General features: G+C 57.4%; 55 protein-coding genes and 3 pseudogenes (2 of these 58 cut by a window edge). 38 read left to right on the top strand and 20 right to left on the bottom strand.

What is annotated here, in order from left to right:
• On the bottom strand, positions 1-869 hold the 5' portion of the coding sequence (pgtP, locus tag ABLV04_RS20235; protein ID WP_044523233.1) for a phosphoglycerate transporter PgtP. It extends 523 nt beyond the left edge of the window; the window shows 869 of its 1,392 coding nt (coding positions 1-869); it begins with the start codon at positions 867-869; the stop codon falls past the left edge of the window.
• Positions 870-1,122: 253 nt separating this feature from the next.
• Here pgtP and pgtC point away from each other — a divergent pair, with 253 nt between their 5' ends.
• From pgtC to ABLV04_RS20215, 4 genes and pseudogenes are all read left to right on the top strand, one after another.
• A complete protein-coding gene (pgtC, locus tag ABLV04_RS20230; RefSeq protein WP_117128848.1) occupies positions 1,123-2,343 on the top strand; it encodes a phosphoglycerate transport regulator PgtC in 1,221 nt (406 codons plus the stop codon).
• A pseudogene (gene pgtB / locus ABLV04_RS20225) lies at positions 2,340-3,146 on the top strand (two-component system sensor histidine kinase PgtB); the annotation flags it as partial. The gene pgtC and the pseudogene pgtB, both read left to right, overlap by 4 nt.
• Positions 3,142-3,336 (top strand): annotated as a pseudogene (locus tag ABLV04_RS20220) (helix-turn-helix domain-containing protein); the annotation flags it as partial. The pseudogenes pgtB and ABLV04_RS20220, both read left to right, overlap by 5 nt.
• A 218-nt stretch (positions 3,337-3,554) precedes the next feature.
• Positions 3,555-3,893, top strand: a complete 339-nt coding sequence (locus ABLV04_RS20215; RefSeq protein ID WP_105490600.1) for a hypothetical protein — start codon at positions 3,555-3,557, stop codon at positions 3,891-3,893.
• Positions 3,894-3,954: 61 nt separating this feature from the next.
• Here the strand turns inward: ABLV04_RS20215 and ABLV04_RS20210 are convergent.
• The 3 genes and pseudogenes from ABLV04_RS20210 to ABLV04_RS20200 all read right to left on the bottom strand — a co-directional run.
• A pseudogene (locus tag ABLV04_RS20210) lies at positions 3,955-4,520 on the bottom strand (ISNCY family transposase); the annotation flags it as partial.
• A gap of 391 nt (positions 4,521-4,911) precedes the next feature.
• On the bottom strand, positions 4,912-5,283 hold the full coding sequence (locus tag ABLV04_RS20205) for a DUF2255 family protein (RefSeq protein ID WP_025999258.1): 372 nt from the start codon (positions 5,281-5,283) through the stop codon (positions 4,912-4,914).
• An 80-nt stretch (positions 5,284-5,363) separates the two neighbouring features.
• On the bottom strand, positions 5,364-6,461 hold the full coding sequence (locus ABLV04_RS20200; RefSeq protein WP_048324209.1) for an alpha/beta hydrolase: 1,098 nt from the start codon (positions 6,459-6,461) through the stop codon (positions 5,364-5,366).
• Between the two features lie 374 nt (positions 6,462-6,835).
• On the opposite strand from ABLV04_RS20200, the gene ABLV04_RS20195 reads away from it, so the two are divergent.
• The gene (locus ABLV04_RS20195; RefSeq protein ID WP_117137081.1) at positions 6,836-7,753 is read left to right on the top strand and encodes an AraC family transcriptional regulator; all 918 of its coding nucleotides are present in this window, start codon (positions 6,836-6,838) and stop codon (positions 7,751-7,753) included.
• Between the two features lie 467 nt (positions 7,754-8,220).
• Here the strand turns inward: ABLV04_RS20195 and ABLV04_RS20190 are convergent, their stop codons facing one another.
• On the bottom strand, positions 8,221-8,997 hold the full coding sequence (locus ABLV04_RS20190) for a MipA/OmpV family protein (protein WP_180265934.1): 777 nt from the start codon (positions 8,995-8,997) through the stop codon (positions 8,221-8,223).
• 124 nt (positions 8,998-9,121) lie between these two features.
• Here ABLV04_RS20190 and ABLV04_RS20185 point away from each other — a divergent pair, with 124 nt between their 5' ends.
• The 4 genes from ABLV04_RS20185 to ABLV04_RS20170 all read left to right on the top strand — a co-directional run bounded on the left by ABLV04_RS20185 (position 9,122) and on the right by ABLV04_RS20170 (position 15,308).
• On the top strand, positions 9,122-9,817 hold the full coding sequence (locus tag ABLV04_RS20185) for a response regulator (protein ID WP_180265987.1): 696 nt from the start codon (positions 9,122-9,124) through the stop codon (positions 9,815-9,817).
• Positions 9,814-11,010 carry a HAMP domain-containing sensor histidine kinase gene (locus tag ABLV04_RS20180; RefSeq protein ID WP_064154610.1) on the top strand — a complete coding sequence of 399 codons (1,197 nt, stop codon included), beginning with the start codon at positions 9,814-9,816 and terminating at the stop codon, positions 11,008-11,010. The genes ABLV04_RS20185 and ABLV04_RS20180 overlap by 4 nt, the downstream gene beginning before the upstream one ends.
• A 78-nt stretch (positions 11,011-11,088) precedes the next feature.
• Entirely contained in the window at positions 11,089-12,237 is a 1,149-nt protein-coding gene (locus tag ABLV04_RS20175; protein WP_180265935.1) for an efflux RND transporter periplasmic adaptor subunit, read from the top strand.
• On the top strand, positions 12,234-15,308 hold the full coding sequence (locus ABLV04_RS20170; RefSeq protein ID WP_180265936.1) for an efflux RND transporter permease subunit: 3,075 nt from the start codon (positions 12,234-12,236) through the stop codon (positions 15,306-15,308). Before ABLV04_RS20175 ends, ABLV04_RS20170 begins: the two co-directional genes overlap by 4 nt.
• Before the next feature lie 190 nt (positions 15,309-15,498).
• Here the strand turns inward: ABLV04_RS20170 and ABLV04_RS20165 are convergent, their stop codons facing one another.
• Positions 15,499-16,452, bottom strand: a complete 954-nt coding sequence (locus ABLV04_RS20165; protein WP_117137040.1) for a helix-turn-helix domain-containing protein — start codon at positions 16,450-16,452, stop codon at positions 15,499-15,501.
• 503 nt (positions 16,453-16,955) lie between these two features.
• Here ABLV04_RS20165 and ABLV04_RS20160 point away from each other — a divergent pair.
• The 10 genes from ABLV04_RS20160 to ABLV04_RS20115 all read left to right on the top strand — a co-directional run bounded on the left by ABLV04_RS20160 (position 16,956) and on the right by ABLV04_RS20115 (position 24,927).
• Positions 16,956-17,750, top strand: a complete 795-nt coding sequence (locus tag ABLV04_RS20160) for a transporter (protein WP_257394956.1) — start codon at positions 16,956-16,958, stop codon at positions 17,748-17,750.
• A gap of 60 nt (positions 17,751-17,810) precedes the next feature.
• A complete protein-coding gene (locus tag ABLV04_RS20155) occupies positions 17,811-18,293 on the top strand; it encodes a group 1 truncated hemoglobin (RefSeq protein ID WP_064154614.1) in 483 nt (160 codons plus the stop codon).
• A gap of 136 nt (positions 18,294-18,429) precedes the next feature.
• Entirely contained in the window at positions 18,430-19,944 is a 1,515-nt protein-coding gene (locus ABLV04_RS20150) for an amidase (protein ID WP_065812540.1), read from the top strand.
• 24 nt (positions 19,945-19,968) lie between these two features.
• Complete coding sequence (gene nthA, locus ABLV04_RS20145; protein ID WP_065812539.1) at positions 19,969-20,577, top strand: nitrile hydratase subunit alpha; 609 nt, start codon at positions 19,969-19,971, stop codon at positions 20,575-20,577.
• A gap of 15 nt (positions 20,578-20,592) precedes the next feature.
• Positions 20,593-21,246: a nitrile hydratase subunit beta gene (gene nthB, locus ABLV04_RS20140; protein WP_064154617.1), complete on the top strand. Its 654-nt coding sequence runs from the start codon at positions 20,593-20,595 to the stop codon at positions 21,244-21,246.
• Positions 21,243-21,710 (top strand): nitrile hydratase accessory protein, encoded by a 468-nt coding sequence (locus ABLV04_RS20135; RefSeq protein ID WP_064154618.1) that lies wholly within the window; start codon positions 21,243-21,245, stop codon positions 21,708-21,710. The genes nthB and ABLV04_RS20135 overlap by 4 nt, the downstream gene beginning before the upstream one ends.
• Positions 21,707-21,916, top strand: a complete 210-nt coding sequence (locus ABLV04_RS20130) for a CbtB-domain containing protein (RefSeq protein ID WP_117137038.1) — start codon at positions 21,707-21,709, stop codon at positions 21,914-21,916. The genes ABLV04_RS20135 and ABLV04_RS20130 overlap by 4 nt, the downstream gene beginning before the upstream one ends.
• A 10-nt stretch (positions 21,917-21,926) precedes the next feature.
• Positions 21,927-22,682, top strand: coding sequence for a CbtA family protein (locus ABLV04_RS20125; RefSeq protein ID WP_180265937.1), 756 nt, complete (start codon positions 21,927-21,929; stop codon positions 22,680-22,682).
• A 4-nt stretch (positions 22,683-22,686) separates the two neighbouring features.
• Positions 22,687-23,253, top strand: coding sequence for a histidine phosphatase family protein (locus tag ABLV04_RS20120; protein WP_064154773.1), 567 nt, complete (start codon positions 22,687-22,689; stop codon positions 23,251-23,253).
• A 204-nt stretch (positions 23,254-23,457) separates the two neighbouring features.
• On the top strand, positions 23,458-24,927 hold the full coding sequence (locus ABLV04_RS20115) for an alpha/beta hydrolase (RefSeq protein WP_180265938.1): 1,470 nt from the start codon (positions 23,458-23,460) through the stop codon (positions 24,925-24,927).
• 52 nt (positions 24,928-24,979) lie between these two features.
• Here ABLV04_RS20115 and ABLV04_RS20110 read toward each other — a convergent pair whose 3' ends face one another.
• Together ABLV04_RS20110 and ABLV04_RS20105 are read right to left on the bottom strand one after the other, a co-directional pair.
• Positions 24,980-25,855, bottom strand: a complete 876-nt coding sequence (locus ABLV04_RS20110; RefSeq protein ID WP_044523052.1) for an NAD(P)-dependent oxidoreductase — start codon at positions 25,853-25,855, stop codon at positions 24,980-24,982.
• A 130-nt stretch (positions 25,856-25,985) separates the two neighbouring features.
• Positions 25,986-26,870 (bottom strand): LysR substrate-binding domain-containing protein, encoded by an 885-nt coding sequence (locus ABLV04_RS20105; RefSeq protein WP_087824289.1) that lies wholly within the window; start codon positions 26,868-26,870, stop codon positions 25,986-25,988.
• Positions 26,871-26,979: 109 nt separating this feature from the next.
• Between ABLV04_RS20105 and ABLV04_RS20100 the strand changes: the two genes are divergently transcribed.
• Entirely contained in the window at positions 26,980-27,732 is a 753-nt protein-coding gene (locus ABLV04_RS20100; protein ID WP_180265988.1) for a sulfite exporter TauE/SafE family protein, read from the top strand.
• Here the strand turns inward: ABLV04_RS20100 and ABLV04_RS20095 are convergent.
• Positions 27,729-28,427, bottom strand: coding sequence for a UTRA domain-containing protein (locus tag ABLV04_RS20095; protein WP_004205898.1), 699 nt, complete (start codon positions 28,425-28,427; stop codon positions 27,729-27,731). The genes ABLV04_RS20100 and ABLV04_RS20095 overlap by 4 nt on opposite strands.
• Before the next feature lie 267 nt (positions 28,428-28,694).
• Between ABLV04_RS20095 and ABLV04_RS20090 the strand changes: the two genes are divergently transcribed.
• From ABLV04_RS20090 to ABLV04_RS20060, 7 genes are all read left to right on the top strand, one after another.
• Positions 28,695-30,233: a PTS transporter subunit EIIC gene (locus ABLV04_RS20090; RefSeq protein WP_180265989.1), complete on the top strand. Its 1,539-nt coding sequence runs from the start codon at positions 28,695-28,697 to the stop codon at positions 30,231-30,233.
• Between the two features lie 11 nt (positions 30,234-30,244).
• Positions 30,245-31,573, top strand: coding sequence for a 6-phospho-alpha-glucosidase (locus ABLV04_RS20085; RefSeq protein WP_023289677.1), 1,329 nt, complete (start codon positions 30,245-30,247; stop codon positions 31,571-31,573).
• A 723-nt stretch (positions 31,574-32,296) separates the two neighbouring features.
• Entirely contained in the window at positions 32,297-33,742 is a 1,446-nt protein-coding gene (locus ABLV04_RS20080) for a sugar porter family MFS transporter (RefSeq protein WP_032452833.1), read from the top strand.
• Positions 33,732-34,175: a PTS sugar transporter subunit IIA gene (locus ABLV04_RS20075; RefSeq protein WP_032452832.1), complete on the top strand. Its 444-nt coding sequence runs from the start codon at positions 33,732-33,734 to the stop codon at positions 34,173-34,175. The genes ABLV04_RS20080 and ABLV04_RS20075 overlap by 11 nt, the downstream gene beginning before the upstream one ends.
• 428 nt (positions 34,176-34,603) lie before the next feature.
• Positions 34,604-34,855, top strand: coding sequence for a hypothetical protein (locus ABLV04_RS20070; protein WP_023289674.1), 252 nt, complete (start codon positions 34,604-34,606; stop codon positions 34,853-34,855).
• A 12-nt stretch (positions 34,856-34,867) separates the two neighbouring features.
• On the top strand, positions 34,868-35,008 hold the full coding sequence (locus ABLV04_RS20065; protein ID WP_023289673.1) for a hypothetical protein: 141 nt from the start codon (positions 34,868-34,870) through the stop codon (positions 35,006-35,008).
• A 188-nt stretch (positions 35,009-35,196) separates the two neighbouring features.
• Positions 35,197-36,132 carry an alpha/beta hydrolase-fold protein gene (locus ABLV04_RS20060; protein WP_032428839.1) on the top strand — a complete coding sequence of 312 codons (936 nt, stop codon included), beginning with the start codon at positions 35,197-35,199 and terminating at the stop codon, positions 36,130-36,132.
• A 33-nt stretch (positions 36,133-36,165) separates the two neighbouring features.
• On the opposite strand, the gene ABLV04_RS20055 is transcribed toward ABLV04_RS20060, so the two are convergent.
• Positions 36,166-37,821, bottom strand: a complete 1,656-nt coding sequence (locus ABLV04_RS20055) for an EAL domain-containing protein (RefSeq protein ID WP_101861587.1) — start codon at positions 37,819-37,821, stop codon at positions 36,166-36,168.
• A 286-nt stretch (positions 37,822-38,107) separates the two neighbouring features.
• Here ABLV04_RS20055 and ABLV04_RS20050 point away from each other — a divergent pair, with 286 nt between their 5' ends.
• From ABLV04_RS20050 to ABLV04_RS20035, 4 genes are all read left to right on the top strand, one after another.
• Positions 38,108-38,356 carry a hypothetical protein gene (locus ABLV04_RS20050; protein ID WP_004205912.1) on the top strand — a complete coding sequence of 83 codons (249 nt, stop codon included), beginning with the start codon at positions 38,108-38,110 and terminating at the stop codon, positions 38,354-38,356.
• A 291-nt stretch (positions 38,357-38,647) separates the two neighbouring features.
• The gene (locus ABLV04_RS20045) at positions 38,648-38,866 is read left to right on the top strand and encodes a ParD-like family protein (protein WP_180265939.1); all 219 of its coding nucleotides are present in this window, start codon (positions 38,648-38,650) and stop codon (positions 38,864-38,866) included.
• Positions 38,847-39,629: a type I methionyl aminopeptidase gene (map, locus tag ABLV04_RS20040; RefSeq protein ID WP_180265940.1), complete on the top strand. Its 783-nt coding sequence runs from the start codon at positions 38,847-38,849 to the stop codon at positions 39,627-39,629. The genes ABLV04_RS20045 and map overlap by 20 nt, the downstream gene beginning before the upstream one ends.
• Before the next feature lie 234 nt (positions 39,630-39,863).
• Complete coding sequence (locus tag ABLV04_RS20035) at positions 39,864-41,156, top strand: glycoside hydrolase family 10 protein (protein WP_023289669.1); 1,293 nt, start codon at positions 39,864-39,866, stop codon at positions 41,154-41,156.
• Positions 41,157-41,172: 16 nt separating this feature from the next.
• Here the strand turns inward: ABLV04_RS20035 and ABLV04_RS20030 are convergent, their stop codons facing one another.
• From ABLV04_RS20030 to ABLV04_RS20010, 5 genes are all read right to left on the bottom strand, one after another.
• Positions 41,173-42,495: a type II toxin-antitoxin system HipA family toxin gene (locus tag ABLV04_RS20030; protein ID WP_044523012.1), complete on the bottom strand. Its 1,323-nt coding sequence runs from the start codon at positions 42,493-42,495 to the stop codon at positions 41,173-41,175.
• Positions 42,495-42,761 carry a type II toxin-antitoxin system antitoxin HipB gene (gene hipB / locus ABLV04_RS20025; protein ID WP_023289667.1) on the bottom strand — a complete coding sequence of 89 codons (267 nt, stop codon included), beginning with the start codon at positions 42,759-42,761 and terminating at the stop codon, positions 42,495-42,497. Before hipB ends, ABLV04_RS20030 begins: the two co-directional genes overlap by 1 nt.
• Before the next feature lie 264 nt (positions 42,762-43,025).
• Positions 43,026-43,352 carry a hydroxyisourate hydrolase gene (gene uraH / locus ABLV04_RS20020; protein ID WP_180265941.1) on the bottom strand — a complete coding sequence of 109 codons (327 nt, stop codon included), beginning with the start codon at positions 43,350-43,352 and terminating at the stop codon, positions 43,026-43,028.
• A complete protein-coding gene (gene uraD / locus ABLV04_RS20015) occupies positions 43,349-43,849 on the bottom strand; it encodes a 2-oxo-4-hydroxy-4-carboxy-5-ureidoimidazoline decarboxylase (protein ID WP_032452825.1) in 501 nt (166 codons plus the stop codon). The genes uraH and uraD overlap by 4 nt, the downstream gene beginning before the upstream one ends.
• Positions 43,827-45,206 (bottom strand): nucleobase:cation symporter-2 family protein, encoded by a 1,380-nt coding sequence (locus tag ABLV04_RS20010; RefSeq protein WP_348816114.1) that lies wholly within the window; start codon positions 45,204-45,206, stop codon positions 43,827-43,829. The genes uraD and ABLV04_RS20010 overlap by 23 nt, the downstream gene beginning before the upstream one ends.
• A 345-nt stretch (positions 45,207-45,551) precedes the next feature.
• Here ABLV04_RS20010 and hpxO point away from each other — a divergent pair, with 345 nt between their 5' ends.
• Entirely contained in the window at positions 45,552-46,706 is a 1,155-nt protein-coding gene (hpxO, locus tag ABLV04_RS20005) for an FAD-dependent urate hydroxylase HpxO (protein WP_023289663.1), read from the top strand.
• Here hpxO and hpxR read toward each other — a convergent pair.
• Positions 46,687-47,610: a LysR family hpxDE operon transcriptional regulator HpxR gene (hpxR, locus tag ABLV04_RS20000; protein ID WP_180265942.1), complete on the bottom strand. Its 924-nt coding sequence runs from the start codon at positions 47,608-47,610 to the stop codon at positions 46,687-46,689. The genes hpxO and hpxR overlap by 20 nt on opposite strands.
• Before the next feature lie 125 nt (positions 47,611-47,735).
• Here hpxR and hpxD point away from each other — a divergent pair, with 125 nt between their 5' ends.
• Positions 47,736-48,773: a molybdenum cofactor-independent xanthine hydroxylase subunit HpxD gene (gene hpxD / locus ABLV04_RS19995; protein WP_180265943.1), complete on the top strand. Its 1,038-nt coding sequence runs from the start codon at positions 47,736-47,738 to the stop codon at positions 48,771-48,773.
• An 11-nt stretch (positions 48,774-48,784) separates the two neighbouring features.
• Positions 48,785-49,759 (top strand): molybdenum cofactor-independent xanthine hydroxylase subunit HpxE, encoded by a 975-nt coding sequence (hpxE, locus tag ABLV04_RS19990; protein WP_180263397.1) that lies wholly within the window; start codon positions 48,785-48,787, stop codon positions 49,757-49,759.
• On the opposite strand, the gene ABLV04_RS19985 is transcribed toward hpxE, so the two are convergent.
• On the bottom strand, positions 49,736-50,974 hold the full coding sequence (locus ABLV04_RS19985; protein WP_180263396.1) for an MFS transporter: 1,239 nt from the start codon (positions 50,972-50,974) through the stop codon (positions 49,736-49,738). The two genes, hpxE and ABLV04_RS19985, sit on opposite strands and share 24 nt — an antisense overlap.
• Before the next feature lie 105 nt (positions 50,975-51,079).
• On the opposite strand from ABLV04_RS19985, the gene ABLV04_RS19980 reads away from it, so the two are divergent.
• Positions 51,080-52,024 (top strand): AraC family transcriptional regulator, encoded by a 945-nt coding sequence (locus ABLV04_RS19980; RefSeq protein ID WP_117128835.1) that lies wholly within the window; start codon positions 51,080-51,082, stop codon positions 52,022-52,024.
• A gap of 9 nt (positions 52,025-52,033) precedes the next feature.
• Here ABLV04_RS19980 and ABLV04_RS19975 read toward each other — a convergent pair whose 3' ends face one another.
• From ABLV04_RS19975 to ABLV04_RS19965, 3 genes are all read right to left on the bottom strand, one after another.
• Complete coding sequence (locus ABLV04_RS19975; RefSeq protein ID WP_180265944.1) at positions 52,034-52,789, bottom strand: VOC family protein; 756 nt, start codon at positions 52,787-52,789, stop codon at positions 52,034-52,036.
• A 178-nt stretch (positions 52,790-52,967) separates the two neighbouring features.
• Entirely contained in the window at positions 52,968-53,279 is a 312-nt protein-coding gene (locus ABLV04_RS19970) for a cupin domain-containing protein (protein WP_023289656.1), read from the bottom strand.
• Positions 53,280-53,300: 21 nt separating this feature from the next.
• Positions 53,301-53,564, bottom strand: a complete 264-nt coding sequence (locus ABLV04_RS19965; protein WP_180265945.1) for a VF530 family protein — start codon at positions 53,562-53,564, stop codon at positions 53,301-53,303.
• Between the two features lie 281 nt (positions 53,565-53,845).
• Here ABLV04_RS19965 and ABLV04_RS19960 point away from each other — a divergent pair, with 281 nt between their 5' ends.
• The 3 genes in view from ABLV04_RS19960 to ABLV04_RS19950 are tightly spaced (at most 23 nt apart) and all read left to right on the top strand, a layout consistent with a single transcriptional unit that may run on beyond the window.
• Entirely contained in the window at positions 53,846-54,874 is a 1,029-nt protein-coding gene (locus tag ABLV04_RS19960; RefSeq protein WP_117128834.1) for an isopenicillin N synthase family oxygenase, read from the top strand.
• 23 nt (positions 54,875-54,897) lie between these two features.
• Positions 54,898-55,704, top strand: a complete 807-nt coding sequence (locus ABLV04_RS19955) for a MetQ/NlpA family ABC transporter substrate-binding protein (protein WP_032452814.1) — start codon at positions 54,898-54,900, stop codon at positions 55,702-55,704.
• A protein-coding gene (locus ABLV04_RS19950; protein ID WP_180265946.1) for a methionine ABC transporter ATP-binding protein crosses the window boundary here: on the top strand, positions 55,701-56,034 show its beginning. It continues 458 nt past the right edge of the window; only the first 334 of its 792 coding nucleotides appear in the window; its start codon is at positions 55,701-55,703; its stop codon lies beyond the right edge, outside the window. Before ABLV04_RS19955 ends, ABLV04_RS19950 begins: the two co-directional genes overlap by 4 nt.

Genomic DNA, 56,034 nt, shown 5'->3' with positions numbered 1-56,034 from the left:
AAATGTTTCACCGTCAGCAGGTAGATTGGCAGCCAGCTGATCATGCCGAAACGCACCATATAGACAAACACATCCACAAGGGAGACATACCAGGCGTTTTTGTTACGCAGGACGTAGGTGCAGAAGATCTGGAATGCGCTCATGTTCTCCGGCGCTTTCTGGGCGTGTTTGGTCTTCAGCACCACTTTTTCTTCCGGCATCATCTCTTCCAGCGAAGGCAGGCCTTCCTCGCGCGGCGAACCTTTACCCAGCACCAGTACGCTGATGGCGAATACCACCGCCACGCAGGCCGGCACAATGTAGCTGGCGCTCTGCCAGTGCTCGGTACCGAGAATCGCAAACGCGGCGCCGACGATCGGGGCGACAATCCCGCCGCCGACGTTATGGGAAATATTCCAGAAAGCCCCTACGCGGCCACGCTCCCGACGCGGGAACCAGTTAGCGATGGTAATAAAAGAGGGGCCGACCCCCATCCCCTGAAACAGGCCGTTCAGGACAACCAGCGCAGCAAAAACCCAGAATGCGGTGCTGAATCCTAACCCGACGTTGACGATGGCGCACAGTACGAGACCGCAGGCCATAAACACTTTCGGGCTGGCTTTATCCGCGAGGCTGCTCATCACGCCTTTACTGATCCCGTACGCGATGAGCATACAGCTGCTGAGCAAACCGATCTGCGTGGCGCTAAGATCTAACTGTTCTTTCAGATAGGGCGTGGATAAGGTGAAGTTATTGCGCACGATATAGTACGCCAGATATCCCAGAAATACGCTTAGCAGCGCCTGCATACGGTATCGACCATACGTTGCCTGAATTTTCTCAGCAGGAACTGTATTCGCCGACGGCCCTTTTTTTAATAATGATAACATGTCGTCACCTGTATTTTAGTTGCGCTGATTTTATGTCCGGCTTGTGCGGACTCTAACAAATTACCCAATCATTATCTGGTAATCTTTAGCGATATTCCCGGGCGCCCGTTTGGCTATTTTTCCGCTCGCGGTGATTAATTCGCCAGCTGTCATAAACGGGTAAGTTTTGTCTCAACGTAATTTTTTCGGTATTTCAATATTTATGAACGGGATCACAAACATGTCTCTTCGTCGGGGCGGGATAGTGAGCAAAATGCTCGCGATGCTGCTGCTGACCGCCTGGCTGAGACCCTGTGCGGCGCAAAGCAATGAGCTGGTGATGGCGACGACATTTTCTCCCAGCGCCACCGTGTGGATTATCGATCGCTGGCAGAAAGAGCCGGGGTCAGTGACGATCAGGACGCTCAACCGCACCAGCGCCTCGCTGGAACAGCTGCTTGACACGGCAAATGCCGAAAATGTCGATCTGATCCTGACCTCGTCGCCGATGCTGCTGCAGCATCTTCAGGAGCATAAAAAGCTGGCACCGTTCAGCGGTGCGCCGGCAGTCAGCCAACAACTGGTGCCGGAATCCATTCGCTCCACCTCCGTGGCCGTAGCGATTTCCGGGTTCGGTTTGCTGATTAATCGCCCGGCGCTGATGACACGGCACCTGCCTGCGCCAGCGGACTGGGATGATCTGACCGATCCTCGCTATCAGGGGGCGCTGCTGATGAGCAGTCCGTCGCGTTCGGATACCAACCATCTGATGGTGGAGTCGCTGCTGCAACAAAAAGGCTGGATTAAGGGATGGGCAACGCTGTTGATGAGTGCGGGAAATCTCGTGACCATTTCATCCCGCAGTTTTGGGGTGGCGGATAAGATTAAAAGCGGCCTGGGCGTGGCCGGTCCGGTGATTGATAACTACGCCAATCTGCTGATGAACGATCCGCACCTGGCTTTTACCTATTTCCCGCAGTCGGCGGTTTCGCCGACCTATGTCGCGGTGCTTAAAAACAGCCAGCACGCCAGCGAGGCGCGGCGGTTTATTCGCTATCTGTTAAGCCCGGAGGGCCAGACGATCCTCGCCGATGCCAATACCGGGAAATACCCGGTAACGCCCCTGGCGGCGGGCAATCCGCGGGCGGCGCAGCAGGCGGTGCTGATGAATCAACCGCCATTGAACTATCGGCTGATCCTCAAACGCCAGCGCCTGGTGCAACGGATGTTCGATACGGCGATCAGCTTTCGTCTTGCTCAGCTAAAAGATGCCTGGCGAGCGCTGCATAGCGCGGAGGCCCGTCTCAAGCGTCCGCTGCCCGAGATTCGCGCGTTGCTGACCCGTGTGCCGGTCGATCCGGCGAGCAGCGAGGATGAAGCCTGGCTGGCTCAGTTCGACAATAAGAGCTTCGCGGAACAGCAGATGATGGAGTGGCAGCTCTGGTTTCTCACCAATCAGCGGCAGGCGATTAATAAACTGGAAGAACTGAAATGATGGGCAGGTCCATACTGCAACGTCTGCGGCAAATCAGTATCAGTAGCAGCCTGCGCGGGGCTTTTCTGATGGGGGCGCTGCTGACGCTGATTGTCAGCAGCGTCAGCCTCTATTCATGGCATGAGCAAAGTTCGCAGATCCGCTATTCGCTGGATGAGTATTTTCCGCGCATCCATTCGGCTTTTCTGATTGAAGGGAATCTCAACCTGGTGGTCGATCAGCTCAATGAATTTCTGCTGGCGCCGAATACCACGGTACGGCTGCAGCTGCGCAACCAGATTATCCAGCATCTGGATAAAATAGAGCGGCTGAGCCAGGGGCTGTCGCCGGCAGAACGCCAGCAGCTGGCGGTGATATTGCAGGACAGCCGCGCGCTGCTGGCGGAACTGGATCGCGTGCTCTACAACATGTTTCTGGTTCGCGAAAAGGTGGGAGAGCTTTCGGCGCGGATCGACTGGCTGCACGATGATTTCACCACCGAGCTGAATTCGCTGGTGCAGGATTTTACCTGGCAACAGGGAACGCTGCTCGATCAGATTGAAGCCCGACAGGGGGATGCGGCGCAGTACCTGAAACGCTCCCGGGAAGTGCAGAATGAACAACAGCAGGTCTATACGCTGGCGCGTATTGAAAATCAGATCGTTGACGACCTGCGCGACAGGCTTAATGAACTGAAATCCGGGAATGATGACGGCATGCTGGTGGAGACGCATATCCGCTATCTGGAAAACCTGAAGAAAACGTCGGATGAAAATATTCGTGCGCTGGATGACTGGCCGAGCACCATTACCCTGCGACAAACTGCTCGTCGGCGAACCGACGCCGCTGGATCGGCGGGTTGAGGAGGTCGAGCGGCAGATCATCACCGAAGCGCTGAATATCCACCAGGGACGTATTAATGAGGTGGCGGAGTATCTGCTGATACCGCGTAAAAAACTCTATCTCAGAATGAAGAAGTATGGCCTGAGTAAAGAGCACTACAAAGGGGTTTAGGCATGGCGCCAGACGATGGTTAATAATATCCTGAATGGTTCCTGCGCCGGAAAATAACGATGTTTTTACGCTAAAGGGACAGGGAAGGGTGAACCCTTATGAATACCTGAAAAAAGAGGACACCATTTTTTAAATGGATTTTTTATATAGATTTGCAAAGGTGAAGAGGTAAAAACTTAAGCGCCTGTTATTTTTTTATTTTATAGAAGGAGTTCTGAGTGAAGCGCATTAACGAACGTGCCTGGGAAGTGTTTGGTATCTATGGAAGGGTTTGTGAAAGCTGCTCCGGGGCGATCGCATTAAGCCTGTTGCAGGCGCTGGCGATGTTTGGTTGCCTTGAGAAAAGAGAGGCTGGCGGGTTAACGCTGTATTGCATTCTGACTTTCATCGCCGTTGCGGCGACGATCGGTTTTTTTGCCTCTCTGATAAGTATAGGAAGAACTATTCATATACAAAGTGAAGGTCATAAGGTAGCTGAATTCCTGATTTCCTGCGTTTTTTATCCGGTCGTTATCGGTATCCTGCTTTCGGCGCTTGCGACGCTTCAATCAATATAAGGTGACATCAGGCGTAAGGACCACAGAGCGATCTCCACGCCATCATTTGAAAGTGGCATGAATAGGTGAAGGTCGATTCCGATTTAACGAAACGAAGCTGCATCAGGCGGCTCGTCGCATCGTCGACATAGACCAGTGAGGTACAGGCGGGCGCACGGTTCTCGAACCAGTGGTGGTCACAGCCATCTATCTGTATGAGTTCGCCGCAGCAGGCCCGAAGATAGCGTGGCTGCTGAATTTTTGGCGCACGTTGTTTACGGGGGATCCAGAGACCGGCTTTGACCATGAGGGAACGGACAGTCTCTTTGGACAGATGAACATCATGCAGTTCTGCGAGTTTCTCACACGCCAGCGTAGACCCAAAGTCGGTATAGCGCTCGCGGATAATATTGAGCGCGTACTGTGTAAGGTCATCTGGCAGCTGGTTATTGCTGAGATTTCAGGTTAGCGATATCTGGCGAGCCTGATTCACGGCAGTGCAACAGAAGGCGTCGGTACTGGCGATCAGATATACTCAGGCGCTGTGTGGCCATCAAGTGTGGTCAGACTCCGGTCGACAACGTCCTGAATGATTTTGAGTCGGTTAACTTCGTCCAAAGTGAAAACGTCCGCTGCATGAGCCGTCATCAGAATCCCTCGATGGTGAATCTACGGGTCACTTATCCAGGAGCAGGCCTTACAACTCAGCCACCATAATCTAAGTGCGCATAATGTATATTATGTTAAATGGCATGTGCTACCCAATAACTTCATATTTGACAGCGGCCTCTTAACAAATCAACACGGTACTTATTTATGACTGACATCCCTTTTCTTGCGTTATGTTTATAGTACATGCGCCCTGTCATCTGATATTCAAACTCCTCCCTTAATGGACAATGCTTCCTGAAGATGAACTTTCACCGGACCAGAAACTGGCGGTTATGTATGTTTCATACTTGCCTCCAGTTTCAGGGAAATTAAAACTACACAGGCAGATTTTGTCTCACAGAACACCCAGTATCACTTTGACAGGAAATCACGAAGGTAAAATCTCAATCGTGGCCGCTCTGGCGCGTGTCCCTGTCATTGCTGAAACATAGCTGCTGCTGGAGTACTTTTTCTGATAAGCCTGATCAATTTTACTTTCAAGCTCAGGGTCTGATGGTTTTGCGAACAGTACGTCGAACTCTTGTCCAATAGCCAGTATCTTACCCGCCTGCTGGGACAATGCAGCCTGATACCATTTTGAACGGGTACCACTATAGGCTCGGACGAAAAGTCTGTTCTCCACCTTCACTTCCCAAATCCATGTCGGCGTACCGGTCGTATTCATATCGGGATGATACGGAGCGATTTTCAGGTCGTCGGCCGCATCTATTCTTGTTAATAATTCAGGGTTCCAGAACATAAACTTCTCCTCTTTCAAGAGCAGTGTCTGTCGTTTGTCGCACAGACACTGCATCTGAAAGCACCGGACGGTGCTATGGCTTACTTATTAAGATTTTTGTTAAAAAATGCAGTGATGTTATCGAACGGGATCTTATCCATACGATCATATAAATCGACATGTGTGGCATCTTTAACAATCAGAAGCTCTTTTGGTTGATTTGCCGCTTCATAAGCCGTTTTGGAGAAGTAAAGCGAATGCGCTTTTTCGCCATGGATGAACAGGATCGGACGCGGAGAAATTTCCTTGATATAGGTCATGAGCGGGAAATTCATGAAGGCCATCGGCGTTGTCACCGACCATGAATTGCCAGAGTTGACGGCTCGTGGATGATAACCGCGTTTGGTCATGTAGTAATCCGCATAGTCCACGAGGAACTGCGCTTCCCCGCCCTTCAGTTTATTATAGGCTGGCTGGTATGCAGGTTTGCCGTTTGCCGCATCTTCCCAGCGCTGAAGACTCATCTTCTCCAGCGCCTGCTCGCGTTGCTCCGGCGTTACGCTGTCATTGTAGCCTTTCGACATCACGCGGCTCATATCATACATGGTGCTGGCAACGACCGCTTTTACGCGTTTATCCACGGCAACAGCGTTCAGGGCAATCCCTCCCATGCCGCAGATACCAATGACACCGATACGTTCACGATCCACATAAGGTTGCAGTCCAATGAAATCGACTGCGGCCATAAAGTCTTCGGTATTGATATCAGGGGAAGCAATATTGCGGGGTTCACCACTGCTTTCACCGGTATAAGACGGATCAAATGCCAGCGTCACGAATCCGCGCTCTGCCAGGGTCTGAGCATAAAGACCTGAAGCCTGCTCTTTTACCGCGCCAAATGGCCCGGAAATCACAAGCGCAGCAAGCTTCTTGTTCCCGCGATCTTTAGGAAGATACACATCTGCGGCCAGCGTAATACCGTAACGATTTTTAAAAGTAACTTTTTGATGATCCACTTTTTCGCTCCTTGGGAAAGTTTTATCCCACGTCTGAACCAGATGGACTGAAGAATCTGCTGTGCCTGGTGCCGGCTGGGCGACCGCAGCTTCTGTTGAAATCAGAGCCATCGCTCCGGCGATGAGTGCGCGATTAAAAAAGCGCGTTGAAGATTTTAGCGTCATGATATTAAAACCTTTCATTGGATGTTGAGGGATAGTTTCAGACAGCATGCATGAGTATTTCAGTTACAACTCTCTTTTCCGGAACCGAATTCGATTCGGGTTGGGTTGTAGAAAGTAAACTCTTTCACGTATGTCTCCTCCGGATAACCTGTCTGGCAGTTAAAAATGGCTTTAACCTGAACGGTTTAAATTGGCTCGCTGTGAAAGCTGACTGACAGGTCACAGCTTCATTTCAGTGTTGTTATTTTGAGTGCCTTACATGAAAGTTGTTATTAAAATACTCTGCATTATTTGCCTGATCCTCTGAAACTGAATTTAAAGCGTATATTTCAATTTTCATCGCTGCTAAGTTGTTAACGTCAAAAGCCGCAATAAACGTGAGGTATTACAGAATGATTTCTGACAAGACGGTTGAAAAACGACTCGGCGTGCTTTCCCGTGATATTGCTCAGCGCACTCCGGGCACCGGTGATTTCCCAACAGCGGTAGAAGGACTCCAACTGTTCCGCCGAAACGAAACCGCTCCTCCGGTGAGCTGCCTGGTCCCTCCCAGTATCGTTCTGGTGGCCGATGGCGCGAAGATCATGTGGGTTGGTGGTGAACCTTACGAATACAATGCGGAAAAATTCCTGATCACCTCCCTTGACCTGCCAGCCAGCTCGGAGGTTTTACAGGCTTCGACATCCCGGCCCTGCGTCGGCGTAGCCTATAAACTTGACCAGCGCGTGCTGATGGAATTAATTGCCCAGGGAAGCCTGCCGCCGATCAAAAAACGAGACGCGGGAACGGGTGTCGGTATAGGAACGGTTACTGATGTTTTGCTGGAACCTTTCTGCCGTCTGCTTTCTTTGCTTGACGAGCCTGAAGCCATTCCTGTTCTCGGGCCGCTGATTCAAAGGGAGATACATTACCGGCTTTTGATGAGCGATCAGTCCGATCATCTCAGACAGATTGCAGCAGTAGACGGCCATGGCTACCGTATCGGTAAAGCTATCGACTGGTTAAAAACCAATATTGCGTCACCCTTACGCGTAGAGGAACTGGCAAGTCGGGTGCAAATGAGCACGCCCTCTTTTCACCAACACTTCAGGCAGCTTGCGGGAATGAGCCCTCTCCGGTATCAGAAATGGCTGCGCCTCAATGAAGCCAGGCGACTGATGCTGAATGAACATTACGATGTCACCACAGCAGCCTATGCTGTCGGTTACGAAAGCTTATCCCATTTCAGCCGGGAATATACGCGGATGTTCGGGGAGTCACCCAAGAGGGATATTACTGTGCTGAGAAAGTCAGCTGGTAAGCTTCAATAAATTCTCCACAGCCACAAGTGAAATCGGTAGTGAATTATATTACTTCCGCCCGGGGTGGCCGCTTCGAAATAAAGCTAAGAGGCATTACGGTAGCGTAATATCGAGATAACTTCAGCAAGGGCGGGTGACAATTGATGACGGCTGGAGTAATAAAGATGATAACCTTACAAAGCGGATTGGTGTTGTTATTGGTGGATTCGGTGTTCTCATGCCGACGAACGACGTGACCGAAAACTTCCCGACAAACCAGCTATGGCGTTGTTCATAAAACTCCTCCGGCACGTTTGTGGCGCTCTCGATCGTCGTTGGGTTCATCAGGCGAACGCACGTCGGCGACACAAGGACCGCACCAGGTCTGCCGGCGCGGTTAACAACATGTTTCGCTTCTGGTTGCGTATCTGCCAGATAATGCTGACTCACTCAATTTTAACCGTTCCCGGCAAAACGCACGCCGCACTTTCTCCGCCCTAAAATGTCCAGGTAACTGCTGCTGCCAGCGCCGCCTCGTTACGTCGTAACACGATCGGGCTTTGATTGGCATGCTCCCCAAGCCAGGTATAGTCAGCGCTCAGAACCGTGCCCCAGTGGGCATCAAATCGGTGACTCCAGATCAGACTGTTGTCTATGCCATAAAATCCCCCCGGTGCTGAATAGCGGCTATAACCTGAACGCTGGCTCTGCTCCGGATTCACGCCATACCAGGTATTCAGGTAACGGTTGTCGCCAAACAGGGCCGCCGTTTGAAAGGCGATCGTGTCCTGATCGGTTTGTACGGGAATCAACGTGAAGGATGCCTGGTAGCTTACCCCCTGACCGTCCGTTAAAGGCAGCGTCGCTTTACCTTCAACACTGAGCCACGAAAGCGCCTGCCAGCCAACGGCAAGGGCCGTGTTCAGTGAGACGTCAATGTCTCCCATCCCTTTCAGATTATTTGCCCCTGCCCGCCAGCTGGCGTTTTTATCCGTCCTTCCCAGATCGTATCCCAGCGTATGTTCGAAGTACCAGCCGCTGGCGTTCTGCAGGTCATACCCTACCCCTTTCTGCGTATCAATAAAGAAAGCGCCGTTACGACCCTGAAGCACCGGAACCACCTGCCATACCTGCTTGTCTGAACCTGAGTATCGCGGAGCGTAGCGCCCCCCCAGCCCGATAGTGAAAGAGCCGTCATCATTTGCCTGTACACAGGATGTGATGGCCGTCAAAAGCGGTACGGTCATATACAGGGCTTTTTTTATCGCTATCATACTGTTCTCCTCACGGATGCTGGTTTCTCCTGAGGCAGGAGCTGCCACAAAATGTTGGCGCAGTATGATTTGGCAAAATCAATGAATCGTCGGGATAGTGTTAAGAATCGGTCAAGGTGAACGGATGTTGTCCAGAAGAGTGCTGATTATTGAAGATGACGCCGATGCGGCTGGCGTGCTCGAGGCCTATTTACGCCGTGAAAATTACGATGTCGTCATTACCGGAGATGGAATTTCCGGGCTGGATATGGCGCACCGGTGGAAACCCGATCTGATCCTGCTGGATGTGATGCTTCCGGGGCTTAACGGCACCGAAGTCCTGGCTGGCCTGCGTCGTAAAAATGATGTTCCGGTGATCATGGTCACCGCCATGGGAGATACTCCCGATCGTATTGGCGCTCTGCGCTATGGCGCTGATGATTATGTTGTTAAGCCTTACCATCCGGGAGAAGTTGTGGCCCGGGTGCAGGCGGTATTGCGTCGCAGCAATAAAACGGAAACAAAGGAAGAGATCCTTCGCTGGCAATCACTTGAAGTGGATGTTACGGCCATCGTGGCGAGCATTATCGACGGGGACACCACACCGCGGACGTTGGATCTGACCCCAACCGAATTTTCACTACTGACCACGCTTATGCGCTCTCCTTCACGACCTTTTTCCCGCCAGCATTTACTGGAGCACTGTTTGCCGGAAAGTGAAGCCCTGGAGCGTGTGGTGGATACCCATATTTATAACCTGCGTAAAAAACTCGAAGCGGCGGGTATTTCCGGCGTGCTGGTTAACGTTCGCGGCGTAGGCTACAGGTTCAGACAACCATGACAAAAACCCGCTATTCCTCCCTGTGGCGCTGGATTTGCGCACGTATATTAGCGCTGGCCATCGGAAGCGTAATTGTCATAGCGACCTGTATGTGGCTACGTTATGCGGTGCAGAATTACTGGATCATGAGCAGAATGCCGGCATCGGTCCGACAAGAGTTTCTTGCGCTCAGCCAGAACCCGCAGGCGGACCCGGCGCGCTTCCATCAAATCGTCGATACCTGGTGGGGGTTGAGTTATTCAACACCCTCCATCGCCTCGGCAGACTGGGTCACCGTGGCGTTACTGGTCCTGGTCATGATCCCTTTTATTGTGGTGATGGGGTTGAGATATGCCAGGCCACTGGCGCTGCAGTTCAGCCGGTTGCGTGATGCGGCAAAGGACGTCGCCGAAGGGCAATTTGGCCGCCAGGCAGAGCTCATCAGGAATGCGCCGGCTGAAATGGTCAGCTTTGCCAGTGACTTTAATACCATGACGGGGAAACTGGCCCGCTATGAAAAAGAGTTACGTACCTCTCATGTGGCCATGGCGCATGAGCTTCGCTCCCCACTGACTGCCGCTATCGGACGTTTGCAGGGCATGCTGGATGGCGTGTTTGATGCCAGCCCGGAACAACTGGCAATGGTAATGAAACAGCTTCAGCACCTGAATCGCCTGACCGATGAACTTCATCTGCTCTCACTGTCTGATGCCGGGAATCTGGTTCTGGAAAACGAACCCTTTCGTCTGGATGAGCTGCTTAAGGAACGGGTGACATGGATCATGCCCCAGGCTGATGCACATCGTTTTACCATCAGGCTTCATCATTCTCAGGCGTGTCCTTTCAAAGGCGATACGTTCCGTATGGGCCAGGTGTTTACTATCCTTATGGAAAATGCCCTCCGTTACGGGCGTGATGGCGGCTTTCTTGATGTCACGCTGCACTACGCCAGCGGGCAATATTGCCTCGAATTTCGCGATGACGGCCCGGGGGTATCCTCCCGGTTCCTGCCGGAAATGTTTAACCGTTTTAGCCGGGAGGAGCAGTCGCGTGCCCGCCACTCCGGCGGCAGCGGTCTCGGTTTGTCGATTGCTCGCGCGATTTGTCAGGCCCATGGTGGCAGTATCAGCGCGTCGTTACCTGAAACCGGCGGACTCGCAGTCAGCATTTTGTTACCCTGGACGTCGTCTGAAATGGAAAATAGCCGCTCTTGATAATACCTTGACGAAACGTCGAAACTTTCTCGACTAAGCGCGCATTTAATAACGCCATAACCTATATGGAGCGGCGTTATGTCAGATGAATTTTTACTCTCCCTCCGCCACAGTCTGCACCATTTGTACGACGTGGCGCGCACCCTTTCCTGGCTGCACTTTCTCCCCCTGACCCTTCTTTCGGTAGTGATTTTTCTGCTGCCCGGATGCGGGGACAACCATGGTAATACGACTGTTCCTGTGCGAACGGTGCGCTACGTTGTTGTTGGCTCAGCGCAAACCCTTCCCGCGCTGGAAAGAACCGGAGAGATCCATGCGCACGATGAAACGATTCTCAGCTTTCGTACCGGCGGCCGGATAGTGACGCGTAGCGTCGATATTGGCGATCGGGTCAATGCAGGGCAACTGCTGGCCACGCTTGAAAATACAACCAGTCAGAATCAGCTCGATGGCGCACAGGCTGATTATGAAGGAGCCAAAGCCGCTGCTCAGGTTGCTGCACTTAACCTCAACCGAATGCAAAAGCTCATGCCAACAGGCGCGATTGCCCGCACGCAGCTCGATACCGCCCGCGCAGACTGGCTTGTCGCCCGCGCGCGTTTAAAAAACAGCGAGTCCGCATTGCGTAATGCCCGGGAAAGCCTTGGCTGGACGCGTCTGATGGCGCCGCAAAGCGGCGTGATCACCGAAGTAAGCGCCTCTGCGGGTCAGGTGGTCAGTGGTGGTCAGTCGGTGTTGACGCTGGCGACCGGTGAAGCCCGCGATGTGGTGTTTGATATCGCTAAACCCGAGGCGATCCCGCCACAGGAACAGGCTGGCTTGCGAGTTTCCCTCCTCAGCGACCCGTCGGTGCAAGCGTCCGCCGCGGTAAGAGATATTAGCCCGCAGGCCGATCCTCAGACCCGCACATGGCGCGTCAGGGCTACCCTGCAAAACCCACCGCTGGCAATGGCGCTGGGCGCCAGCGTTACCGTCACGTTACCCGCAACGGGTCCGCATGGATACGCCCTTCCCGCTTCAGCGCTGAGCCGCGTCGAGGACAAACCGGCGGTTTATGTGATTAACCCACGGTCGCAGGCCCAGCTTCGCGTGGTGGTGCCAGCATACTATACCGCCACCGCGGTTATTATCTCCGGCGGCCTTGAACCAGGCGACCGGGTGATTACCGCCGGCGTGAGTAAATTACGCTCCGGCGAGCCGGTGATTGCCGGGGAGTGCGAATCATGAAACCCGTATTGAATGAGAAATTTAACCTGTCCGCCTGGGCGCTAAATAATCAACAGATGGTCAGTTTCTTCATGCTGCTGATCATGGCTATGGGCGCGTTCTGTTATGAGAACCTGCCACGTAACGAAGATCCGGCGTTTACGATTAAAACGGCCGTTGTTTCTGCGCAATGGCCCGGGGCATCCGTAACGGATACCACCCGACTGCTGACCGATACGCTGGAAAAAAAGCTGCAGGAAACCCCCTGGCTTGATTATCTCGAAAGTGAAACCCGTGCCGGGAGCTCCGTTATTCATGTCAATCTCCGTGACGATACCCCGCCGCAAAAGGTGCCGGATATCTGGTATCAGGTACGTAAGAAAATGCAGGATATTGCCCCGTCGTTGCCAGAAGGCGTTCAGGGCCCCGCCGTCGACGACGAATTTGATGATACGTTCGGTACGATTTATGGATTTATACCTGAGGGCTATACCCTGCGGGAGGTCCGGGACCGTGTTGAGACAATCCGCCGGGAACTCATGTCGTTACCGGATATCGGAAAAACCAGCCTGCTGGGTGAGCAGCAGGAACAGATAGTTCTCTCTTTTTCTCCAGCGCGTCTGGCAAGTATGGGGTTGAACATCCAGCAGGTAGCGGATGCCCTCAGAGCACAAAATGCGGTTGTCCCGGCAGGTATGATCCGCACCGGACAGGAAAATATGGCGATAAAGGTCAGCGGGGAACTGACTTCTGAAGCTAGCTTACGTGCTGTCACGCTGCGTATTAACGATCGTTACCTTCCTCTGACGGATATTGCCACCGTTAGCCGGGAAAACACCGAACCTCCCCAGCCGGTTTACCGGATTAACGGCAAACCCGCCATCGGGCTGGCTATCTCGATGGCGCCGACGGGTAATATGCTGCGTTTCGGCGCCGCGCTGAATGCAAAAATGCATGCCATCAGCGTCACGCTGCCGCACGGTATTGAGATGGTCAAGGTTGCCGATCAATCAGCGGTGGTCAGCGATGCCGTAAGCGGGTTTATCCGGGTGCTTATCGAAGCCGTGGCGATCGTCCTGGCCGTTTCGTTTGTCTCGCTGGGTTTACGAGCCGGACTGGTCGTGGCTGCGGCCATCCCACTGGTTCTGGCCATGACCTTTACGGGAATGATGCTGGCAGGAATAGGTCTGCAGCGTATTTCTCTCGGCGCATTGATTATCGCGCTGGGTCTGCTGGTCGATGACGCCATGATCACTGTGGAAACCATGGTCTCTGGTCTGGAAGCCGGGGATTCCCGCCGGCAGGCGGCTACCCGGGCTTTTAAAACGACCGCATTTCCGATGCTGACGGGCACCCTTGTGATGATTGCCGGGTTTATTCCCGTGGGATTTGCTGCGTCCAGCGCCGGTGAATATTGCTTTTCCCTGTTTGCCGTGGCGCTCATCGCCCTGCTGTGCTCATGGGTTGTCGCGATCCTGTTTTCACCGTTAACCGGGACGTGGCTGTTATCTGACAACATCAGACAGAAGGCGAAAGGTCCTGGACGGATGGCCCGCGGATACCAGTGGCTACTGCGCAAGGCGTTGCGTCACCGCTTCGCCACCGTGTGTATTGCTCTCATTGCGCTTGGTCTGTCCGTTTACGGAACAACCTTTATGCAGGGGGAGTTTTTCCCCGCCTCCGACAGGCCTGAATTGCTGGTCAGCCTGACGCTACCGGCCAATGCCTCGCAGTCGGAAACGCAAAATAGGGCTGAACAGCTGGAGAAGGCCCTGGCAGGCAACCGCAACGTTGAGCGCTTTTCGACATACGTTGGGTCGGGAGCGATTCGTTTTTACCTGCCTATGGATGTGCTTCTGGCAAATGAAAATATCGCCCAGATGGTGGTGGTGGCTAAAGATCTTAAAGCGCGAGATCGTCTTCATCGACAGTTAAACAGGATACTGGCTACGCGCTTTAGCGACATCATCACTCGCGTATCGCCCCTGGAACTTGGGCCCCCCGTCGGCTGGCCAGTCAAATACCGGGTGAGTGGGCCAGATTATCTGAAGATCAGGTCGATCGCGAACCGCCTGAGCGATGTCATTGGCCGGTCACCCTCCTCCCGCGAGGTTAATCAGACGGCAGGCGAACCGGAGAGAGTCATTACCCTCAAGGTCAATCAGACCGCCGCCCGGGCTGCGGGCGTGTCGTCAGAAAGTCTGGCCCGGATGCTCAATACCGTCTGGTCCGGCAGTATAGTCACGTCGGTTCGCGATAATGACCGTCTTGTCGATGTGGTGCTCCGGGCCAGGGACAATGAGCGTCTTAACCTCGCCACCTTCTCTTCGCTGACTATTCAGGGGAATGACGGTAAACAAATCCCCCTCAGCGCCTTTGCCACGCCAGTCTGGGGCGTGGATGATCCGGTTATCTGGCGTCGACAGCGTTTGCCTTTCATCACCGTGCAAACTGACCTCGCCCCGGGACTTCGCGCCGAAGCAGTATCCGCAGCGTTGAGACCAGCGGTAGACAGGTTGCGCGCGGAACTGCCTGAAGGCTACAGCATTGAAGAAGGGGGCGCGGTTGCTGAATCTGAAAAAGGTAATAGTTCGGTCTATGCGGTTCTGCCGGTGACACTGGTCATCATGCTCTTGCTGTTGATGCTCCAGTTGCGCAACTATTCCCGTATTGAGTTGGCTATACTGATGGCCCCGTTTGGTTTACCGGGTATCGTGCTGGCTATGTTACCTGGCGGAACACCAATGGGATTTGTCGCTCTGCTTGGCGTGATTGCGCTCGCTGGCATGATCATTCGTAACGCCGTCATACTGATTAGCGAGGTGGACAGCAATCTTGCTCAGGGGATGGCAAGCGATGCCGCCATTATTGCGGCCGCAGAGCATCGTGCGCGCCCCATCTGCCTGACTGCCTGTGCAGCCATTCTGGGAATGATCCCCATTTCTCATCAGGTATTCTGGGGACCGATGGCCTATGCGATTATCGGGGGACTACTGGTTGCCACGCTGGTTACACTGACCGTTTTACCTGCATCGTTTAGCCTGTTGCTACAGCTGATAATGACTTCCTCCGGCGAGATTCATGAAAAATGAGTGGCGTGCCGTCGTATCCTCGTCTCAGGGTTCTGCCAGGTCATTCGCCAGAAGCGAAAGCACTTGCGCCATCCTGTCATCCACCTGCTGCGACGCCCGGATAACAGATGACAATGCGATGCGGTCTAGCCCGTCCTTCAGGCGCAGGGCTCGCGAGCTACAGCGCAGCACGTGATAATAGAACAAAATTTTACTGCTTCTTCGGCAACAGAGAGCGAGGAGAAATGCCAAAGGCTTTGCGGAAGGCGTGGCTGAAATGAGAAAAATCAGAGAAGCCGAAATCCAGCGCCGCCTGGGACACGCTATTGACACGTCCTCGTTCGATAGCCTCTCGGCTCGCCAGCAGCCTCTCCTGCCAAATCACAGCCATCGGCGTTTTTTTGTGGCGGGCGAAAGCACGCGTGACGGTGCGAACGGAAACGTGGTGCGCCCGTGCCAGGCTTTCGATGTTCAAATCTGGATCGACAAATTGCCGCCGGATGTAGTTCATCATCCGCGAATACAGATCGCGCTCAACACCAACGTTGTTCAGGTCCTGTAACTCCAGGCTCAGCACCAGTAGATCCAGCAACGTCCGGGAGAAGCGGCCAGAGATATCCGGAGTGCCCAGGCAGGCGGGCATCGTTGCCGCCTGACGCAGCATTTCGCGCAAGGGGATCACCCCCGGGCGGCGGTCGTCGAGCACCGTCGCGGTGAGGTGTTCGACCCCAGGTAAATGACAGCTCAGCAAATGGCGGGGTATCCGCACCAGATGATTATCGCGCCCGCCAAGACTGAAGCGGAATGTCTGGGCGGCATCGTAGAGCACCAGACTGTCCGCTGCCAGCGTCGCCTTGCGTCCCCCCTGTTCAAGCTGACCGTATCCATCCTGCATATACCCCAACCACAGATCGTCGTCGGGGCCCTGGCGCAAAAAACGGGCCGTGCGATCCCAACTGTGTAGCGGCGCGGACAGTGAACACATATCCACCAGACCCACTCCACGTACCGTTAGCCGTGCATCAAAGTCGACCCCAGCCAGAGGGGCGCTGGCGGCTGGAATACAGTGACGTAACACTACGTCGTTCCAGTACTCGAAGCGGCGCGACTCGGTTACGCCAACGGTTGAATAGTGGAGACTGCCCGCAGACTGCATGCTATTCATCATCATTCACCTCGCGCCGGGTATTCCGCCAAAACGACAGAAACGATTTCGCAGACAGCAACTCTCATGCCAACGAGCTAATACACCCTCTTTCAGTTTCGCCGATCGGCGCTAAGTTACCGGGAAATAACACTGAAAATCCGCGCCCCTCTTTTCTGCTGGCATATAGGGCGTTGAATAGCAGTACGACAAAATCTGGAATCGCACCCTAAACGTGCGAAGCCTGCACTATGGCGGACCATCACACGACGGGGCTGCCCGCAACCGAATGTCCCTTCCAGCCAAACGACTGTCCTGCTGAAGCAAGTACGCCGCAAATTTCTCCCTAGTATCAGTAAGCGTAAGGTCTTCAGGCCACACCGTGCTCCGGACATAACACGACATCAGACAAGAGGGGGAACGTCATGACTTTCAGCAACGCTACGTTTCGCATCAGCCTGGCCGCCTGCACACTGTGGCTGGCAACCGGCCCGGCCCATGCGGTCGATCTCAATTCGCAGGATTTGATTCCAGCCCCTGCCGGCACCGATGCCATTCTGGGATATTTCACCTACGCGACGAGAGATAGCTTCACCCCGACCGGGGGCGGTGAAATTAAGCAAGAGACCGGGCTCGACTCCTTCGTCAGCATCTTTCGTTACGTTCACTACATGGACGTCGGTGGCTTTACGGTTGCGCCGCAAGTGCTGCTGCCTTACGGACGCCTCTACAATGGCTCACTAAACGGCGTTCGACTTGATTCAGCCAGCGGCCTGGGCGACCCCATCCTTGCCGCGCCGGTCTGGCTGGTCAACAACCCCAGTACAACCTTCGCCATTGTGCCTTACCTGTACCTCCCCGCGGGCTCCTACGACGCCGGACGCACGCTAAACGTTGGTGAAAATCGCTGGAAGTTCGATCTGCAGCTCGGCGGCGTGCAGCAGCTGGGTAACGGTTTCGCCACCCAACTGTCCGCAGATGTGATGTGGTATGGCGTCAACGACGACGCCTCGGGCATCGGCACCGGTCGACTTAAGCAGGACAACACCTATCAGTTTCAGGGCTGGGTGAACTGGACGCCGCCCGCCGATAAGAGCTGGACCCTAGCCGCCGGTTATTCCCAGTACTGGGGCGGCAAACAGCAGCTTGACGGTATTGAGAACGGACAGGCGACGCGCGTCGATCAGGTACGGCTGGAATTATCGAAATTCATCACCCCCACGGTACAGGTACAGGGTCTGCTCCAGCGCGACCTCAACGTCGATGGCGGTTTTAAGGAAGATCTGCATACCACCCTGCGCGTGATGAAACTGTTCTGATGCGAATCGGCACAGAGACATCCCCAGACTCACTACTCACCCGCAACGGAGAAATCCATCATGACCGATCAGCAGCAAAAACCCACACTCTATGAACGTCTCGGCGGTTATGACGCCGTTTACGCTTTCGCAGGGGAAGTGTTGAAGACCTGTATGAAGCATCCCGATATCGGCCATATCTGGGCGCACGTATCCGAATCGTCGTTCCAGAAAGAGCATATCAACTTTGTCGATTTTCTGTGCAAACACTGGGGCGGCAACACGGTCTACCGGGGACGAGATATGGTGACCGCGCACCGCGGAATGGGGCTGACCGAAGTGCACTGGAAAGCCGTATTCGAGGCTATTAATGAATGCTACGAGAACTTCAACGTTCCGCAGGATATTCGTGAAGAGGTCACCGCATTCCTGACCCAGTTCAAACCCGCCGTCATCGGTAGCCCTTCATACCGGGATGTGGTACTCGCCCACCCTGACATGGACGTAACCAAGGGGATGAAAAGCGTCGGCATCCACTGGCCGAAAACAGATAAACCGTCTTAACCGAGGGCGGACATCCGCGCAACAGGCGGGTGTCCGTCTCAGCCAAATGACTGACCTGCACAACCATGTAGTGATGACATTTCGGGCTTATATTGAAGACAGGTTGCATTGGCAAACATCGTACAAAGGGAACTCCATGGCTATTGAACGTCCTACTATTGAACAACTGCAAGCGCTCGCCAGTCGGCTAAACATACGATTGACGCCTGCACAAGCCGAAGAATATCTGGCGCTGATGCAGGCCAATTTCGACGCCTATGATCTCATCGACGCCCTGCCCGACGAGATCCCCCCGGTGCACTACCCGCGCGCCGCCGGCTATCGCCCTGAAGGCGAGGAAAATCCGCTCAATGCCTGGTATTACAAGACCGAGGTGACAGGTGCAGCAACCGGTAAGCTGGCTGGCCGCACCGTGGTGCTCAAAGACAACATCGCGCTGGCTGGCGTACCGATGATGAACGGAGCCTCGACGCTTGAAGGCTTCGTCCCTGTCTACGACGCCACCGTTGCCACCCGACTGCTGGATGCCGGCGCGACTATTCTTGGCAAGGCGACCTGCGAGCACTTCTGCTTATCGGGAGGCAGTCACACCTCCGATCCGGCGCCAGTACATAACCCATTGCGCCGCGGCTACTCGGCTGGTGGCTCATCTTCTGGGAGCGCCGCTTTGGTCGCTTCCGGAGAAGTTGATTTGGCGATGGGCGGCGATCAAGGAGGCTCTGCGCGTATTCCCGCCGCATGGTGCGGCCTCTATGGGCTGAAACCGACCCACGGTCTGGTGCCTTATACCGGCATCATGCCGATCGAAGCCACTTTCGACCATACCGGGCCGATGACTCGCAGCGTAAAAGACAACGCCTTAGTCCTTGAGGTCATTGCCGGCGCGGACGGATTGGACCCGCGTCAGTATGCCCCCAAAGTAGAAGCTTATACCGAGGCTCTGGGTAAGGGAGCACATGGCTTAAAGATCGGCATTATGGCCGAAGGTTTTCAGTTGCCGAATCTGGATGCGCGAGTCGCGGAGAAAGTTCGCGCTGCCGTCGCCCGTCTGCAGGATCTGGGTGCTACGGTCGGCGAGATTTCGGTACCGGAGCATAGCCTGGCGGGTGCGCTCTGGTCCCCTATCGGCTGCGAGGGGCTGACCGCGCAGATGATGCATGGCAACGGCATGGGCTTTAACTGGAAAGGACAATATGACGTGGCGCTGCTGGACAAGCACGCCCGGTGGCGTGAGGACGCCGACGCGCTTTCCCCATCGCTGAAGATATGCATGTTCGTCGGCCAGTACGGGCTGGAACGCTACCATGGCCGCTACTATGCCAAGGCGCAGAATATCGCGCGTCGCGCGCGTGCGGGCTATGACCGGGCGCTGGCGGACTTCGACCTGCTGGTGATGCCCACTGTACCGCTTGTCGCACAGCCATTACCGAAACCTGACTGCTCCATTACCGAATATATCTCCCGCGCATTTGAGATGATCGGCAATACCGCACCGCAGGATATTACCGGCCATCCGGCAATGACTCTCCCTTGTGGGCTGGTCGACGGCTTACCGGTAGGAATGATGTTGGTAGGACGCCACTTCGCCGAAAGCACCCTTTATCAGGCCGCCGCCGCATTTGAAGCTTCCGGCGACTGGCGGATGTTTTAACTCTTAACCATCGGGAAACATAAAATGAGCCATCAACACGACCACGACCATACTGAACCACCTGCGGACATCGAGCTACGTGTCCGGGCGCTGGAATCCCTGCTACAGGAGAAAGGACTGATTGACCCGGCGGCACTGGATGAACTGATTGACACGTACGAGCACAAGGTCGGCCCTCGTAACGGCGCGCAGGTGGTCGCTAAAGCGTGGAGTGATCCGGAGTATAAACGTCGGCTGCTGGAGGACGCCACAGCCGCCATCGCCGAGCTGGGTTTCTCCGGCGTGCAGGGTGAAGACATGCTGGTAGTGGAGAACACGGCGGACGTGCACAACGTGACCGTCTGTACATTATGTTCCTGCTACCCCTGGCCGGTGCTGGGTCTTCCGCCGGTCTGGTACAAATCGGCCCCCTATCGCTCGCGTATCGTTATCGACCCGCGCGGCGTTCTTGCCGAATTCGGGGTAACCATACCCGAAAGTAAAGAGGTGCGCGTCTGGGACAGCAGCGCGGAACTGCGCTATCTGGTCCTGCCAGAACGTCCGGCGGGTACCGACGGCTGGAGCGAAGCGCAGCTGATTGAACTGGTCACCCGCGATTCAATGATCGGCACCGGGCTGGTCGCCGCGCCATAATAAGAGGAGAAAACCATGAATGGGATACATGATCTGGGCGGTATGCACGGCCTCGGCCCGATCCTCAACGAGGAAAATGAGCCGTATTTCCGCCATGAATGGGAGCGCCGGGTATTTCCGCTGTTCGCCTCGCTGTTCGTCGGCGGACATTTCAATGTGGATGAATTCCGCCACGCCATTGAACGCATGGATCCAGCCCACTACCTGGAGGCAAGCTACTACGAGCACTGGTTGCACGCATTTGAAACGCTGCTGATGGAAAAAGGGGTGATCACCGCCGATGAACTCTGGGGTGGCTCGCCCCCTGCTCCCTGCGCGCCAGGCACGCCGGTGCTGACGCAGGACATCGTCGCGGCGGTTGTCAGTACCGGTGCCTCCGCGCGCGTCAGTCACGATGTTGCTCCCCGCTTTAAGGCCGGAGACCTGGTTCGGGCAAAAAACATTAACCCAACCACCCACACCCGCCTGCCGCGTTACGTGCGTGGGAAAATCGGCCGTATTGAGACCGATCACGGTGTATTCATCACGCCAGACACTGCAGCGCACGGTCTGGGCGAACATCCTCAGCACGTCTACAGCGTTAGCTTCAGCGCACTGGAACTGTGGGGCACGCCGCGCCCGGACAAAGTCTACATCGATCTGTGGGACGACTATCTGGAGGAAGCATGAGCCTTGCGACACAGCGTGATTACGCCGCCGTCGGGTTACCCCGCGACGAGGAGGGGCCTGTGTTTGATAAGCCCTGGCAGGCGAAAGCATTCTCCCTGATCGTCCATCTGCACCGGGCGGGGCTGTTCCCTTGGGCAGAATGGGTACGGACGTTCAGCGAAGCGATCAAGGCTGCTCCGGCGCAGCCCGGCGAAAGCGTGAACGATGCCTACTATCGCCAGTGGGCGACAGCAATGGAGAACATGATCACCGCCCTCCACCTGACCGCGCCGGATGACATTGCCCGACGGACACAGGAATGGCGACTGGCGTATATCAACACGCCGCATGGTCAGCCGATCGTCCTGGCCAATGCCAGCTGTCCGCCAGCGCATAACCACCACTCGCTTCCACTCGGCGTTCCGGTCACGGTTAGCCCGGCACAGTCTTCCATCAGCAAAATCAACAACGGAGTTACATCATGAGCGATATCACCCTTACCACCAACGCCCCGGCCACTCCGATACCGATCGCGGCGCTGTTGCCCTGGGCACTGTTCACCACCCTGCTGGCGCTGTTAGCGATCTATTTCGTCGGTGCGGAACAAGGTGCGACGTCGATGTTTTCCGGCACCCAGGTGCATGAATTCTTCCACGACGCACGCCATCTGCTGGGTTTTCCCTGCCACTGAGGAGGCGGACATGATTGGGAAACTATTATTCAAGGGGATGATAGCAGGCATTCTGGCTGGACTGGTGGCATTTGCCTTTGCACACCATTTCGGCGAGCCGCAGGTCGATCGTGCTATTGGGATTGAAGACAGTCTGGCCGCTCATACACACCAACACAGCGCGTCGGCTGATGGCGGTGAAGAAGAGGTGTTTAGCCGTCAAACCCAGTCCGGGATCGGGCTAATGGCCGGTATGGTGCTGTTCGGCGCAGCGCTGGGCGGCAGTCTGGCACTGAGCTGGGCCTTTAGCTATCAGCGCTTCGGACTATCGAACCCGCGTCTGTTAGCGTTATGCCTGGCGCTGGTCGGCTTTCTGGTCATGAGCCTGATGCCTGGTCTGAAATACCCACCCAATCCGCCTGCAGTCGGTAACCCGGATACCATCGGCTATCGTACCGAACTGTACTTCGTCATGATGTTGCTTTCCATCGGCATTGTCATCGCGGCCGCGTGGTTATCACATCAGCTAATACCGCGCCTTGGCAGAGGAAATGCGATGATGTGGGCAATGCTGTTCGCTATGGCGCTGATGCTCATGGTTTGTGCCCTGATGCCGACAGTAAACGAAGTGCCCGAACACTTCCCGGCGGACCTCCTATGGCGTTTCCGTATTAGCTCCTTCGGCACGCACCTGGTGCTCTGGAGCGTCATCGGTGTGGCGTTCGGTGCCTTAGCCGAACGTACGCCGGCGACACGTGCGCAACGCCCAGCCTTCCGCCGCGGTTAACATCATGAGAGCGTCGCTAACGCTGATTTGTCAGGGAGAAACGGCAGCGTCCAGTGGTTCACATTTCCCCTGTGATGCCCCTCTGAAGGCGCGGGAATGGCAACGGGCGCGTCAGTTACAAAGCCGTGTCGCCCGTTGTCACCGCGTCTGGATCTCCCCGGAGACCGCCGCCCGACAAACTGCCGCAGCGCTCTCTTTACCGGGTACCCCGGTAATGGAGCTGGCGGAGCCCGACTACGGCATCTGGGCCGGTCGGCCATTACGTGAGGTGATGACGCAAGACGCCGACGCTTTCCTGGCCTGGCTGGAGGGTGAAGCGCCGCCGGGCGGAGAATCACGTGTTCAGCTGTTGGCGCGCTGTGGCCGCTGGCTGACAAAACACGTCGATATTCAAGGACGACACTGTGTAATTGCGTCTGCCTCCACTATCCGTGCCATGATCCTCGCCGTTCTCGGCGCCCCACTTCACTCATTTGCACGTATTGACGTCCACTCGCTCAGCATCACCGAGTTGCGCAGTGACGGACGGCGCTGGAATTATTGTTTATTAAGAGATGACATAAATGGCTAATGCTCGACGGTGTCCCGCTGAAGCCATCAGCAAGTAAGCGCCTTTGGCCATGGATGGCTCCATCTACTTGTCCTGCATCGCTAAACCCAATGCCATAGGACCGCTCAGCCTCCTTCACGACCGGTCCTGCGCAAAAAAGTAAACCTTCCCTGACCATGATTATTTATACTCAGAAAACAGGTCATTAAGAAAGGAAGCCACGCGTTGAAATGGGTAACCTGGTTAAAACGTATCGTGTTGTCCCTGCTGCTGTTGATTGTTGGCGCTCTGGGACTACGCGTTTATGACATTCAGCGCGGGCCCGATCTGCAGCTCTGGCATACCTGGGTTCCGCATGAAATGGGCGCGGATGAAATCGACAATGCTGACTGGAACGATTACCTCCAAAAAGAGAATGCGCTCTTTAGTGAGGTAAAACGCCAGGTTACCGATAAGCTGGACGCTGAACAGCAAACCGAACTGAATCGTTACTACAGTCACAGCCCCATCTATCCGGACTCGTTTCCCACTAACTGGAATCGGTCATACATTATGATGCCGGATGGCAAACCGAAAGGCGCTGTGGTGTTGCTGCATGGTCTGACGGATACACCCTACAGTCTGCGGCATATCGCCGAAAATTACCGGCAACAGGGTTATGTCGCCATCGGTATCAGGTTACCGGGCCACGGGACGGTACCCGCCGGGCTGACCGACGTGGACTGGCAGGACTGGCTGGCCGCCACGCGCCTGGCGGTGAGAGAAGCGAAACGACTGACGGGTCATGATGCGCCCCTGCATATCGTCGGATTTTCCAACGGCGGCGCGCTGGCAATGAAGTATTCGCTGGACGCGCTGGATAATGCCGGACTGGCAAAACCCCAGCGGGTGATCCTGATTTCTCCGATGATCGGTATTACCCGCTTCGCGCGCTTTTCCGGCCTCGCGGGCTGGCCCGCGTTTCTTCCCGCCTTCTCGAAAGCCGCATGGTTAAACATCATGCCTGAGTTTAATCCGTTTAAATATAACTCCTTCCCGACGAACGCCGCCCGTCAGTCGTTTCTGCTGACCAAAGCGTTGCAAAAGCAGATAGTGACGGATTCGAGAAATCATAGGCTTAACAGCTTACCGCCGGTATTGACCTTTCAGTCCGTTGTGGATTCAACGGTCAGTACGCGGGCGATCGTGACGGCGCTGTATAACCGCTTACCGGATAATGGCAGTGAAATTGTCCTGTTCGATTTAAATCATGCGGTCAGGTTTAATTCATTATTACGCCGGACGTCTTACACCGCGCTGGCGCGGTTGCTGCCCGCGGCGCCGCGGGCTTATCAAACCACGATCATCACTAACGCCAATTCCGCCAGTACAGAGATGGAAGTTCGCACCACCCGCGCCGGGAAAACAGACACCACGGTGGAAAAGCTGCAGGGAATGCACTATTTACCGGACGTCTACTCTCTTTCTCATGTCGCGCTCCCCTTCCCCTTGAGCGATTCGCTGTACGGGCGCTATCCCCATCCGCTGAATCAATACGGGATCAGCCTTGGCACGTTTGCAGCTCGCGGCGAGCGTTCTGTGCTGGTTGTGGGTCTGGACTCGCTGATGCGCCAGTCTTCCAATCCGTTCTTTCCCTATATGATCAAACGCATTGACGAAGGGATCGACACTCGCCCGGCGCTCTCCGGAAAATAACTCCCCTCTGGATAAGTGGCCGCCGAGGCCACTTTTTCCTGAGGGCGCTACACTATGCTTTCGCCGACGTCGACAGCCACTGATATATCGAGGACAGGTCCTGCCCGGCAAATCCCGCATCCGCCGCCTGCTGCCACAGTTCGGCGATGTTATCCAGTCCCGGCATGGTGTGCGGCTCGGACAGGGACAAGGCCAGCCGGGCATCTTTCAGCGCATGCGCCAGCTGCATCTGCGGCGCGAATTGCTCATTGGCGATGGCGTCCAGTTTGACTTTGACATAGGGCGCCGCCAGCGGGCCGCCCTCCAGGGCGCTCCACAGCTGGTCGGGGGTAAAGCCCAGCGTCTTCGCCAGCTGTGCGCTTTCCGCGATGCCCTGCATCATCGCAATCAGCCAGGCATTGAGGACCAGCTTCATTTTCTGGCTGTTGCCCGCCTCGCCAAACCACTGCGTCCCACGTGAGATAGCGGCAAATACCTGTTCCGCCGGGCCACACTTTTCACGATCTCCGCTGGCGAGCACCAGGATCTGCGCCTTCTCCGCCGGGGCTTTGGTCCCTGAAACCGGGGCATCGACGAAGGTCATCGCCGGCTGACGCTCCCGCAACAAAGCGATAGCCTCCTGGGTCTCCGCCAGGCCGATGGTGCCCATCTGGCAATAGATCGCCTGCGGCTGACAGGCAGGCGCTATTTGCGCCAGTACCTGCAGGGTAGCCTGACCATCGGCGAGCATACTGATGATCACCTCGGCATCGGCCACCGCCTGCTGCGGCGTGGCGTGCAGGGATAATCCCTGTGCCTGTAAATCCTCGCCGCGCGCTGGCGAACGGTTCCAGCCCGCGACGGTAAAGCCCTTCTTCAACAGATTGCTGGCAAAAGCGTGTCCCATGGCGCCGAGTCCCAGCACCGCGACTTTTGGTAATGTACTCATCTTGTCTGTCCTGATTCGCGTGTTAATAAATGGCGGACTTCTACTATCGCATCTCTGGCACGGATGTCAGTAGCAATAACCGCCATATAAAGTGACACTGTCACTTTATGATAGCCACATTTATCACGGCTCAGGGCTGGCGGAGCCACTCCAGCAAGCGGCGCATCGCTGGCGACAGGCGTTCGTCATCCTGATAGCACAGGCACAGCCGACGCAGCGCCCAGCGATCCTGCAATGTGATAACGGCGAACCGGTAGCGCGGCAGGTAGCGTTCGGCAATAACGCGCGGCAGGATCGCCGCGCCGGCGCCGTGAGCCACCATCTCGCAAAGCCCTTCAAAATGGCTCATCCTGATGCGGACGTTCAGCGCCTGTCCAAGTCCGGCGGCCTGCTCTTCGATATGCTGCTGCAGCGCGCTGGTCTGATAGAGCGCGACCAGCGGCTCATGGATGATCGTTGCGAAAGCCACCTCGGCGGCGTCACTCAAGGCATGGGCCGGCGGCACGATCAGCACCAGGGGATCCTCCGCGACGGGCTCCAGGCGCAACGGCCCGGGGTCGACCGCATCGGACACCACCCCGGCCTGCGCCACGCCAGCCAGAATGCTGCTGACAATATCCGCGCTGGTGCGCTCTTCGGTGTCGATCTGTATCCCGGGATGCGCGGCCATCCACGCGGCGAGCTTGCCCGGCAGAAAAGCCGACATCGCCGAGGTATTGGCAAACAGGCGCAGCGTGCCCTGCTGACCGCGGGCGAAGGCGTGCATCGCCTGGCGCAGACGCCGCTGCTGCTCTAACAACGGACGAGCATGGCGCGCCAGCACCTCCCCGGCCTCGGTCGTTGTCACCCCCCGGGCATGACGGTGCAGCAGCGGCACACCGACCTCCGCCTCCATTTTGCGCAGCCTTTCGCTGGCGGAGGCCAGCGCCAGATGGGCCGCCGCCGCCCCGCCGGTAATGCTGCCGCTATCCACGATGGCGATAAACAGTCGCAGATCGGCGAGATCCAGTCGCATAAGCCCTCCTTCCCTTCGGTTTTACCGTAGCCTGCGGGCAACATACCGCATTGTCCACCCGGCGACCAGCTGTTTCAATGCCCTTCTCTGAGCCGATAAGTGAGCCATGATGTTTGATCTTCACACTCTCTGTTTACTGCTGATCTTTATCGCCGCCGGGCTGGTCAAAGGGGTGACCGGTATGGGACTGCCCACCGTGGCGATGGGCCTGCTTGGCCTGCTGATGCCGCCACCGGCCGCGGCGGCCCTGCTGGTGCTCCCCTCGCTGTTAACCAATCTCTGGCAACTGCTGGCAGGCCCCGCGCTGGCGCAGATTGTGCGTCGCCTCTGGTTAATGATGACCGGGATGATTATCGGCACGCTGGCGGGATCGTCACTGCTCATCCACCTGAACCCGCGGTGGTCGGCGCTGGCGCTGGGCGTCGTGCTGATAGCTTATGCCGGATACGCGCTCCGTGGTCCGGCGGTGCAGGTTTCCGCCCGCGTGGAAAAGCGCCTGTCGCCGCTGATGGGCGGACTGACCGGACTGATCACCGGGGCGACCGGGGTATTCGTTATTCCGGCGGTGCCCTGGCTGCAGGCGCTGGGCTTTCGTCGCGACGAGCTGGTCCAGGCCCTGGGACTGTCGTTCACCCTCTCCACTCTGGCGATGGCGGCCGGCCTCTCCCTGCACGCTGGCTGGCGTGCAGAGTCGCTGCTGCTGTCGGCGCTGGCGCTGTTGCCCGCGCTGCTCGGCATGTGGCTGGGACAACGGATCCGCTCGCGTCTCAGCCCGCAGCGCTTTCGTCAGGGCTTTCTGTTGTTCCTGCTGGCGCTGGGGCTGGAGCTTATCCTCCGGGGGCTGCTGGGGGGATCGGCCTAGCGGCGGGTAATGTGCTTCACATTGTATTTACTGGTGTTCTGGTAGATCTCTGAGAAATCAACGATCGCCCGGTTCTGGGCGTAGCTGACAGACTGCACCCGTAGCAGGAGGCTGTTAGGCGCCACCTGCAGCAGCTCCGCCTGCTCGCGGGTCGCCAGCACCGGCGTATAGCTGCGGTGGCTCTCGATAATGGTGATATGGCACTCTTTTTTGAAATAGTTGAACTTAGACTGCTCAAGGTTACCCACGCTGAGCCACGGAAAAGCGGCGTACGGAATGTAGCTGTTCTCCACCAGGATCGGGACCTCATCAATCAGGCGCAGCCGCCTGACGTAGTAGACTTTCTCTCCCGGCTGGATCTTTAACTGCTGGGCAATGGCCGGTGGGGCGTCAAGCAAGGTGAACTCAATGACCTTATTACGGTAGTTGGTGACCCCCACCACCTGCATCTGGTAGTTAAACCCCTCCAGCTCGCCGCCATGATAGTTACTCTTACGCACAATGCAGGTTCCGCTGCCGTGCCGCCGGGCGATCAGCTTTTCCTCCTCCAGTAGCGCCAGCGCTTTGCGCAGCGTCATCACCGAGACCTGCAGCTCCGCAGCCAGCGCTTTTTCGCTGGGCAGCATATCCCCGACGGCGTAGTCGTCGCTGTTGATACGGGCCTTCAGTTCGGTGGCAATCTTTTTATAAATCACTTTTAGATGTCTCGTTGAGATGGAGGGTGTGGAAAAGAATGACAAATAACGCATTGTATTTACAGATAATAGTTAACTTTTACGCGAAAGATTAGACGTTAACTCATCTATAAAAATGGCTATATTTATATATCTCTCCTGCAACAATATATATGACTTTCGTCACAGATGGCCTTTTTCCTGCTCGGGATCCCGGTGGTCTGCTCCTAGTCTGATAAGCCTATTGATCAGGTGATGACAGCAGGCTATGAAGACGAGAGGACAACCATGATTGGCGTGAAAAAGCTTCAGGACTTTTCCAAGGCGATGATCGGGCCGGTGCTGTATCTGCCGGCTATCGGCCTGTTGATCGCCCTGTTCAGCATGACCACCAACCGGCTGTGGGTGGATGAAAGCAGCGGGATCTATCTGTTAGGGAAATTCGTCTCCAGCATGCTCTGGGCGCTGATGAACAATCTCGGGTTTCTGTTCTGCCTCGGGCTGGCAAGCGGTCTGGCGAAAACCCGCAAAGCCGAAGCCGCTTTCGTGGCGGCCATGACCTGGCTGGTCTACCTGGCGGCGAACAACAGCTGGCTGACCCTGACCCATCGCCTGGCGACCGGGGCCACCAACGCGCAACTGTATGGCAGCGGACAAACCTACATCTTCGGTTTTCAGGTTATCGATATGGGCGTGTTCCTCGGTATTATCCTTGGCTGCGCTGTCGCCTTTGTTCACAATCGCGTGATCGGCATCGAATTTCGCGGCGCGCTGTCGATCTACGGCAACAGCAAGCTGGTGCTGATCGTGATGCTGCCGCTGGTGGGCCTGTTTGCTATCGCCACCGTCTATCTCTGGCCGGTGGTGGAGCTGGGCATCTCGGCGCTGACCGGCTTTATGAAATCGTTTGGCGCCATCGGGGTCTTCCTGTACGGCTTTCTCAACCGCTTCCTGATCCCTACCGGGCTGCATCATCTGATCTGGTCGCCGTTCGTCTTTACCTCTATCGGCGGTCAGTTGCTGATTGATGGCCAGACCGTCATTGGCGCCAAGCCTATTTTCCTCGCCGAAATCGCCCGTCATCCCGTTGACGCGCTCAGTGATTCCGCCCGCTTTTTAACCTATGGGATGGTGAAGATTTTTGGCACCGCCGGTATGGCGCTCGCCTTCTACCGCACGGCGAAACCGGAGAATAAACAGCGACTCAAAGTCACGCTGATCCCCTTAATTGTCACCTCAGTGCTGGTGGGGATCACCGAACCGTTTGAGTTTCTCTTTATCTTCACCGCCCCGCTGCTGTGGCTTATCTACTCCCTGCTGGACGGTTTCTTCCAGATGCTGGCCTGGCTGCTTCACGTGCGGGTCTGCGCCACAAACGGTCTTATCGATTTTGTCGTCTATAACCTGCCCGCCGGCGCCAGCGTGACGCGCTGGCCGGTATTTGTCCTGCTCGGCCTGCTGGAAACCGCCACCATGTACCTGGTCGGCACCTTCTGCATTACCCGCCTGCGAATGCTTACCCCGGGGCGCGAAGCCGCTGCCGATGCGGCGTCTTCCCCACAGACGGATCAGGCGCATGGCGATTCAGACAGAGGCGCGCTGGTGATTGCGGGGCTGGGCGGTAAAGAGAATGTTTGTACGGTGGAAAACTGTTTTACCCGTCTGCGGGTCGATGTGCGCGACCCCACTCTCATCCAGCAGACGCTGTTGAAAGAGAGCGGCGGGAGCAGCGTGCTGATTAAAGGCAATCATGTCCAGGTGATCTATGGCCTGGGGGTTAACAAAATTCGAACGGCGGTCAACGCCAGTCTGGGTGTAACTGAATAACGAGGTGGTAAATGAAAGATAACTTTGTGGTCACGATTGCCGGCGGCGGGAGTACCTACACGCCAGGGATTGTCATGATGCTGCTGGAAAATATGGCGCGCTTTCCCCTGCGGGAGATCCGTCTGTACGATAACCATCACGAGCGTCAGAAGACCATCGGCGACGCCTGCGCCATTCTGGTGGCTGAACGCTTCCCGCAGGTGAAGTTCAGCTATACCACCGATCCGCAGGCGGCCTTCACCGACGTTGATTTTGTGATGGCGCATATTCGCGTTGGCCTGTATGAAATGCGGGAAAAGGATGAAAAGATCCCGCTGAAATATGGCGTGCCGGGCCAGGAAACCTGTGGGCCGGGGGGGATCGCCTACGGTATGCGCTCGATTGCCGGCGTACTGGAGCTGGTCGATTATATGCAGCAATACGCCCCGGGGGCGTGGATGCTCAACTACTCCAATCCGGCGGCCATCGTCGCGGAAGCGACCCGTCGCCTGCGTCCCGACGCGCGCATTATCAACATCTGCGATATGCCGGTGGCCATTGAGGGGCTGTTTGCCGACATCCTCGGTCTGCCGTCCCGCAAGGCACTGAACGTCCGCTACTACGGCCTGAATCATTTTGGCTGGTGGACCAGCATCACCGATAAAGCCGGTAACGATCTGATGCCGGCGCTGAAGCGTCACGTGGCGGAGCAGGGTTACAGTAGCCCAAAAGAGGATTTTCAGCATAAGGCGCCGAGCTGGATCGAGACCTTTAAAAAGGTGAAGGATGTGTTTGCCCTTGATCCCCTGACCCTGCCTAACACTTACCTGAAATACTACCTCTACCCTGACTACGAGGTGGCGCACTCTGACCCGGACTTTACGCGGGCCAACGAGGTGATGGCCGGACGTGAAAAAGAGGTCTTCGATATGGCCCGGGAGATCACCCGTCGCGGCACCGCGGAAGGCGCGCATTTCCACGCCGGGGCCCATGCCACTTTCATCGTCGACCTCGCCTGCGCCATCGCCTTTAACACCCAGGAGCGGATGCTGTTGATCGTGGAGAACAACGGGGCAATCGCCAACTTTGACGAAACGGCGATGGTGGAAGTCCCCTGCCTGGTGGGCGTCAACGGCCCGGAACCGCTGGCGATGGGAAAAATCCCTTCGTTCCAGAAAGGGTTGATGGAGCAGCAGGTGGCGGTGGAGAAGCTAGTGGTTGACGCCTGGATCGAGGGCAGCTACCAGAAACTGTGGCAGGCCATCACCCTGTCGAAAACGGTGCCCAGCGCCGCGGTGGCGAAAGCGATCCTCGATGAGCTGATCGTCGCCAACGAAGGTTACTGGCCCGCGCTGCACTGATTTTTTGCCGCAACCCTGCCGGGAGACCTTCTCTCCGCAGGGTTATCAGCGGCACCCGTCCCGCGATGCCTGCCCCATAACCTCCCTCCGCACAGACGCGTCAATGGCCTGCGCTACCCCCTCCAGACCGACGCCCCAGAGTCGCCAGCCACGCTTTTCCCTAATCGGAGTAATGAAATATAAATTCTATTCTTCGATATTATGGCGTAAAAATGTGATCTGCGTTGTATTCTTTGAGTTACATTAACCCACTGAAAACAACATCATTATTACTCACTCGCAAAATTAACCCCCTTTTCATGGGGATATCGCGCTGCATGCCATTGTGATTGGCTTCATGTATTTACCTTCCTGCAACACTGATTTGAAATTAAATTTTCATAATGTGATCTTGTAGCATGCTCGTTCCATTTCTTTGTGCCATATTCTTATCACAGTAAATCGCCGGAACGACAGCAACATGCCACACCAGGGCGCTGTCCTGCCGACGCACTGAAGACCGCTAACCCCGAAAAGGAGAACGGATATCGACAACATCCATATCACCACCAAGCCGTAAACCTCTTTGACCGCCATTGCTTAGCGTACCCTGCCATGTGCCGAGCAATTACACAAAGAAGAAAATCATTGAATTCAGTTAGATACGACAACACAGGCGTGATAAATCCTGACTGGGGAGATGTATTTTTATCTTGTGTCGTTCAACAAAATAAAGGGACTACCATGTCATTTATAACAAACCTGAACCAGCAACAGAGAAAACGACTTCATCAGATCACCTTAGTGGCCACCTTCGGCGGCCTGCTTTTCGGTTACGACACTGGCGTTATCAACGGCGCCTTTTCCTCACTGAAGCAGTACATGGCGCTGACCCCGACCACCGAAGGGCTGGTGATGAGCGTCCTGCTGGTCGGCGCCGCGCTGGGCAGCGTGTTTGGCGGCAAGTTTGCCGACTACTTCGGCCGGCGCAAATACTTACTCTTCCTCTCCTTTATCTTTCTCATCGGCGCCCTGCTTTCCGCCGCGGCTCCCGATATCACCACCCTGCTGATTGCCCGCGCCCTGCTGGGCTACGCCGTCGGCGGCGCCTCGGTTACCGCTCCGACCTTTATTTCTGAAGTGGCGCCCACCGAGATGCGCGGCAAGCTGACCGGCCTGAATGAAGTCGCCATCGTTATCGGCCAGCTGGCGGCGTTTGCCATTAACGCGATCATTGGCATCATCTGGGGCCATCTGCCGGACGTCTGGCGCTATATGCTGTTGGTGCAGGCGATCCCCGCTATCTGCCTGTTTGTTGGTATGTGGCGCGCGCCGGAAAGTCCGCGCTGGCTGATCAGCAAAAACCGCCACGAAGAAGCGCTGCATATTCTCAAACAGATCCGCCCGGCGGAACGCGCACAGAAAGAGTATGACGACATCTCCACCCTGATCAAAATTGAAGCCGGCAATAAGTACAGCACTCAGAACACCTTCACCACTATCCTCACAACGCCATGGATCCTCAAAATTTTGCTGGTGGGCATTACCTGGGCCGCACTGCAGCAAACCACCGGGGTGAACGTCATTATGTATTACGGTACGGAAATCCTGAGTGCCGCCGGCTTCTCAGAGCGTACCTCGCTGATCTGTAACGTGCTGAACGGTGTCTTCTCCGTCGGCGGTATGCTGATTGGCGTGCTGTTCCTTGTCGACCGCTTCAAACGTAAGACGATCATCATCTACGGCTTCGCCATTATGGCCACGCTGCATCTGATTATCGCCGCGGTTGACTACACCCTGGTGGGCGATCTGAAAGCCACCGCTATCTGGCTTCTGGGCGCACTGTTCGTCGGCGTGATGCAGGGCTCGATGGGCTTTATCACCTGGGTGGTATTAGCCGAGCTGTTCCCGCTGAAATTCCGCGGACTGTCGATGGGGATCTCGGTATTTTTCATGTGGATCATGAACGCGGTAGTCAGCTACCTGTTCCCGCTGCTGCAGGCGAAACTGGGCCTGGGGCCGGTCTTCTTCATCTTCGCGGCCATCAACTATTTGGCGATTCTGTTCGTGGTGTTCGCCCTGCCGGAGACCTCCAATAAATCGCTGGAGCAGTTAGAAGCAGAGCTGTCAGCGAATCATGAGGATAAAAAATCCACTCGTCTCACCAGGGAGGTTGGCTATGATCGATAACATCACGCTGGATAATCTGCACATCGGCTGCAAGGCCAGTAATAAAGCGGAAGTCATCGCCATGATTGGCGCGGAGTGTAAAGCCAAAGGCTATGTCAATCAGGAGTGCGTTCACTTTCTGCTGGAGCGTGAACATCAGGTTTCCACTTTTTTGGGCAATGGCATCACCCTGCCGCATCTGCCGAAATCAGCGACGGATATCATCCTTAAAACCGGGATTGAGATCTTTCAGTTTCCTGATGGCGTTATCTGGGATCGCGGCAACGTGATGTTTATTGCCATTGGCGTGATTGCGAAAGAGAAAGAGCATATTGACGTGCTCAAAGAAATTGCCTCGATATTCAGCGATGAGCTGATCGCGAATGCGCTGTCATTAATCTCTGACAAAAATGACTTCCTGAAGATCCTCCAGCATAACGCGCTGCCCCATTAAGTGCGCCACCGGCCGGGGCGCTGCCCCCGGCCCCTCCATTTATTGGTCTGGCAGCAAACAGACATTGCGAAAAATCTAATTTTCCCCGTTATCACGTCAATCACAATAATAACCGGGGAAATTAACGCATATTAAATTGCTATCAAATCTATTTATTATGCGACCCCCTTATCTGACACACTAAAATCATCAATAAAAACATAATTTTAAGCATTGAAATAGTGTTTTAACCTCTGTTTTGGCAATCAGGCCGCGAGTGCCGCGCGCCAGTAATTCCTGCGCTATCCCATTAGTTTTGATTTAAATCAATACCTCTTTCATGGTTAAAATGCATTTTACAGCGCGATTATTTTGGCAAGGTGTATACGACATTGGTTTTACGATTTGGATATTTATTTAGCCGGCCCGCAAGCCTGTGGGGATGGCTGATGTGTAACGCGCTTAACGGTATCGCGATCGTCCTTTGCTTTCGCGGGATAAGCGTCGTGACAGGCTATCGTCAAGCGGTCTGGCAGGTCATCATCACGCTGGCTATTATTATATCGACCTGGTATAGCGCTAATTATTTCGCCGCCCTGGAAGCGCGGCGCGACAGACGACGCTTTCTGCTGCTGGCCTGGGTGGTCATGACCATTCTGTTGAATTTCATTCACCTGAGCGGTGGTGAATACCGTTATTAAAGGAGCATGCCCATGACGCTGGCGATGCTGTGGGTACTTATCACTCACCATAAAGGGCTCGCGCTCTTGCTGGTCGTGATAATTGCACTGCTGTTTATTGCGCTTACCCCGCTGGTCAAAAAACTGCTGAGCACCCTTCACGATCGTTCCTGACCTTTCTCCCATAGCCGCCAACAGGCGGCTATCTCTCCTCCTGATGGACTGAATCCGCCACCAGCCTCAGCGGCATGCCACCTGCTACTGCGCGCATAAAAAGAAATGAGAACCATTATCAATGAAGCTATGCTAACGTGTCAGCCCAGGCAAAACGCCAGATGACAGAGAACAGGGGGACAGACGAGGTGAAGCAGGATTCAGGGATCATCACAGCGCGGCAGACGCACGGATTGCTGACGCTGGCGATAGGCGCGCTCTTCTACAGCAGCGGCAGTTTCGCCCGGCCGGATCTGCAGCCGCTGGGACCGAATATTGCGGATAAAGGGTCAGCTTTCTATCATTTTACCCAGCGCCAGTACGACTCTGCCGATGGTGAACGCCATTACCGGGTGTGGACCGCGGTGCCGGATAAAGCGCCGCCGGCCGCCGGTTACCCGGTGCTGTATATGCTGGACGGCAATGCGGTGATGGATAAACTCAACGACGCGTTTCTGCAACAGCTCTCCGCCGGTTCCCCACCGGTCATCGTCGCTATTGGTTACCAGACGGCGCTGCCCTTCGATACCGCCGCCCGGGCCTGGGATTACACTCCGCCGCTGAAGACGCATGAACCTCGCGCCGGGAAAACCGCGCTGCCGCCGCGAAAAACCGGGGGTAATGATCTGTTTCGTCAGCTGCTGAGCGAAACGATGGTTCCGCAAACAGAAGCTAACCTGAAAATCGATCCCCGCCAGCGCGCTATCTGGGGCCACTCTTACGGCGGACTGTTTGTACTCGACGCGTGGCGAAACCACTCCCTTTTCAGGATCTACTATTCTGCCAGCCCGTCGCTTGGCCAGGCGCAGACGTCTCCCCTGAAGGACACCCAGACCCTTGATGCCACCGCGTTTACCGGGACGTCCCTGTATCTGCTGGAAGGCGACGGAAAAGCCGCTGGCGAGCCCTCCGGGCATGAAGCGTCCCTGGGCGTACTGCGTCAGACCCAGCAGCAGCTGGCCAGCAACGGTCTGACGGTGCAATTCTGGCGCTACCCTGGCCTGACGCACGGTCAGATGTTCGAGGTCTCCCTGCGCGCGGCACTGCTGCACCTTTCCGGGCAGCCTACGTTAGCGCATCAGTAACGATCCCGCGCCCACCAGCCAACGGCGGGTGCGTTAATTCTGCCGTAGCAGATGTTTAACATCGACCGGCTCGCCGAACAGAAAGCCCTGCATTTCGTCGCATCCCTCTTCTTCGAGGATTTGCCGTTGCCCCTCGGTTTCTACCCCTTCGGCGATAAGCGGGGTATTGATTGAGTTGCCCAGCGAGATAATCGCCCGCACGAACGAGCGAACCTGAGGATTGCTCTCCACATCCTGCATAAAGCTACGGTCGAGCTTGATGACGTCGAAATGAAAATCGCGCAGCATGCTCAGGGAGGAGTAACCGGTGCCGAAATCATCCAGCGCAATACTGATGCCCATCTTTTGCAGATGATGCAGCACGCTGAACGCCAGCTGTTTATTGATGATAAACGCCGTCTCCGTCACTTCAAATTCCAGCAGGCTAACCGGATAAGCGGTTCGCATCAGGATCTCGCGGACTTTTTCGATAAAGCTGCGGTGACGCAACTGTACCGGTGAGATATTGACTGAGATTTTTTTATTCAGCCGATTATCCAGTGATTCGCTGCACACCTGCTCCAGTACCCAGTAGCCTAATGGCACAATAGCGCCACTCTCTTCGGCGATGGGAATAAACACCTCCGGCGGGATAGCCCCCAGCTGCGGATGCTGCCAGCGCAACAGCGCTTCATAACCGGTGATGCGACGATCTTTAATGTTGCGGATCGCCTGATAGTGAAGCGAAAACTCCCCCGCCTGAATACCGCGGCGGATGTCGGCGGCCATCATATTCCGCTGCCGCGTCTTGTCGTCCATCTCACGTTCGTACCAGCAAATCTTGTGGTCGAGACTGCTCTTTGCCCGATACATGGCCAGATCGGAATTGCTCAGTACCGTATTAATATCCGTCCCGTCCTCCGGGTAGACGGAGATACCTATGCTGGCGGAGAGGATCACTTCCGTCGCGGCAAACGTCTGCTTACCGCTGAAGCAGTGCCAGAGACGGGTGGCAAAGGCGTCCACCTCGCTTTCATCGGCAAAAGGTTTGACGGCCACAAACTCATCGCCGCCGAAGCGGGCGACCATCTCCTCCTTCTGCAGCGTTTTCAGCACGGCGCCTGCCACGCGCTGCAGCAGCTGATCGCCAATAAGATGGCCCTGCAGATCGTTAATCTCTTTAAACTTATCTAAATCGATGGTGAAAACGGCAAAGCGGCGGGCGTCATTACCGGTGATCAGCTTTTCCACCCGCTCAAAGAACTCCACCCGATTGGGTAAACCGGTCAGCGCATCGTAGCGCGCCATCCACGCGATGCGGTCATTGATCGCCTTCTGTTCGCTGATGTCGCGGGTAATTTTGGCAAAGCCCAGCAGGTTATGTTGTTCATCGCGGATGGCATTGATCATGACATGCGCCCAGAACCGGGAGCCATCTTTACGATACCGCCAGCCTTCGCCTTCGAACTGGCCGCTACGCAGGGCAATTTGCAGATTTTTTGCCGGCACCCTGGAGAGCTGTTCGGCTTCGCTATAGAAGAGACCGAAGTAGCGACCGACGATCTCGTCGCTCAGGTACCCTTTTGCCCGGCGGGCGCCCTCGTTCCAGCTGATGACCGTCCCATCGGCGCTCAACATATAGATGGCATAATCTTTAACACTTTCAATAAAGTGGCGATAGGCAATGTCCGTCAGGTGATCGTTACTCATGGTACAGCGCTCTCTGTGGCTCGGTCGTGGCAAAACGCATTAGATATAACAGAATCACGCCCATAATGAATACAAGGTTAAGGTGTTTTATGGTCGCCTTTCCGGGCCGACCGCGCGGTGCATACGCCTGTTAAGCGTAGTGGACCTGGCCATCTTCGGGAGTGACAAACTCGGCGATTTTCGCACTTAGGTCGCCCACTAATAGTTACTTTTATTGATTAAAAAGTTTGATTGAAAGAATAAATAAAAGGAGTAATGTTAATAATACTTTCTATGGAGGTTAAATATGTTGCGTGATTATTTAAAAGTGGAAAAAGAAGATCGCCTGGTTGAACAACAGAGTCGTCATGACAATAGTCAGCATTATTCTTCGGTGACCGAATGGGTTATTTTAAGTAAAGATGGCCAGCGTAAAGGTCGGGTATCCCTGTTTGACCGCTTCACCACCCGCCGCTCCTGGAGCGACAGCTTCCGCATTACGCAGTTCGATAATGCAGGTAAAGTGGTGGTGGATAAACTCACTGACGCGCTGTAAATCTCCCGGATTCCCGGCCTGACGGGAGAATATTCATACGCAAAATTAACACCTGCATAAAATATATTGATGCGTCGCCATCATGTTATTTTCATTCCGCATACTGATAACCTAATGGGTAATTTTCGCCATGGTAAACAGCGCGAATTTTTAACCCGAACACATGCTGAAAAATAAGCCCGCCGGTCGGGCTTTTTTGCATGGTGTTCGCCGCCCAGGCCACAAAATGCCAGGGACATCCCGCGCTGGATGGTATACGATACATATACGAATCATATATGGGTTGTTGCTATGGGAATCGTCAAAATCTCCGATCTGCTGCACGATGACATTCGTGATGCCAGCAAAGCCATGTCCCGCTCCGCCAATGCGCAGGCGGAATACTGGATCCGTCTGGGCATGATGAGCGAACTCTACCCCGAGCTTAACCACCAGCAGATCAAACTGCTGATGCTGAAATCCGGCTCTGACCGTCTGCTGGAGGTGATCAATGCCATCAATAATCATTAAAACCGCCGATGAGCTCGCGCGCCAGCGTCATGCCGGCCAGCTGCTGGCATCGGTGTTTGCCATGCTGGATACCTTTATCGTTCCCGGCGTGACGACGATGGAAATCAACGATCGAGTGGAAGATTTTATCGTCAACCAGCTGCACGCCCGCCCGGCCAGCAAGGGGCAATACGACTTTCCCTATGTGTTGAACACCTCGATTAACGACGTGGTCTGCCATGGGATCCCCAAGGCGACCGAGCATCTGCGCTCCGGGATGATCGTTAACGTCGATATTACCCTCGAGAAAGCGGGCATGATCGCTGACTCCAGTAAGATGTACCTGATAGGCGACGTTTCCCCGCTGGCCCGCCGGCTGGTAAAGACCACCTATGAAGCGATGTGGAAAGGCATTGAGGTGGTAAAACCTGGCGCGACGCTGGGCGACATCGGCCATGCCATTCAGCGCTGGGTCGAGGACCATGGCTACAGCGTGGTCAGAGAATACTGCGGTCACGGCGTCGGTCAGGAAATGCATGAAGAGCCGCAGGTGCTGCACTACGGCAGGCCCGGGGAAGGCGCCGTGCTGCGGGAAGGCATGGTATTCACTATTGAACCGATGGTGAACCAGGGCAACAGTCGTATCAAGACCAAAAAGGATGGCTGGACGGTGGTCACCCGCGATAAAAAACTCTCCGCGCAGTGGGAGCACACCGTGGCGGTGACCGCCAACGGTTTTGAGGTATTGACGCTGCGCGACGACGAGCAGTCGCGGATCCGCTGAGTTACCTGTTCGCTTTGCCGAGGCGCCCATAACGGATAATCCTGCCCGGGGCCGGGAATGCTGAGGTACCTTCTGGCGGGGCAGCCCGACTGACGCCTCTCTCTTGATGGCCGCAGTCCGAACAAGGAATTGCTCTGACCGGCGAATCGTAAGAGAATAGCGCCTACACGCGACGATCTGATTACACGGGAGTTCATCATCAGCCATTCTCGTCGATTCCCCTTAGCCAGCAAAGTGGCGCTGGCAGGCGCGGCGCTCATCGCCGCCGGCATGCTGTTCAGCTGCACCAGTAAGGCCCCGAAATCCCTCGTCACGCCGCCGAAGAGCGCGGCCGTTAAAGCCGGTCAGACGCACCGGGAGCCGGTACGCGGCGTCTGGCTGACCACCGTCTCGCGCCTTGACTGGCCGCCGGTCGGGTCGATTATCGCCAGTACGCCGGAAAGCCGCATCACGCAGCAGAAGCTGGCGCTGATCGCCAAACTCGATAATCTGCAGCGCCTGGGGGTCAACACCGTCTTTTTCCAGGTGAAACCGGACGGTACGGCGCTCTGGCGGTCGGATATTCTGCCGTGGTCCGATATGCTGACCGGCAAAATCGGCGAATATCCCGGCTACGATCCGCTGCAGTTTATGCTGGATGAAGCGCACAAGCGCGGCATGAAGGTTCACGCGTGGTTTAACCCTTACCGCGTCTCGGTCAACACCAAACCGTCCACCATTGCCGAGCTGAATAACACCCTCACTCAGGTACCGGCCAGCGTGTTTGTCCTGCACCGTAACTGGATCCGCACCGCCAGCGACCGCTTTGTTCTCGACCCGGGTATTCCCGAAGCGCGTGACTGGATCACCAGCATCGTCGCTGAAGTGGTGCAGAACTACCCGATTGACGGCGTGCAGTTCGATGACTATTTCTACACCGAAACCGCCGCTTCCCCGCTTAACGACAACGAGACCTTCCGCCGTTACGGGCAGGGCTATGCCTCGAAGGGCGACTGGCGGCGGCATAACACTCAACAGCTTATTGCCCAGGTCTCCGCGACCATTAAAAAACTCAATCCGAACGTCGAGTTTGGCGTAAGCCCGGCCGGGGTGTGGCGCAACCGCTCCCACGATCCAGCGGGGTCTGATACCCGTGGCGCGGCCGCCTATGATGAATCCTATGCCGATACCCGCAGCTGGGTGCAGCAGGGACTGCTCGACTACATCGCCCCGCAGATCTACTGGCCATTTGCCCGCGATGCGGCGCGCTATGATGTGCTGGCCAACTGGTGGGCCGAGGTGGTTAAGCCCACGCATACCCGGCTGTATATTGGCGTGGCGCTGTACAAGGTGGGTGAACCGTCCAAAAATGAGCCTGACTGGACGGTGGATGGCGGCGTGCCGGAGCTGAAAAAGCAGCTCGATCTCAATGAGTCCCTGCCGCAGATCCAGGGCACCATCCTGTTCCGCGAAAACAACCTCAATCAGCCGCAGACCCGGCAGGCGGTTAACTACCTGCGCAGCCGCTGGGGGCAGCCGCAGAGCTAACCGCCACTCGGCTTCGCTATCGCGCCTGCAGCCCTTGCTGCAGGCGGGCGTGCAGTTTCAGCATGTTCTCCGTGATCGCCCGCCAGACGTGGGCGGAAAAGTCCGCCGGCAGCGTTCGGCGGGCGCTTTCGATGGCCTGCGGCACGCGGTCGGCAAACTCGTCAAGGATCGCCAGCATCTGATCCCGGGGAAAGTTAACCGCTTTGGCGGTCGCCAGAAAATGACGCGGATAGATGGCGTTAATCTCCGTTTTCCGCCCTCGGGTGGCGTTGAGCCCCATCGACAGCTTCAGGTCGCGCAGATGCAGTCCCGTCCCACCCAGCACCGGAAATGCCGAAATAATGTCGTAGAACGGCGTGAGCCGGTAGCTGCCGCCGGGCAGCAAAAAGAGCGAGAAATTCTTCGCATGCCCGTCCGTTGCCCCGGTCAGCCACTGGAACACCATGAACTTCATAAAGTCATAGCGATCTTTCAGGGCTTCACTGGAGCCCAGCAGAAAGGTCATGATCGCGGCGATACCCGGCCCGCCGTCAGACTCGTATTTCATCGACGACGGGATGCCGAATGCCTGACACAGATCCTCCTGCGGCAGCCGCAGCAGCACGCGCCCCTCCTGCGCCCAGCGCCGGTCGAAGCGGGTCACCGCCAGCGCACGGATCCGCGGGGTGGTGATAATCTCCGCCTCCGGCACCGCCAGGCCCAACGCCCTGGCCAGCGCCAGGCACAGATATTCGTTATCCACGCTTTCACGCAGATCCAGCGTCGCATTGGGCTGTTTTATCTCGCCAATGGGCAGTTTAATGATATGGGTGGTCGGGGTGGTGCCCTGCGGAATACACCAGTGCTCGCCCATTCGCAGCAGCGCGGTTTTCTCCTGAGCGCCGGCTACCGAGATACGAAAATCGTCCTGGCCGGTCACCATCCCGAGCGGAATATCCGACTGGTAGGCGGTCAGCAACGCGGTCAGTTGCGCCTCATCCAGCGTCTGCCAGCGCAACGCTGCAAGATGCGCCTCTTCTCCCGGCGGCAGCAGAGTCACCGCCCCTACGCTATCCCGGCCGACCTCGGCCAGCAGATCGAACGGCTGTTTCGAGCGCGCCTGATAGCGCCTGACGATCCGGTCGCGGACCTGGGGGCTGTCGGGCAGCAGGTTATCAAAATAGTGATACACCGCGTCGGCGGTGATATTGCCATACTGCAGCGGCAGCGAGAGGGAGAGCGGCCTGGCGCGCGGGCTGCGCAGCCACTCGTCATCATAGCGGAAACTGTGCGCCCCGTTGGCCTGGCGGGTTAAGGTTCCCACGCGCACATTGTTCATCCAGGTGGTGAGCGTCGCCATTACCAGTCCAGATCCGTGGTGTTATCGGGGGCCGTCGCCGTCTCGGCCGGTTTGGCGTTCAGGGTCATCACCACCCCCAGCGACTGGAGGATCTTGAACAGGGTGGTCAAGGTGGTTTTGTCCGGGTGATTTTCAAAATTGGACAGCGTCGCCTGTTTAATGCCGATCCGGCTGGCCAGCGCCTCCTGAGTCCAGTGATTTTGCTGGCGCAGCAGTTTCAGGTAATTGGCCAGCTGAACGGGACTGTATATCTGCGGGGAATGCATCGCTTGTTCCTCACCATTGTTTATCCCCCTATCGGGATAAATCTTCTTTTATACCCTACAGGGGATAATGTCAAGGTTATCCCCTGATGGGGATAGGAGTATAATTATCCTTGTGTGGGGATAAAACAGAAAGAATGGTGGCCGGAGACACCTTTACATGCCCGGTGGCGGCTGCGCCTTACCGGGCCTACGGGCTGTCTCTCCCCGCTCCGTAACGATCCAGGCCGGGCAAGCGCAGCGCCGCCCGGCAATGGGCAGCCGGATTTAGCTGCCGCGGTAGGTCGACCACCCGCCCGGGGCTATCAGAAACGGCAGATGGAAATGGTCATCTGTCGCCTCGCCAATGACAAAATCAATCTGCGCCCGGGTAAAAACGCTCTCGCGCCCGACGCGGGCAAACCACGCCCCCGTTTCCGCGGTTAAGCAGTAGCGCCCCGCCGGCAGCGGCGCGGCGCTGAAGGTGACGATACGCCCCTGGGCGTTAGTCACCAGGTTCGCCAGCGTCTCGCCCTCCCGGCTCAGGCTGACCGTCACGCCTTCCGCCGGCGTGCCGGTGGAAATATCCAGAATATGGGTGCTCAGGGTACTCATTCGCCAATCGCTCCTTCCAGTCTTAACATCGTAATTTCCCGCAGCTGGGCAAGCGCCTCAGCCACTTCTTCGTCGGCGGTATGCTGCAGCCGGCGCGTCAGCGCCTGCAGCATCTCTTCGCCGCTGCGCCCTTTGGCGCGGATTAAAAACACCCGGCCAAAACGGGCCTCGTAGCGGGCATTCCCCTCCCGCAGGGCCTGCGCCAGCTTTTCATTATCGCTGTCCACCGCCGACTGCTCCTGGCGCGACATCGTCGCATGCGCCTGGCTGCCGGTCGGTTTTTCGCCGATCCGCGGATGGGCGCTGAGCGCCGCGTTCAGATCGTTCTCCCCCCAGTCGGCCATCGCTTCCCGGGCGACCTGCAGCAGCGCTTCACGGCAGGCGAAGGGTCGCAAGCTCACCAGCGTATCGCTCCAGGCCGGGATCGCCACGCAGGGGGCCAGCAGCGCCACTGCCTCATCATGACTCAGACGGTTAAACTGTCTCAGCGCGATCATCCTGACTCCTTATCGTTTTCGTCGCCGCCTGCTCCTGCGGCAGAACAAGGTTCAGCGCTATCGCCACCAGCCCACCGCTGGTGGCCGCCGAACCGAACAGATCGCCGACCATCGGCGGAAAATGGCTGAGAAACGCTGGCACCGACTCCACGCCAAGGCCCGCGCCAAACGCCAGACCAACGATCAGCACATCGCGTCGGGTGAGCGGGTTCTGGGTAATGATCCGGATCCCGGCCGCTACCACACAGCCAAACATCACCATCGTGGCGCCCCCCAGCACCGGCGCCGGGATCTGCCGCAGCAGTTCGCCCAACGGCGGGAACAGCCCAAGCAGGATCAGAATCACGCCAATGTAGCGCCCGACATAGCGGCTGGCCACCCCGGTCATCTGGATCACGCCGTTGTTCTGCGCGAAAGTCGTGTTCGGAAAGGCGCTGAGCATCGCGGCCACCATGCAGCTGACGCCGTCCGCCAGGATACCGCCCTTCAACCGGTTGCGGAAAGCGCGATCGTCAACAGACTGTTGCGAAATTAGCGAGTTGGCCGTCAGATCGCCCACCGCCTCCAGAATACAGACCAGCGACACCAGCGCCACCGGCAGAAAAATCGCGCTGTTAAACTGAAAGCCGAACGGAAACAGCGTCGGCAGGCGAAACAGGGTGTCGCCCAGGCTGTGAAGGTGGAACTGACCGCTCAGCCCTGCCGCCACACAGCCCACGGCAATGCCCACCACCACCGAGGAGAGCCGCAGCCAGCGGTTTTTGGCGCAGCTCAGCAGGACGATAACGCCCAGGGTACCCGCCCCGAGCGCGATATTGCTCATGCTGGCGAAATCCTGCGCCTTTTCGCCACCGCACCAGTTAATGACGCTGACCTTGATCAGGCTGATGCCGATCAGCGCAATCACGCTGCCGGTAATGATGGGGGTAAAGATTTTCTTCAGCGGTTCAATAAAGCGGCTGACAATCACCGGCACCAGGGCGGCGACAAAGTTAACGCCAAACAGCATCGCCATAATATCCTGTGGCCCGCCGCCCTGCGCTTTCACCCACATCCCTCCGGCTACCGCCACGCCAAGAAAGGCGAAGCTGGTGCCCTGCATGCAGATCATCCCGGCGCCAATGCCCCAGACCCGGTTGGACTGCAAAAAGGTACCGATACCCGAGGCCAGCAGCGACATACTGATGAGATACGGCAGCCAGTCGCCAAGTCCGAGGGTGGCGCCGATAATCAACGGCGGCGTGATGATCCCCACCAGACCCGCCAGCACATGCTGGAGGGCGCTAAAAAAGGCCGCAAGCGGTGGGATCCGCTGTTCAAGGCCGTAAAGCAGGCCGCTGTGATGTTCGTCAGACATGGTGTTATCCCGTAGCAAAGAGAAGTGCAAGAGCTTCTGCACAAAGCAGGCCAGAGACGACCAACGCGAACGAATAAATTTATTAATACTTTAAAATCATTTAGTTAAATCACTCCAGTCATGCCTCGCTCCCCACCGCTGCGGAACCAGAGTACTGAAACGATAGATTCTTAATGCAACATACAGAAACTTTTGATTCATAAAAAGGCAACCAATGCGTCACATTGCACCGATGTGGTGCGTCATGACCTATCGCTGTGCCTCAGGCCGGCGGTTTTCCTCCCTCCGGCGAACTGGTACGCAAATTGCTGTAGTCAGTCACAACATTGGGAGAAGGAGAAAAAAATGAAAGCAATCGTGATTGGCGCCGGCATCGGCGGCTTAAGTGCGGCAGTGGCGCTCAAACAGTCGGGGATCGACTGCGAAGTCTATGAAGCGGTGAAAGAGATCAAACCGGTCGGCGCGGCAATTTCCGTGTGGCCCAACGGCGTGAAGTGCATGGCCCACCTCGGTATGGGCGATATCATGGAAACCTTCGGCGGACCGCTGCGCCGCATGGCGTATCGCGATTTCCGCAGCGGCGAGAACATGACCCAGTTCAGCCTCGCGCCGCTGATCGAACGTACCGGCAGCCGCCCCTGCCCGGTCTCCCGCGCAGAGCTGCAGCGGGAAATGCTGGATTACTGGGGACGGGAAAGCGTGCAGTTCGGCAAACGCGTCACCCGCTGTGAAGAAAACGCCGACGGCGTGACGGTGTGGTTTACCGACGGCAGCAGCGCTAGCGGCGATCTGCTGATTGCCGCCGACGGCAGCCATTCCGCGCTGCGTCCGTGGGTGCTCGGCTTTACCCCGCAGCGCCGCTACGCCGGCTACGTCAACTGGAACGGTCTGGTGGAAATAGATGAAGCGCTGGCGCCCGGCGATCAGTGGACCACCTTTGTCGGCGAAGGCAAGCGCGTCTCGCTGATGCCGGTCTCCGCCGGCCGGTTCTACTTTTTCTTTGATGTGCCGCTGCCGGCGGGTCTGGCGGAGGATCGTGACACCCTGCGCGCTGACCTCAGCCGCTACTTTGCCGGCTGGGCGCCGCCGGTGCAGAAGCTGATCGCCGCCCTCGACCCGCAGACCACCAACCGTATTGAAATCCACGATATCGAACCATTCAGCCGCCTGGTGCGCGGTCGCGTCGCGCTGCTGGGCGACGCCGGACACAGCACCACCCCGGATATTGGCCAGGGGGGATGCGCGGCGATGGAAGATGCGGTGGTGCTGGGCGCCGTTTTCCGCCAGACCCGCGATATTGCGACCGCCCTGCGCGAGTATGAAGCCCAGCGCTGCGACCGGGTCCGCGATCTGGTACTGAAGGCGCGCAAGCGCTGCGATATCACCCACGGAAAGGATATGCAGCTCACCGAAGCCTGGTACCAGGAGCTGCGGGAGGAGACCGGCGAGCGGATTATCAACGGCATGTGCGATACCATCCTCAGCGGGCCGCTGGGCTGACGGTCGCCATGGATTCAATCACCGCGCTCAGCGTCTGAATGGCCATCTGCGCAGGACGCGATAGCTGACGAGAAGGCGCGGTGCACAGCGCCAGGGTCAGCGGCCGCAGCAGTGTACTGCGCAGCGGGATAAAGGCCAGCTGGCCGCGCTGAACCTCGTCCAGCACGTCGAGCAGGCTGAGGAGCGTCACGCCGCTGCCGCGCAGCACCAGCGACTTAATAAGCCGGATATCATTGCAGCTGATGGTATTCTCCGGCGCAAAGTCATGGTGGCGATAGAGAAGCGCCACCCGCTCATGAACGATCAGCGGCGCGCCGGGCACGATGTGCCGCTCGAGGCTGAGCTCGCCCAAAGACAGAGCCCTCGCCCCCGCCAGGGGGTGGTCCGGGCGCATCACAATCCCCACCTCCAGTTCGGCAAAGGCCAGCACGCTGAGTCCGGCCTGCCCCTGCGGATCGAGGATCAGACCGACGTCCAGATCCGCCTGACGCACTTTCTGGCTGACGGTGTGGCTGTCGGCCACCTGCAGATCCAGCTCCAGCCACGGCCAGCTGGCGATAATCTCCGCCAGCGCGGCGGCGAAGCCACCATCCGCCAGCGCCTGCACCATACCGACGCTAACGCTCCCGCGCTTCATCCCCTGCAGCTCATCAAATTTCTGCCGGGTCTGGCGAAACTCCTTCTGCCAGCGCAGCAGATTGTCATACAGCAGTTCGCCCGCGGTGGTCATCCGCAGTCCCTCCGGCAGCCGCTCGAACAGCGGTGTCCCGAAGGCCTCCTCGGCCTGCAGGATCTGGCGGTTAATCGCCGAGGCGGAGATATGCAGCTGCTCGGCGGCCCGGCGCAGACTGCCGCAGCGGGCCACGGCGATGAAATAGTGGGCGAAACGGGAAAATGGACTCATGGCGACCCTGTACTCTTTTTTGCAACAGCAGAGTGAATTAATGGTGATGGATGTGAACACCCTAATATGACAACAATAATCTCACAACAATAAAACAATCACCGATGTGAGCAGGAAGAGAAATCATGAAGACAACCATCCCCACGCCCCCCGCCCATTGCACCTTTGATCCAGAGGACTGGCTGCGGCTGGCCCGCTGCTGGCACCCGGTGGCCCGCGCCTGCGATATTGGCGGCGCCCCGGTGAAGGCCACCCTGCTGGACGAACAGCTGGTTATCTATCGCATTAAAGGTCAGGTGGTGGTCGCCCGCGACGTCTGCCCGCACCGCGGCGTCCCGCTGACCCTGGGGTTTCATGAAGAAGAAGGCATCGTCTGCCCCTATCATGGCCTGCGCTTTGGCGAGGATGGCCGCTGCAACCGCATCCCCTCCAGTCCGGGGCAACCCATTCCAGCCAAACTGCATCTCACCAGCTTCGCCGTGGAGGAGCGCTACGGGCTGATCTGGACCTGCCTGGCCTGCGATCCGGACAATCCGCCGCCGTTACCGACCATGCCGCACTGGGACGACGCCGGCTTTCAGCAAATCAACTGCCCGGCCTTCGAGGTGAAGGGCTTTGCCGGCCGCCAGGTCGAAGGCTTTCTCGATGTCGCCCACTTTGCGTGGATCCACACTGATACCTTTGCCGACCCGGACAATCAGCAGGTGCCGGACTACACCCCGCAGGAGACACCGTTCGGTTTTGTTGCCGACTACTGGAGCTCGGTGGGCAATTATCCGGCCAGCTCCGATTTCCGCGCGCCGGAAGGGTTCCAGTGGCTGCGTCACTTTGAAATGCATCTGCCCTTCACCGCCACGCTGACCATCCATTTCCCTGCCGATGCGAAGCTGGTGATCATGAACGCCGCCTCGCCGGCGTCGTCGCGCGTGACGCGGATGTTCGCCCCTATCGCCCGCAATTTTGACCTGCATGTGCCGGTAGAAGACGTTCATGCGTTCAACCTGCGGGTGTTTGAGGAGGATCGCCTGATGGTTGAGACCCAGCGCCCGGAGCGGCTGCCGCTGGATCTGACCCTGGAGGCGCATATTCCGGCAGACCGCAGCTCTATCGCCTACCGGCGCGGGCTGAAGAAGATGGGCTTTGGCGATTTCTTTCTGGTATGAGTGGAGGTCTTATGCGCGACATACTCCCGGTGGTGGTCGATGGCCTGTGGCGCCAGGGCGCGAAAAATCTGGCCGTTCGTCTGGTGAGCGCCGATGGGCAACCGCTGCCGGCGTGGACGCCCGGCGCCCATATCGACCTCCATCTCCCCTGCGGGCTGATCCGTCAGTATTCGCTGACCGGCAGCCCGGCCGGGCGGGATCACTATCTGCTCTGCGTCGCCCGCGAGGCGCAGTCGCGAGGCGGCTCCCGTTATATTCATGACACCCTGCGTCCGGGGCAGCCCTTGCTGATCTCTGCCCCGCGCAACCACTTTCCCCTGCGCGGTGGCGGCCACGTGGTGCTCCTCGCCGCCGGGATCGGCATTACGCCGCTGCTGGCGATGGCCTATGCCCGGGCGGCGTCCGGCGCCAGCTTTACGCTGCACTACTACGTCAGCCGCGCGCAGGAGGCCGCCTTCGCCACCGAGATCGCCAGCCAGCTCACCGGCGGAACCTGCCTGATCCACTGCTCTGCCGACGGACAGAGTCCGCGCCTGCGGCTGGCGCAGGATCTGGGCGCGCCGGACGCCGACACCCGGGTCTATTTCTGCGGACCGGCAGGGTTTATGAGCCAGGTGCGCGACACCGCGCTGGCTGCCGGCTGGGCGGAGGCGCAACTGCACAGCGAAGCGTTCCAGCCGCCCGCCCCGACGGCGGCCTCGGCGGCGGACGGAACCTTCACCATCACCCTCGCCTCCACCGGGGAGCGCTGGCCGGTACCGGGGGACAAAACCATCGCCCGGGTGCTGCAGGAGCATGGCGTCGACGTGCCGCTCTCCTGCGAGATGGGGATCTGCGGCGCCTGCCTGACGCCGGTGCGGGAGGGAACGGTCGACCACCGGGATACCGTGCAGTCGGAGGCGGAAAAACAGGCAGCGGAGCAGCATATTGCGCTGTGCTGCTCCCGCAGCCTGTCGGCCAATTTAGTTATCGATCTCGCGAGATAAGCGACCGGTCTCCGGCTGTTCGGCGCGGGCGACCGGTTTCACCCGCACGGCGGTGAAGACCACGACCATCGCGGTCAACAGCAGCACACCGCTGCCGGTGAAGACGCCGCTGGCGCCGTGCAGATCGAACACCGCCCCGCCGCCGGCGGCGCCGGCGCTGATGGCCAGCTGAATAGAGGCCACCAGCAGACCGCCCGCGCTTTCCGCCTCATCCGGCACGGTGGTGGCCAGCCAGGTGGACCAGGCCACCGGCACCAGACCGAAGGCAAACCCCCAGAGGGCGACCAGCAGCCCGTCGAGCACGCTCAGATGGCCAAACGTCACCATCAGCAGCGCCAGGACGCTCATCATCAGCGGCACCAGCGCCAGGGTCAGACGCAGGTTGCGGCTCAGCAGATAGCTCGCTACCGAGGTGCCGATAAAGTTAGCGATACCGAAACCGAGCAAAATCAGTGAAACGCCTTCAACGCTGGCCTGCGCGACGGTCTCAAGGAACGGCCGCAGGTAGGTGAAGAAGGCGAAATGGCCGCTGAAAATGAGGATCGACGCCAGCATGCCGCCCAGCATACCGGGACGGCGCAGCACCCTGAACAGCGTGGAGAAGGTGCCAACGCTTTCCGGGCGCATGGAGGGCAGCACCCACAGCTGCCAGAGCAGCGCCAGCAGGCTGGGTATCGCGCAGAGAATAAACACGTTGCGCCAGCCGATCAGCTCCCCGAGGTAGCTGCCGAGCGGCGCGGCCACCACTGTGGCGACAGACACCGCGGAAAAGATGATCGCCAGCGCCTTCGGCACATGGGCCGCCGGCACCAGACGCATCGCCGTGGCGGTGGACATCGCCCAGAAACCGCCGATGGCGATCCCCAGCAGCAGACGACCGAGCAGGAGAAACGCCAGCGAACCGGCAAAAGCGACCATCAGGCTGGAGACAATCTGCAGCACGGAAAAAAACATCAGCACCCAGCGGCGGTCGATATTGCGGGTGGCGGTGGCGATCAGCAGGCCGGTGACTAACGCCACCAGCGCCGTGGCGGTCACCGCCTGCCCGGCCATCCCTTCGCTGACGCCGAGGCTGCTGGCCATCGGCGTTAACAGGCTGGCGGGCAGAAACTCGGCCACGATCAGGCCGAACACCCCGAGGGCCAGGGCATAGACGGCTCGCCAGGCAGGCCTGACGGGTGTCAGGCTTGCGTCAGCAGCTATGCAGGAAGTCATATACATCTCTCCAGGTTTATTAACATCCTGGCCATCTTAGGGGCTTACCTCTGGACGATATATGATGCATACTCTTCAGTTATTGATTATTCGTCCGGAGTTACCATGAGCCAGCCTACAATCGACCTGACCAGCGAACTGCTGCGCGGTATGCGCCTCTCCGGCGTGAATTACCGGCGCATCGAAACTTCCCGCCCGTTTGGCGTCGGCTTTAGCGCCGTGGCGGGCAAAGCCCAGTTCCATTTCATCAGCCGCGGACCGGTGCTGCTGCGCATGGCCAGCGGAGAACAGTTCACCCTGGAGAGCGGCGACGCGCTGTTTATTCCTAACGGCGACGGACACGCCCTGCTCTCCGATCCGCAGGCCGCGGTGGTGAATGTGGCGCAACTGAACAGCGAAACGGTGTGCAGCACGGTAAGTTGCATCAACGCTGGCGGCCAGCCTGACTGCCCGGAGCGCGCCGTGATTTTCAGCGGTTGCATGGACTTTGAGCTCGGCGGCATGCAGCCGCTGGTGAAGGCCATGCCCGAGGTGATGCGGGTGAGTTGCCTGCTCCACACCTGGCCGGAGATCCAGCCGCTGCTGGCCGCAATGGAGCGGGAATCGCTCACCCGCCAGGCGGGCTATGCCGGGATCCTCGCCCGGCTGGCGGACGTGGTGGCCGCGCTGATTGTCCGCGGCTGGGTGGCATGCGGGTGCGGTAACGCCACCGGCTGGGTGCAGGTCCTGCGCGATCCCCGGCTGGCGAAAGCGATCTATGCCATGCATCAGCGTCCGGGCGTGAACTGGAAAGTGGAAGATCTGGCGCGGGAGGCGGGGCTGTCGCGCTCTCTCTTCGCCGAGCGTTTTCTTGCCGCCACCGGCACCACCCCCGCCCGCTATCTGGCCGAGCTGCGTATGCGGCTGGCGGTGCAGTACATCACCCACGAAGGCCAGGCGCTGGAGAAGGTGGCCTTCCGCCTCGGGTATCAGTCGCTGGCGGCCTTCAGCCGGGCTTTCAAACGCATCACCGGCCAGCCGCCGGGGGCCCTGCGCGCCACGGCACGCTAGAGTCAGCCTTTATATAAAGCGATACACGCCGTTGCCAACGCGAAAGCGTTGCCCCTTAAGCGCCGGGTTGGCGACGCGAAACACCAGTTCGGTCAGCTGGTTGGCGGCTCCTTCGCGGAAAGTAAACCACTGGCCGCCCACGTCCAGCCCCTGCTCCCCCTGTGGCGGGAAGCCCAGCAGCGCCTGCCAGCGATCGCGCACCGCCTGCGGATTGTCCACCTCGAACACCGCCTGCTCGAGTACAATGTCGCCCAGCGGATGAGGCACGTCCAGCCCCTGGGCGCGCAGCCGCGCCAGCCGGGACTCGTCGTCTTCTCCCCACTGCAGCACAAAAGGATAGACCAGCCCGTCGGTGTCGCCATCGATGGTGAAGATCCGCCAGCGGATGACATTGCCCTGCGGATCGTGGCGCTGGCCATCGACGATCGGTGACACCGCCAGCCCCTTGCGCCGCAAGTGGTCATGGGTGGCGTCGATGTCGTCGCTGCGCAGCGCGACGCGAAACAGCGCTTCGTTCTCCGGCAGCAACCGCGCGGCATCCCGCGAGAGCAGAAACCTGTCCGTCGCGGCGCGCAGTTCGTCCGGGTCGGAAATGGCGAGGAATTCGATATAGGTCAGACCAAAATAGCTCAGCGCATTGCGGGTTCCCCACCCCGGATGGCGCCCGCCGGCCACCGCCCGCAGCTGCTGTCCGGCAAAGGTTTCAATCGCCGCTTCCGGCTGATTCACAAACTGTACTGCGTGGTCCCACTGCAAGGTTGCCATGATCTCTCCCGCGGTTGTGCCTGTTCAGGCGTCTGCGGCAAAAGATAGTGCCGGGGTGAAGGGAATGGCAAACAAGAATTAAGTATATCGAAAGCTGGATACGTGATTTATATCAACGCGGTATATGGAGTCTGACAGGCGATGAAACGGCGGACTAACGAATGGCCCGCCGGCGGGATCAGACCGACCCTTCTTTCTCAATCACCAGAATACGCGCCGCCCCCTGGGGATGAGCGACATGCTCGCATCCCACCTCGGCGTAGAAGATATCGCCGGCGTTCAGCACGATCACCTGCTCCTCGCCGTTGACTTTCACATGCATCGCCACCTGACCATCCATGACGGCAAACACCTCCTGACCGTCGTTGATGTGCCAGATATAGGGTTGGTCGGTCCAGTGCAGGCGCACGGTGGTGCCGGAAAAATTGGCGATATCCAGCGCGCCCCACGCGCGGTCGGCGGTGAAATCTTTACTGCTCCAGCTCTGCATAATGATGTCCTGTGGTAAGGGTTATTTTTTCTGCCAGTTTGCCCATGGATCCGCTTTCTCTGCCGGCGCATCGTCGTAGAGCGAAGCCAGATACATCGCCTCCACCTCTTTACGCGCCCACGGCGTCCGGCGGAGAAATTTCAGGCTGGACTTGATGCTGGGATCGCTTTTAAAGCAGTTAATGTTGACCTGGCGGGCCATTTCCGCCCAGCCGTAGCGCGCGACCAGGGCATTGAGCAGCGCTTCCAGCGTCACGCCGTGCAGGGGATCTTTTGAACTGTGCATGAGGATACATCCGTTCCGCATTAAAAAAGTGCGCCCACCTTACTGACTCTCGATGACGGGCGCAACGGCTTCAGTTCGCCCTTACGCCTTTATCTATTTAACGCAAAAGCACTGAACCCCGCGCGAACATAAATTAGAAAATAACGTTATTGGTTGATTATCTGGCCCTGAGGCAAGCTGTGCTCAGCCCCGAACAGAGGAAATCACCATGCGCTGCTGTTGTGCCCGAACCCTGAACCTGAATCGACCCATAACATATTATCCCGTTTTCGGAGAACACCATGAACGCGACAACCCTGCCGATTCTCGATCTGGCCCGCTACGCGGACCCCGCGGATAAAGCGGCCTTCCTGGCCGACCTGCGCCACGCCGCCCGCGACATCGGCTTCTTTTATCTGATCAACCACGGTGTCGACGACGCGCTTCAATATGAAGTTCAGCGCCAGGCCCAACGCTTTTTTGCCCTCGATGAGGCGCAAAAACAGCAGGTGGCGATGATCCACTCCCCCCATTTTCGCGGCTATAACCGCGCGGCCTCTGAGCTGACGCGCGGCCAGCCTGACTGGCGAGAGCAGTTTGATATCGGCGCCGAACGTCCGGCGCTGACCCTCAGCGATGACGCCCCGCGCTGGCAGCGCCTGCAGGGTCCGAATCTGTGGCCTGCCGCCCTGCCGTCGCTTAAACCGGTATTACTTCACTGGCAACAGCAGATGACCCAGGTGGGGATCCGCTTGCTGCGCGCCTTTGCCGAAGCGCTGCAGCTCCCGGAGAATGCCTTTGACCGACTCTATGGCGACAAACCCAACGAGCATATCAAACTGATCCGCTATCCCGGCCAGCAGGAGACGCAAAGCAGCCAGGGCGTCGGCGCCCATAAAGATTCCGGTTTTCTCAGCTTCCTGCTGCAGGACGAACAGAAAGGGCTGCAGGTTGAGGTGGCGCCCGGGCAGTGGATCGACGCTGTGCCGCTGGCCGGCAGCTTTGTGGTCAATATTGGCGAACTGCTGGAGCTGGCCACCAACGGCTATCTGCGCGCTACCGTTCACCGGGTGGTGTCGCCGCCGGCGCAGCAGCAGCGCCTCTCCATCGCTTTTTTCCTTGGCGCCCAGCTTGACGCGGTGGTGCCGGTTTATACCCTGCCGCCCGAGCTGGCGCGTGAGGCGCGCGGTCCGGACAGCGACCCGCACAATCCGCTGCTGCGCGATGTCGGCTGGAATTATCTCAAGGGCCGTCTGCGTTCCCATCCGGACGTGGCGGAACGCTACTATCAGGACGTGTTTCGCGAACGCGCCGAGCAATTGATCGTTTAACCATAACTAAAAAGGAACACACCATGAAATATGCCGCTTTTAAACTGGCAGGGGTCGCACTGTCTCTTTCTCTGGCATGGACGTCTGCCCAGGCCGCCGCGCTGCGCGTCGCCGCGGACCCGGTTCCCCACGCGGAGATCCTCAACTACATCAAAAAAATCGATCCCAGCCTCGATCTGAAGGTGGTGGAGCTGACCAGCGGGGTCAACGCCAATGAACTGCTGGCCAGTGGCGACGTGGATGCCAACTACTTCCAGCATGTTCCCTACCTGAAGGATCAGGAAAAAGCGCTGGGTAAAACCTTTGCCGTCGCGGCCACCGTGCACATTGAGCCGCTGGGGATCTACTCGCATAAACATAAAAATTTCTCGTCGCTGCCGGACAACGCCACGGTGGCGGTGCCGAATAACACCACCAACCTGAGCCGTGCGCTGTTCCTGCTGCAGGCGCAGAAGCTTATCAAGCTGGACCCTAAATTTACCGACCCGGCCACCACTCTGGCGACGCCGAAGGATATTGTCGAGAACCCGAAACACCTGAAGATCCTGGAGATTGAATCGCCGCAGATCCCGCGCTCCCTCGACGATGTCGACCTGGCGGTGATTAACGGTAACTACGCCCTCGAAGCCGGGCTGGTGCCGGCGAAAGACGCTCTGGGGCTGGAAAGCGCCGAGCATAACCCCTACGCCAATATCCTGGTGACCACCCCAGCCCTGGCCAATGACCCGCGCATTAAGGCGCTGGCGAAAGACCTGACGTCGCCGCAGGTGGCGGAGTTTATCCGTAAAAACTACAACGGCTCGGTGATCCCGGTGGCCCCTCAGTCATGATAACCATCGAAGGGCTGAGCAAAACCTACGCCGGAACCGGCCGACCGGCGCTGAACGATATCGCGTTACAGATCCCGAAAGGGGCGATATACGGCATTCTCGGGCGCAGCGGCGCCGGCAAAAGTACGCTCATCCGCTGTCTCAATTTGCTGGAGCGGCCCACCTCGGGCCGCATTCTGGTGAACGGACAGGATATTACACAGCTGAACAAGGCGGCGCTGCGGGATTATCGCCTGCGTACCGGGATGATTTTCCAGCACTTCAATCTGCTGCATGCCCGCACCGTCGCCGACAACATCGCGGTGCCGCTGGAGATAGCCGGGGTGCCGC

The organism is Klebsiella sp. JN_Kp127 (genome assembly GCF_040062505.1).
GTDB lineage: Bacteria > Pseudomonadota > Gammaproteobacteria > Enterobacterales > Enterobacteriaceae > Klebsiella > Klebsiella quasipneumoniae.
This window is presented reverse-complemented; position numbering and strand designations above follow the sequence as displayed.

What these genes read in the sequence shown, in the direction of transcription:
- pgtC (WP_117128848.1), top strand. Translation starts at nt 1,123, where the DNA reads ATGCTCGCGATGCTGCTGCTGACCGCCTGGCTGAGACCCTGTGCGGCG.
- ABLV04_RS20205 (WP_025999258.1), bottom strand. Translation starts at nt 5,283, where the DNA reads ATGTTCTGGAACCCTGAATTATTAACAAGAATAGATGCGGCCGACGAC.
- ABLV04_RS20200 (WP_048324209.1), bottom strand. Translation starts at nt 6,461, where the DNA reads ATGAAAGGTTTTAATATCATGACGCTAAAATCTTCAACGCGCTTTTTT.
- ABLV04_RS20195 (WP_117137081.1), top strand. Translation starts at nt 6,836, where the DNA reads ATGATTTCTGACAAGACGGTTGAAAAACGACTCGGCGTGCTTTCCCGT.
- ABLV04_RS20190 (WP_180265934.1), bottom strand. Translation starts at nt 8,997, where the DNA reads ATGATAGCGATAAAAAAAGCCCTGTATATGACCGTACCGCTTTTGACG.
- ABLV04_RS20185 (WP_180265987.1), top strand. Translation starts at nt 9,122, where the DNA reads ATGTTGTCCAGAAGAGTGCTGATTATTGAAGATGACGCCGATGCGGCT.
- ABLV04_RS20180 (WP_064154610.1), top strand. Translation starts at nt 9,814, where the DNA reads ATGACAAAAACCCGCTATTCCTCCCTGTGGCGCTGGATTTGCGCACGT.
- ABLV04_RS20175 (WP_180265935.1), top strand. Translation starts at nt 11,089, where the DNA reads ATGTCAGATGAATTTTTACTCTCCCTCCGCCACAGTCTGCACCATTTG.
- ABLV04_RS20170 (WP_180265936.1), top strand. Translation starts at nt 12,234, where the DNA reads ATGAAACCCGTATTGAATGAGAAATTTAACCTGTCCGCCTGGGCGCTA.
- ABLV04_RS20165 (WP_117137040.1), bottom strand. Translation starts at nt 16,452, where the DNA reads ATGAATAGCATGCAGTCTGCGGGCAGTCTCCACTATTCAACCGTTGGC.
- ABLV04_RS20155 (WP_064154614.1), top strand. Translation starts at nt 17,811, where the DNA reads ATGACCGATCAGCAGCAAAAACCCACACTCTATGAACGTCTCGGCGGT.
- ABLV04_RS20150 (WP_065812540.1), top strand. Translation starts at nt 18,430, where the DNA reads ATGGCTATTGAACGTCCTACTATTGAACAACTGCAAGCGCTCGCCAGT.
- nthA (WP_065812539.1), top strand. Translation starts at nt 19,969, where the DNA reads ATGAGCCATCAACACGACCACGACCATACTGAACCACCTGCGGACATC.
- nthB (WP_064154617.1), top strand. Translation starts at nt 20,593, where the DNA reads ATGAATGGGATACATGATCTGGGCGGTATGCACGGCCTCGGCCCGATC.
- ABLV04_RS20135 (WP_064154618.1), top strand. Translation starts at nt 21,243, where the DNA reads ATGAGCCTTGCGACACAGCGTGATTACGCCGCCGTCGGGTTACCCCGC.
- ABLV04_RS20130 (WP_117137038.1), top strand. Translation starts at nt 21,707, where the DNA reads ATGAGCGATATCACCCTTACCACCAACGCCCCGGCCACTCCGATACCG.
- ABLV04_RS20125 (WP_180265937.1), top strand. Translation starts at nt 21,927, where the DNA reads ATGATTGGGAAACTATTATTCAAGGGGATGATAGCAGGCATTCTGGCT.
- ABLV04_RS20120 (WP_064154773.1), top strand. Translation starts at nt 22,687, where the DNA reads ATGAGAGCGTCGCTAACGCTGATTTGTCAGGGAGAAACGGCAGCGTCC.
- ABLV04_RS20110 (WP_044523052.1), bottom strand. Translation starts at nt 25,855, where the DNA reads ATGAGTACATTACCAAAAGTCGCGGTGCTGGGACTCGGCGCCATGGGA.
- ABLV04_RS20105 (WP_087824289.1), bottom strand. Translation starts at nt 26,870, where the DNA reads ATGCGACTGGATCTCGCCGATCTGCGACTGTTTATCGCCATCGTGGAT.
- ABLV04_RS20100 (WP_180265988.1), top strand. Translation starts at nt 26,980, where the DNA reads ATGTTTGATCTTCACACTCTCTGTTTACTGCTGATCTTTATCGCCGCC.
- ABLV04_RS20090 (WP_180265989.1), top strand. Translation starts at nt 28,695, where the DNA reads ATGATTGGCGTGAAAAAGCTTCAGGACTTTTCCAAGGCGATGATCGGG.
- ABLV04_RS20085 (WP_023289677.1), top strand. Translation starts at nt 30,245, where the DNA reads ATGAAAGATAACTTTGTGGTCACGATTGCCGGCGGCGGGAGTACCTAC.
- ABLV04_RS20080 (WP_032452833.1), top strand. Translation starts at nt 32,297, where the DNA reads ATGTCATTTATAACAAACCTGAACCAGCAACAGAGAAAACGACTTCAT.
- ABLV04_RS20075 (WP_032452832.1), top strand. Translation starts at nt 33,732, where the DNA reads ATGATCGATAACATCACGCTGGATAATCTGCACATCGGCTGCAAGGCC.
- ABLV04_RS20070 (WP_023289674.1), top strand. Translation starts at nt 34,604, where the DNA reads ATGTGTAACGCGCTTAACGGTATCGCGATCGTCCTTTGCTTTCGCGGG.
- ABLV04_RS20065 (WP_023289673.1), top strand. Translation starts at nt 34,868, where the DNA reads ATGACGCTGGCGATGCTGTGGGTACTTATCACTCACCATAAAGGGCTC.
- ABLV04_RS20055 (WP_101861587.1), bottom strand. Translation starts at nt 37,821, where the DNA reads ATGAGTAACGATCACCTGACGGACATTGCCTATCGCCACTTTATTGAA.
- ABLV04_RS20050 (WP_004205912.1), top strand. Translation starts at nt 38,108, where the DNA reads ATGTTGCGTGATTATTTAAAAGTGGAAAAAGAAGATCGCCTGGTTGAA.
- ABLV04_RS20045 (WP_180265939.1), top strand. Translation starts at nt 38,648, where the DNA reads ATGGGAATCGTCAAAATCTCCGATCTGCTGCACGATGACATTCGTGAT.
- map (WP_180265940.1), top strand. Translation starts at nt 38,847, where the DNA reads ATGCCATCAATAATCATTAAAACCGCCGATGAGCTCGCGCGCCAGCGT.
- ABLV04_RS20030 (WP_044523012.1), bottom strand. Translation starts at nt 42,495, where the DNA reads ATGGCGACGCTCACCACCTGGATGAACAATGTGCGCGTGGGAACCTTA.
- hipB (WP_023289667.1), bottom strand. Translation starts at nt 42,761, where the DNA reads ATGCATTCCCCGCAGATATACAGTCCCGTTCAGCTGGCCAATTACCTG.
- uraH (WP_180265941.1), bottom strand. Translation starts at nt 43,352, where the DNA reads ATGAGTACCCTGAGCACCCATATTCTGGATATTTCCACCGGCACGCCG.
- uraD (WP_032452825.1), bottom strand. Translation starts at nt 43,849, where the DNA reads ATGATCGCGCTGAGACAGTTTAACCGTCTGAGTCATGATGAGGCAGTG.
- ABLV04_RS20010 (WP_348816114.1), bottom strand. Translation starts at nt 45,206, where the DNA reads ATGTCTGACGAACATCACAGCGGCCTGCTTTACGGCCTTGAACAGCGG.
- hpxO (WP_023289663.1), top strand. Translation starts at nt 45,552, where the DNA reads ATGAAAGCAATCGTGATTGGCGCCGGCATCGGCGGCTTAAGTGCGGCA.
- hpxR (WP_180265942.1), bottom strand. Translation starts at nt 47,610, where the DNA reads ATGAGTCCATTTTCCCGTTTCGCCCACTATTTCATCGCCGTGGCCCGC.
- hpxD (WP_180265943.1), top strand. Translation starts at nt 47,736, where the DNA reads ATGAAGACAACCATCCCCACGCCCCCCGCCCATTGCACCTTTGATCCA.
- hpxE (WP_180263397.1), top strand. Translation starts at nt 48,785, where the DNA reads ATGCGCGACATACTCCCGGTGGTGGTCGATGGCCTGTGGCGCCAGGGC.
- ABLV04_RS19985 (WP_180263396.1), bottom strand. Translation starts at nt 50,974, where the DNA reads ATGACTTCCTGCATAGCTGCTGACGCAAGCCTGACACCCGTCAGGCCT.
- ABLV04_RS19980 (WP_117128835.1), top strand. Translation starts at nt 51,080, where the DNA reads ATGAGCCAGCCTACAATCGACCTGACCAGCGAACTGCTGCGCGGTATG.
- ABLV04_RS19975 (WP_180265944.1), bottom strand. Translation starts at nt 52,789, where the DNA reads ATGGCAACCTTGCAGTGGGACCACGCAGTACAGTTTGTGAATCAGCCG.
- ABLV04_RS19970 (WP_023289656.1), bottom strand. Translation starts at nt 53,279, where the DNA reads ATGCAGAGCTGGAGCAGTAAAGATTTCACCGCCGACCGCGCGTGGGGC.
- ABLV04_RS19965 (WP_180265945.1), bottom strand. Translation starts at nt 53,564, where the DNA reads ATGCACAGTTCAAAAGATCCCCTGCACGGCGTGACGCTGGAAGCGCTG.
- ABLV04_RS19960 (WP_117128834.1), top strand. Translation starts at nt 53,846, where the DNA reads ATGAACGCGACAACCCTGCCGATTCTCGATCTGGCCCGCTACGCGGAC.
- ABLV04_RS19955 (WP_032452814.1), top strand. Translation starts at nt 54,898, where the DNA reads ATGAAATATGCCGCTTTTAAACTGGCAGGGGTCGCACTGTCTCTTTCT.